This window comes from Senegalia sp. (in: firmicutes) (genome assembly GCF_052088025.1).
Taxonomy (GTDB): Bacteria; Bacillota; Clostridia; order Tissierellales; family SIT17; genus Anaeromonas.
Genome location: NZ_JBQCYD010000006.1, coordinates 2750 through 60420 on the forward strand (window position 1 = coordinate 2750; position 57671 = coordinate 60420).

The 57671-nt window shown below is 27.7% G+C and carries 62 protein-coding genes and 1 other annotated feature (1 of these 63 cut by a window edge); of the genes, 1 reads left to right on the forward strand and 61 read right to left on the reverse strand.

From position 1 onward, the window contains the following. From ACTHUW_RS02550 to ACTHUW_RS02770, 45 genes are all read right to left on the reverse strand, one after another. Positions 1-254, reverse strand: a 254-nt coding sequence (locus ACTHUW_RS02550; RefSeq protein WP_442212441.1) for a CD1247 N-terminal domain-containing protein, incomplete at its 3' end; no start/stop codon positions are given. Positions 255-291: 37 nt separating this feature from the next. Beyond that, entirely contained in the window at positions 292-849 is a 558-nt protein-coding gene (efp, locus tag ACTHUW_RS02555; RefSeq protein WP_442198351.1) for an elongation factor P, read from the reverse strand. Positions 850-875: 26 nt separating this feature from the next. Then, positions 876-1310 carry a type II 3-dehydroquinate dehydratase gene (gene aroQ / locus ACTHUW_RS02560; RefSeq protein ID WP_442198352.1) on the reverse strand — a complete coding sequence of 145 codons (435 nt, stop codon included), beginning with the start codon at positions 1308-1310 and terminating at the stop codon, positions 876-878. A gap of 63 nt (positions 1311-1373) precedes the next feature. Then, positions 1374-1919: a shikimate kinase gene (locus ACTHUW_RS02565; RefSeq protein ID WP_442198353.1), complete on the reverse strand. Its 546-nt coding sequence runs from the start codon at positions 1917-1919 to the stop codon at positions 1374-1376. 23 nt (positions 1920-1942) lie between these two features. After that, positions 1943-2212: a late competence development ComFB family protein gene (locus ACTHUW_RS02570; protein ID WP_442198354.1), complete on the reverse strand. Its 270-nt coding sequence runs from the start codon at positions 2210-2212 to the stop codon at positions 1943-1945. Beyond that, a complete protein-coding gene (locus tag ACTHUW_RS02575; RefSeq protein ID WP_442198355.1) occupies positions 2212-2700 on the reverse strand; it encodes a hypothetical protein in 489 nt (162 codons plus the stop codon). The genes ACTHUW_RS02570 and ACTHUW_RS02575 overlap by 1 nt, the downstream gene beginning before the upstream one ends. A gap of 25 nt (positions 2701-2725) precedes the next feature. Continuing rightward, on the reverse strand, positions 2726-4153 hold the full coding sequence (locus tag ACTHUW_RS02580; RefSeq protein WP_442198356.1) for a hypothetical protein: 1428 nt from the start codon (positions 4151-4153) through the stop codon (positions 2726-2728). Continuing rightward, a complete protein-coding gene (locus ACTHUW_RS02585) occupies positions 4150-4719 on the reverse strand; it encodes a prepilin-type N-terminal cleavage/methylation domain-containing protein (RefSeq protein WP_442198883.1) in 570 nt (189 codons plus the stop codon). Before ACTHUW_RS02585 ends, ACTHUW_RS02580 begins: the two co-directional genes overlap by 4 nt. Next, complete coding sequence (locus tag ACTHUW_RS02590; RefSeq protein ID WP_442198358.1) at positions 4706-6628, reverse strand: hypothetical protein; 1923 nt, start codon at positions 6626-6628, stop codon at positions 4706-4708. Before ACTHUW_RS02590 ends, ACTHUW_RS02585 begins: the two co-directional genes overlap by 14 nt. 8 nt (positions 6629-6636) lie before the next feature. Further along, entirely contained in the window at positions 6637-7476 is an 840-nt protein-coding gene (locus ACTHUW_RS02595) for a prepilin-type N-terminal cleavage/methylation domain-containing protein (protein ID WP_442198359.1), read from the reverse strand. A gap of 15 nt (positions 7477-7491) precedes the next feature. Then, positions 7492-8256, reverse strand: coding sequence for a hypothetical protein (locus tag ACTHUW_RS02600; RefSeq protein ID WP_442198884.1), 765 nt, complete (start codon positions 8254-8256; stop codon positions 7492-7494). Beyond that, a complete protein-coding gene (locus ACTHUW_RS02605; protein ID WP_442198885.1) occupies positions 8243-8809 on the reverse strand; it encodes a PilN domain-containing protein in 567 nt (188 codons plus the stop codon). The genes ACTHUW_RS02600 and ACTHUW_RS02605 overlap by 14 nt, the downstream gene beginning before the upstream one ends. Positions 8810-8820: 11 nt before the next feature. Continuing rightward, positions 8821-9759 carry a type IV pilus biogenesis protein PilM gene (pilM, locus tag ACTHUW_RS02610; RefSeq protein WP_442198886.1) on the reverse strand — a complete coding sequence of 313 codons (939 nt, stop codon included), beginning with the start codon at positions 9757-9759 and terminating at the stop codon, positions 8821-8823. Between the two features lie 48 nt (positions 9760-9807). Then, entirely contained in the window at positions 9808-10551 is a 744-nt protein-coding gene (locus tag ACTHUW_RS02615) for a prepilin peptidase (protein ID WP_442198887.1), read from the reverse strand. A gap of 9 nt (positions 10552-10560) precedes the next feature. Next, positions 10561-10944 (reverse strand): prepilin-type N-terminal cleavage/methylation domain-containing protein, encoded by a 384-nt coding sequence (locus ACTHUW_RS02620; RefSeq protein ID WP_442198888.1) that lies wholly within the window; start codon positions 10942-10944, stop codon positions 10561-10563. A 29-nt stretch (positions 10945-10973) separates the two neighbouring features. Further along, a complete protein-coding gene (locus ACTHUW_RS02625) occupies positions 10974-12182 on the reverse strand; it encodes a type II secretion system F family protein (RefSeq protein ID WP_442197709.1) in 1209 nt (402 codons plus the stop codon). Between the two features lie 10 nt (positions 12183-12192). After that, positions 12193-13248, reverse strand: coding sequence for a type IV pilus twitching motility protein PilT (locus tag ACTHUW_RS02630; RefSeq protein ID WP_442197710.1), 1056 nt, complete (start codon positions 13246-13248; stop codon positions 12193-12195). Between the two features lie 8 nt (positions 13249-13256). Then, positions 13257-14936, reverse strand: coding sequence for a GspE/PulE family protein (locus tag ACTHUW_RS02635; protein WP_442212443.1), 1680 nt, complete (start codon positions 14934-14936; stop codon positions 13257-13259). Between the two features lie 70 nt (positions 14937-15006). Continuing rightward, a complete protein-coding gene (aroE, locus tag ACTHUW_RS02640; protein ID WP_442197712.1) occupies positions 15007-15822 on the reverse strand; it encodes a shikimate dehydrogenase in 816 nt (271 codons plus the stop codon). Further along, entirely contained in the window at positions 15823-16323 is a 501-nt protein-coding gene (locus ACTHUW_RS02645) for a YqeG family HAD IIIA-type phosphatase (protein ID WP_442197713.1), read from the reverse strand. A gap of 52 nt (positions 16324-16375) precedes the next feature. Beyond that, entirely contained in the window at positions 16376-16696 is a 321-nt protein-coding gene (locus tag ACTHUW_RS02650; protein ID WP_442197714.1) for a hypothetical protein, read from the reverse strand. Positions 16697-16751: 55 nt separating this feature from the next. Then, positions 16752-17915, reverse strand: coding sequence for an MFS transporter (locus ACTHUW_RS02655; protein WP_442198890.1), 1164 nt, complete (start codon positions 17913-17915; stop codon positions 16752-16754). A gap of 108 nt (positions 17916-18023) precedes the next feature. Continuing rightward, on the reverse strand, positions 18024-18392 hold the full coding sequence (locus ACTHUW_RS02660; protein ID WP_442212445.1) for a hypothetical protein: 369 nt from the start codon (positions 18390-18392) through the stop codon (positions 18024-18026). Between the two features lie 26 nt (positions 18393-18418). Next, positions 18419-20245: a translational GTPase TypA gene (gene typA / locus ACTHUW_RS02665; protein WP_442198892.1), complete on the reverse strand. Its 1827-nt coding sequence runs from the start codon at positions 20243-20245 to the stop codon at positions 18419-18421. Between the two features lie 167 nt (positions 20246-20412). After that, on the reverse strand, positions 20413-21108 hold the full coding sequence (gene sigK, locus ACTHUW_RS02670; RefSeq protein ID WP_442197718.1) for an RNA polymerase sporulation sigma factor SigK: 696 nt from the start codon (positions 21106-21108) through the stop codon (positions 20413-20415). A gap of 74 nt (positions 21109-21182) precedes the next feature. Next, positions 21183-22805, reverse strand: a complete 1623-nt coding sequence (locus tag ACTHUW_RS02675) for a peptidoglycan D,D-transpeptidase FtsI family protein (RefSeq protein ID WP_442197719.1) — start codon at positions 22803-22805, stop codon at positions 21183-21185. 65 nt (positions 22806-22870) lie between these two features. After that, complete coding sequence (udk, locus tag ACTHUW_RS02680) at positions 22871-23509, reverse strand: uridine kinase (RefSeq protein WP_442197720.1); 639 nt, start codon at positions 23507-23509, stop codon at positions 22871-22873. A 5-nt stretch (positions 23510-23514) separates the two neighbouring features. Then, positions 23515-24744, reverse strand: a complete 1230-nt coding sequence (locus ACTHUW_RS02685; RefSeq protein WP_442197721.1) for a peptidase U32 family protein — start codon at positions 24742-24744, stop codon at positions 23515-23517. Next, entirely contained in the window at positions 24731-25390 is a 660-nt protein-coding gene (locus ACTHUW_RS02690) for an O-methyltransferase (RefSeq protein ID WP_442198893.1), read from the reverse strand. The genes ACTHUW_RS02685 and ACTHUW_RS02690 overlap by 14 nt, the downstream gene beginning before the upstream one ends. Before the next feature lie 73 nt (positions 25391-25463). After that, the gene (mltG, locus tag ACTHUW_RS02695; protein ID WP_442198894.1) at positions 25464-26489 is read right to left on the reverse strand and encodes an endolytic transglycosylase MltG; all 1026 of its coding nucleotides are present in this window, start codon (positions 26487-26489) and stop codon (positions 25464-25466) included. A 125-nt stretch (positions 26490-26614) separates the two neighbouring features. Continuing rightward, positions 26615-27208 carry a lysine exporter LysO family protein gene (locus tag ACTHUW_RS02700; protein ID WP_442198895.1) on the reverse strand — a complete coding sequence of 198 codons (594 nt, stop codon included), beginning with the start codon at positions 27206-27208 and terminating at the stop codon, positions 26615-26617. A gap of 1 nt (position 27209) precedes the next feature. Beyond that, entirely contained in the window at positions 27210-27524 is a 315-nt protein-coding gene (locus tag ACTHUW_RS02705; RefSeq protein WP_442198896.1) for a LysO family transporter, read from the reverse strand. Positions 27525-27617: 93 nt separating this feature from the next. Further along, entirely contained in the window at positions 27618-29285 is a 1668-nt protein-coding gene (locus ACTHUW_RS02710) for a ribonuclease J (RefSeq protein WP_442198897.1), read from the reverse strand. Between the two features lie 38 nt (positions 29286-29323). Next, positions 29324-29776: a Fur family transcriptional regulator gene (locus ACTHUW_RS02715; RefSeq protein ID WP_442198898.1), complete on the reverse strand. Its 453-nt coding sequence runs from the start codon at positions 29774-29776 to the stop codon at positions 29324-29326. A gap of 105 nt (positions 29777-29881) precedes the next feature. After that, complete coding sequence (locus tag ACTHUW_RS02720; protein ID WP_442198921.1) at positions 29882-30127, reverse strand: DUF1292 domain-containing protein; 246 nt, start codon at positions 30125-30127, stop codon at positions 29882-29884. Position 30128: 1 nt separating this feature from the next. Continuing rightward, a complete protein-coding gene (gene ruvX / locus ACTHUW_RS02725; RefSeq protein ID WP_442198899.1) occupies positions 30129-30554 on the reverse strand; it encodes a Holliday junction resolvase RuvX in 426 nt (141 codons plus the stop codon). An 11-nt stretch (positions 30555-30565) separates the two neighbouring features. Beyond that, positions 30566-31516 carry an aldo/keto reductase gene (locus tag ACTHUW_RS02730; RefSeq protein WP_442198900.1) on the reverse strand — a complete coding sequence of 317 codons (951 nt, stop codon included), beginning with the start codon at positions 31514-31516 and terminating at the stop codon, positions 30566-30568. A gap of 103 nt (positions 31517-31619) precedes the next feature. Continuing rightward, positions 31620-31853 (reverse strand): IreB family regulatory phosphoprotein, encoded by a 234-nt coding sequence (locus ACTHUW_RS02735; RefSeq protein WP_442197735.1) that lies wholly within the window; start codon positions 31851-31853, stop codon positions 31620-31622. 96 nt (positions 31854-31949) lie between these two features. After that, complete coding sequence (gene alaS, locus ACTHUW_RS02740; protein WP_442198901.1) at positions 31950-34589, reverse strand: alanine--tRNA ligase; 2640 nt, start codon at positions 34587-34589, stop codon at positions 31950-31952. Between the two features lie 57 nt (positions 34590-34646). Then, positions 34647-34840: a binding site (T-box leader), on the reverse strand. Between the two features lie 52 nt (positions 34841-34892). Then, the gene (locus tag ACTHUW_RS02745) at positions 34893-36065 is read right to left on the reverse strand and encodes an AI-2E family transporter (RefSeq protein WP_442197731.1); all 1173 of its coding nucleotides are present in this window, start codon (positions 36063-36065) and stop codon (positions 34893-34895) included. A gap of 48 nt (positions 36066-36113) precedes the next feature. After that, entirely contained in the window at positions 36114-36254 is a 141-nt protein-coding gene (locus ACTHUW_RS02750; RefSeq protein WP_442197732.1) for a hypothetical protein, read from the reverse strand. A 33-nt stretch (positions 36255-36287) separates the two neighbouring features. Next, complete coding sequence (locus ACTHUW_RS02755; protein WP_442197733.1) at positions 36288-36827, reverse strand: PRC-barrel domain-containing protein; 540 nt, start codon at positions 36825-36827, stop codon at positions 36288-36290. 118 nt (positions 36828-36945) lie between these two features. Next, positions 36946-37362 (reverse strand): Fe-S cluster assembly scaffold protein NifU, encoded by a 417-nt coding sequence (gene nifU, locus ACTHUW_RS02760; protein ID WP_442198675.1) that lies wholly within the window; start codon positions 37360-37362, stop codon positions 36946-36948. After that, positions 37362-38522: a cysteine desulfurase NifS gene (nifS, locus tag ACTHUW_RS02765; RefSeq protein WP_442198922.1), complete on the reverse strand. Its 1161-nt coding sequence runs from the start codon at positions 38520-38522 to the stop codon at positions 37362-37364. The genes nifU and nifS overlap by 1 nt, the downstream gene beginning before the upstream one ends. A gap of 69 nt (positions 38523-38591) precedes the next feature. Further along, positions 38592-39035 (reverse strand): RrF2 family transcriptional regulator, encoded by a 444-nt coding sequence (locus ACTHUW_RS02770; RefSeq protein WP_442198674.1) that lies wholly within the window; start codon positions 39033-39035, stop codon positions 38592-38594. 170 nt (positions 39036-39205) lie between these two features. On the opposite strand from ACTHUW_RS02770, the gene gdhA reads away from it, so the two are divergent. Further along, complete coding sequence (gene gdhA / locus ACTHUW_RS02775) at positions 39206-40543, forward strand: NADP-specific glutamate dehydrogenase (protein WP_442198903.1); 1338 nt, start codon at positions 39206-39208, stop codon at positions 40541-40543. Positions 40544-40573: 30 nt separating this feature from the next. Here the strand turns inward: gdhA and ACTHUW_RS02780 are convergent, their stop codons facing one another. From ACTHUW_RS02780 to pstA, 16 genes are all read right to left on the reverse strand, one after another. Further along, positions 40574-41491 carry a pseudouridine-5'-phosphate glycosidase gene (locus ACTHUW_RS02780; RefSeq protein ID WP_442212447.1) on the reverse strand — a complete coding sequence of 306 codons (918 nt, stop codon included), beginning with the start codon at positions 41489-41491 and terminating at the stop codon, positions 40574-40576. Further along, on the reverse strand, positions 41485-42576 hold the full coding sequence (locus ACTHUW_RS02785; protein ID WP_442212449.1) for a carbohydrate kinase: 1092 nt from the start codon (positions 42574-42576) through the stop codon (positions 41485-41487). Before ACTHUW_RS02785 ends, ACTHUW_RS02780 begins: the two co-directional genes overlap by 7 nt. Positions 42577-42655: 79 nt before the next feature. Continuing rightward, a complete protein-coding gene (locus ACTHUW_RS02790; protein ID WP_442212452.1) occupies positions 42656-43918 on the reverse strand; it encodes a replication-associated recombination protein A in 1263 nt (420 codons plus the stop codon). 115 nt (positions 43919-44033) lie between these two features. Further along, entirely contained in the window at positions 44034-45098 is a 1065-nt protein-coding gene (gene orr, locus ACTHUW_RS02795) for an ornithine racemase Orr (RefSeq protein WP_442212454.1), read from the reverse strand. An 11-nt stretch (positions 45099-45109) separates the two neighbouring features. Beyond that, positions 45110-46480: a GlmL-related ornithine degradation protein gene (locus ACTHUW_RS02800; protein WP_442198327.1), complete on the reverse strand. Its 1371-nt coding sequence runs from the start codon at positions 46478-46480 to the stop codon at positions 45110-45112. Then, on the reverse strand, positions 46480-48693 hold the full coding sequence (gene oraE, locus ACTHUW_RS02805; protein WP_442198328.1) for a D-ornithine 4,5-aminomutase subunit OraE: 2214 nt from the start codon (positions 48691-48693) through the stop codon (positions 46480-46482). Before oraE ends, ACTHUW_RS02800 begins: the two co-directional genes overlap by 1 nt. Then, the gene (locus ACTHUW_RS02810; protein WP_442198908.1) at positions 48683-49057 is read right to left on the reverse strand and encodes an ornithine aminomutase subunit alpha; all 375 of its coding nucleotides are present in this window, start codon (positions 49055-49057) and stop codon (positions 48683-48685) included. The genes oraE and ACTHUW_RS02810 overlap by 11 nt, the downstream gene beginning before the upstream one ends. Before the next feature lie 15 nt (positions 49058-49072). After that, positions 49073-50488, reverse strand: a complete 1416-nt coding sequence (gene ortB / locus ACTHUW_RS02815; protein ID WP_442198909.1) for a 2-amino-4-oxopentanoate thiolase subunit OrtB — start codon at positions 50486-50488, stop codon at positions 49073-49075. Continuing rightward, entirely contained in the window at positions 50481-50789 is a 309-nt protein-coding gene (gene ortA, locus ACTHUW_RS02820) for a 2-amino-4-oxopentanoate thiolase subunit OrtA (RefSeq protein ID WP_442198331.1), read from the reverse strand. Before ortA ends, ortB begins: the two co-directional genes overlap by 8 nt. 11 nt (positions 50790-50800) lie before the next feature. Beyond that, the gene (gene ord, locus ACTHUW_RS02825; protein WP_442198332.1) at positions 50801-51838 is read right to left on the reverse strand and encodes a 2,4-diaminopentanoate dehydrogenase; all 1038 of its coding nucleotides are present in this window, start codon (positions 51836-51838) and stop codon (positions 50801-50803) included. Positions 51839-52022: 184 nt separating this feature from the next. Further along, positions 52023-53429 carry a sigma-54 interaction domain-containing protein gene (locus ACTHUW_RS02830; protein ID WP_442198910.1) on the reverse strand — a complete coding sequence of 469 codons (1407 nt, stop codon included), beginning with the start codon at positions 53427-53429 and terminating at the stop codon, positions 52023-52025. A gap of 12 nt (positions 53430-53441) precedes the next feature. Beyond that, entirely contained in the window at positions 53442-55202 is a 1761-nt protein-coding gene (gene pnpS, locus ACTHUW_RS02835; RefSeq protein ID WP_442198911.1) for a two-component system histidine kinase PnpS, read from the reverse strand. 10 nt (positions 55203-55212) lie between these two features. After that, positions 55213-55896: a response regulator gene (locus tag ACTHUW_RS02840; RefSeq protein WP_442212456.1), complete on the reverse strand. Its 684-nt coding sequence runs from the start codon at positions 55894-55896 to the stop codon at positions 55213-55215. Between the two features lie 75 nt (positions 55897-55971). Next, the gene (gene phoU, locus ACTHUW_RS02845) at positions 55972-56619 is read right to left on the reverse strand and encodes a phosphate signaling complex protein PhoU (protein WP_442212458.1); all 648 of its coding nucleotides are present in this window, start codon (positions 56617-56619) and stop codon (positions 55972-55974) included. An 11-nt stretch (positions 56620-56630) separates the two neighbouring features. Further along, a complete protein-coding gene (gene pstB / locus ACTHUW_RS02850; protein ID WP_442198660.1) occupies positions 56631-57389 on the reverse strand; it encodes a phosphate ABC transporter ATP-binding protein PstB in 759 nt (252 codons plus the stop codon). 14 nt (positions 57390-57403) lie between these two features. After that, positions 57404-57671, reverse strand: partial view of a phosphate ABC transporter permease PstA gene (gene pstA, locus ACTHUW_RS02855; protein WP_442198661.1) — the 3' portion only. It continues 593 nt past the right edge of the window; the window shows 268 of its 861 coding nt (coding positions 594-861); its start codon lies off the right edge, out of view; it ends in the stop codon at positions 57404-57406.

Genomic DNA, 57671 nt, shown 5'->3' on the forward strand with positions numbered 1-57671 from the left:
TCTTCGTATTCTTCATCATATTCATCAAATACGTCATATATATCTTCTTCTACATCAGATAAATCTTCATCAATATAATCAATGTATTCTGCCATTTCATCTTGCTCAAGAGCTATTCCTTCTAAAGCATCAACCATATCATCTAATACATCTACAATATTTAATAATAATTTACCCTCTTTACTCTTTTCACTAATGTCTAACCCATCAGCTAATCCTTTTAAGTATGATACTTTTTCATATAAATATTCCATTTTCAAAAACCTCCTATTATTTTTATTATATTATAACCTAAACTCTAGATAAATACTCACCAGTTCTTGTATCTATTTTAATTTTATCATTGATATTTATAAATAATGGTACAGTAACATTCGCCCCAGTTTCAACTTCTGCAGGTTTAGTAGCGCCTGAAGATGTATCGCCTTTTAGTCCTGGTTCAGTATGAGTTACTATTAATTCCACAAAGTTTGGAGCATCTACTTGGAAAGGCTTACCTTCATAGAATTTCATAGTAGCTACATCATTTTCCTTCAAGAATTTTATAGCATCTTCTACTTGATCATAATTCAAAGCAATTTGCTCGTAAGTTTCATTGTCCATGAAATGATACAATTCCCCATCACTATATAAATATTGCATTTCCTTGGTCTCTATATGTGCCTTTGGAAACTTTTCAGATGGATTATAAGTATTTTCTCTTATTGCACCTGTTTTTAAATTTTTGATTTTAGTTCTAACAAAAGCAGCTCCTTTTCCAGGTTTTACATGTTGAAAATCAATGATTTGATATATACTTCCATCAATTTCAATAGTGATACCTTTTCTAAAATCTCCTGCCATAATCATAATAATTTCCTCCTAAATGTTAATTTCTAAATATCTAACTCATTTATAGCATCAATTGCTATAAGATAAGTTTTATATCCAAAACCACTTATACTTCCGCTTGCAACAGATGATATAACTGATTTATTTCTAAATTTTTCTCTAGCATAAATATTTGAAATATGAACCTCTATAACAGGAATATCAATAGATTCAATAGCATCTCTAATAGCAATACTATAGTGACTATATGCTCCAGCATTTAATATTATAAAATCAAATTGATTATCTGCTAATTGTATCCTGTCTATTATACTACCTTCACTATTTGAGCTAAAAGTTTCTAAGTAATAATTTAGTTTTTCACATCTTTGCTTGCATATCTTTTCAATTTCATCTAAAGTTTTATTCCCATATATATCATTGTCTCTCTTACCCAATAAATTTAAATTAGGTCCATTAATCATAAGTATATTTTTCATTAGTATTCCCCATTTATTACTCTATTATATATTACCACAAAAACTACATGTTTAATAGATGTATTATTTCTTATTTTTATTATTTTTCTTATGCCTATTCCTAAAATACAGTTTAGTTATTTCATTAACAATAGCATAATGATTCTTATTATCGACTCTAATAATAAAGTCAGCATTACCATAGTACAACTTCTTTCTTTTATCTAATAATATAGAAACTTCATTTGTCCAATTTTTCTTTTCTAATAAAGGTCTTTTTTTGTAGGAATTTTTGAGATTATAAATAATATTATCAGTAGAACTTTGAAGTAAAAATATAAATCCATTTTTTTTTAATAATTCAATATTATCAGGATTTAATACAGTTCCTCCGCCAGTAGATATTATCTTGTTTTCTTTTTTACTTATTTCTTTTATAACTTGATTTTCTAGTTTTCTAAAATGATTTTCTCCATATTTTTTGAATATATCCTCTATTTTCATGCCTTCTCTTTTTTCTATTAAAAAATCCGTATCTATGAACTCTTTTTTTAGTTTTCTAGAAAGTCTTCTACCATTAGTAGTTTTACCAGTTCCCATAAAACCTATCAGCACGATATTTGTTTTCATTTTATCACCAACTATTAATTAATTTAATCATGTTTAGGATTTTTAGTAACTATTTCTGCTGCTTTTGTAAGTTCACGAAGAATATCTGCAGTAAATTGTCCTTCTAATTGAGATATTAACTTAGAAGAAACTTCCCCCATTGGTCTTGATATATATTTAGGTGGTAAATTATTAAGTGCTATAGCTAAAATATCATTCATGCACCTTTCACATTTGCAAGAATTTGGATACTTATTTAATACATTCTTTAGATTATATCTTACTTCAACTTCCATAAAATTATATATTGTCATTAATACGTCCCCACTTCATCCCTTATTTTATTGTTATAGCCTTCTTCTATATTTTCATACATATGAATCCTTCCAGTCGCTGGAGTAATAGATATTTTAATATATTTGTTATTATCATTGTTTATGATGAATATGCTGCAAGCTCGTGAAGGTGCACCCATTCTAGTGAATTGTATTGTCTCAGGTATTATATTAGGTTTTAAATTAGTAGTTATTTGAAAATTTTCTTTTAATTTCTTAGTTTTATTAACTTTATTATCTATATATAATTCATAATGCTTAGATTCTAGCCTTATCCTATTTTCACTATTGTTATTGCTTGTTTTACTTTTAGTTTTAATATAATTTAGATCCATAGTAAGTTCTCTACCATATCTTTTCATTTCAGAATCACTAAAATCGAACTTTGGAACAGCTATAACAATTATTATACCCATAATTGCAAGTATTAAAATCAACTCTATTATCGTAATACCTTTATTATCCATAGTATATACCTCTTTTATCTAGATTTTAATCTATATCAGGCCATTGTGTAAAGTTAATTTTTTTTGTTATTTGATTAGTTTTGTTTGTGGATTTGTTGAACGTTACAGTGTTGTTTGTGTTGGGTGCTATTTTATTACTTTGTATATCATATATTAAGAGATATTTAGTTATTTTATTATATTTATCTACTTTTGGAACTATAGTTGTACCTTCTACATCTACTTTTAAAGGATCAAGTCCTTTATAACCATCTTCATCCTTGCCAGTATATGAAAAAATTTTATATTCCCCAGTACTTATATTTCCGGGTAAATCTATAGTGGTATTTCTACTATTAATATTATCAGATTCAAATTCTACTGCGAATTGATATACATTTTCTATAGATAAGTCTATTGAATTTTCTTCATTATCATAGATTTTATTATTGAAAAATAAATTAGGTGTTTTAGCTGCTATATCACTTACTGCATCTTCTACCGTTACTTCTTTTGGTGGAAACTTTAAGTTTATTTTTTCTATAGAACCATCTTTATTTTTTAATCCATCAAATGAAGCATTTATTATATTGCCAATTTCGTATTTCCCACTTTTATTTGCTTTAAATTTCAAGTTAAAATCTATTGGTTCAGCTATATACTTTTGTTTTGTTTCATCTAATTTATAATTTATAAGTGTTTGTAATTTGCCATTTACAATATTATTTTGTTTTTCTAATCCTTCAGGTAAATCTAATATTTCTAATCCATTAGGAATTTGAAAATCTATATTTATTTTACTATTTAATAGTTCCTTTTGAACATTAGGTTCATCAATATCATCACTACCTATTGGATTAATTGATCTAGCAAGTTCTATTATATTGTCGTCTTTATCTAATGCTAAAATATAAGCATAAAAACCTTCATCCCCTGAATATTTCTTGTTTTTATCACGATTTTTGGAGTCCGAAAATAACGGAATTTGGTTAGGTTGAAATCTTGGATTATTAAATTTATAATCTCTAAGAGGAACATCCTTTCCACTAGTATCTATAAATATTTCTTCTTTTTCAGTTTTTATTTTATTATAAACTTTATCAGGAGGATGAGATGAATATAATAAATAAAATTTGTATTCCGATTTATTATTATAATTTAGTTCAAACTCAACTTGAAACTGTTGAATTTTGTTGCTTCCATTACTTTTCTTTATAGTTTTTACATTTGATATTAATCTATTATTTCCAACTAAAGATACATCTATGTTTTGTAGTTTTATACTATACTTAATATTAATTTCATCACCAGTTATATAAAAATCATCTATAGGTTTAGAAGTAATATTGCTTTCTGTTTTTACAGTTATAATTTCCTTACTATCAGTATTAATTATCTCATCTGCTGCTATTGTTATTGGAGATAGTAATAGACATATTATTGTAAAAAGTATTATTGTTTTTTTTGTTTTCATCTCTCAACCCCCATATTTCTAAAGTATACACTTGTAGTAATAGGTTTTATATTGTATTTTTCGTCTGTATGTACCGTAAATGTTATACCTATTACATCTTCTTCTTGGAAAATTAATCTTAAATTAATTTTTTTTATGTAAAAAGCTACTTCCATATTAGCTGATGTTCCTGTTATGTTTTGCATGTTTTTACTAATATGACCATACATTAAAATATTTCTTTTGAATGCAAAAATTTTTCGATTATATTCATACCCATTATTAGTTTCAAGTAAGGTAGAAAGTATAATATTATTCATTTCAATTTCTTTATCTTTATGATTTTTAAAATCATCCTGTTTAATTTTTTTATTTATCACTTCTATACCTTTTGATTCCATTGCTTCTCTTGATATAAATTCTACTGCTGTTCTCATGTTTTGTTGAACTTCTATTCTCTTTTGATTTCTTTCAAAATTGTTTATATTGCTTATAAATATTGAAAAAATCACTGTGGAAACTATTCCAAGTAGACCTAAGGCTAATAATAATTCTATAAGAGTAAAGCCCTTTTTATTTTTCATCATATTTAACTTTCCATTCGTCAAGTTTTATTATGGAATTTATATCATAACTGCTTTCTTTAGAAGGTACTAATTTTTCATAGGCTCTTATTTTCTTTTTTTTCACATCTTTATAATTTGAAAAGAGATTTTTAGTAAGCTTTTCATTTTGTGCAAGAAGTTTAAAAACATAATTTTCATTACTATTTATATTTATATTACTAGCATTTGATAATACTATATTATTAATAGATATTAGAGCACCTTCCATATTTGCATTTCCATTTATTTTTATTCCATTTTGACTGATTATAATACCATTAAAATATAATTCCCCTTTAATTTCAATACTTCCTTTTGTAATATATATGCCCTTTAAAGGACTTTCTTTTGTAGTTTTTAATATATTTTGATTTAATATTATATTTTCTTTCGTAACTTCTATTATTTCATCCTTTTGTTCTATCATTTCATTGCCATTTATATCTGGATATTGAAGTTGCTTTAATACTCCATCTTTTAAATTACCTATTAATTCATTTACTTTTTGTTTAATTTCCTTTTCATTATCATTGTTTGAAATATTAGGTTCAATTATTTCCCCATTATTTAATAATATTCCTTTAGCTGAGCTTGACTTTGGTATATCAATTATATTATCCCCTAAATTTAATTCAGAAGATTTTTGTAAAAATCTTTCTTTTTTTTCAACTAAACCTGTATCTAATAATACTAAAGGACTGTAATATTTTAAATCATCATCGCTATTAGCAAATTCTTGACTATACGCCTTGTAGTTCTTCTTTATAGATATAGATTCCGCTGTTTGATATTTTTCTGGTAATGTATCTATAAAAGCAGTACCAAGTATTGCTAATTCATTTTTTATTTTTAAAAAATTATTATCTTCCTTATTCATAGAATCTATTACTATTGCACTTGATTTATCATGAATATCTCCATCACCATATCCAAAATAATCATTTATAGTAATATTATTATTTCTTTCTTTTATGTTTAAATCATCACTTGTAAAAAGCTTATCTATTTCTATGGTTGAGTTATTTACATTCATGTTTTTTAATATTATATTTCCATTTTCCATAAATAATTTATTAGAATTATTTACATTTATATTGCCAGATTGTTCTTCTGATAAACTTTCACTTTTATATTGGGGATTTACAAAAACATTGCCTTTTATATTTACATTTGAAGATTTTATATTTAAATTTCTATCTGTAGATATTGCATTCTTAAGCATATCTTCATCTGGTACTTCTACTATTTTTGATTCATATGAATATATCCCACTAAATTCTGGATCATCTAATTTGTATGTAGCAGATACTGATTGTGTTATTTCATTTTTTGTATATGTAGATATTAATTTAACCGTATCTATTTTTTTGTTGTTTTTTATGTATTCAGCTTTTATAGCATATTTTTCATCATTATTTTCATCAGATTGGTCCGTACTTATTTCATGTAATTTTGAATTTAATTTTTTTGAAATTCTTATGATATCAGGTTTACCCGTATATTTTTCTTCAGAAAAAAAACTATAACTTTTTTCAAATTCATTTTGTTGCATTTTTTTTATTTGATCATCATTTATATTTCCATCAGATTGTATATAATTAGTATCTTCTTTATCTCTTCTCTCTTCTAAATCTACATTTAAGACCTTATTCGCTTCTTTATTCGCTTGTTTTATTCCTTCATCTATAGTTTCTATAAGTGCACTGTGAGCTAGTTCTAGTCCTGATTCAGCAAAATAAAAATTTTCTTTCATTTTACTAGTCATTATGCCTATTTTTCCATTAGTAACTGCTATTGAATAAAGGGTTGTACCCAGTATAGAAAGTATGGCAAATATTATAATTACCATTACAAGTGTAGATCCTTTTTTATTTTTAGAAATATTTTTCATATTATCACCTATTGTACTATATTTTTGTAACTTTCAATTTTTTCTATAGGGTTATCTTTATCATCTTTGTAAACTTCAATATTTATTTTATACAATTTGGAAGTAGTATTTTGATTACTATAATTTTTATAAACTTTTACTTCACCTAATTTATTTATAATAGATATATTGCTTTCTTTTTCAGTGTATATTTCAAGTGGTTTATGGGATTCATTTGAAACTTCTATTTTGACTTGTTTTTCTTTGTTTATTTCAGTATTACTATCCTTTATGAATACACTAATAGTTTCTTTTTGCTTTTGAGCACTTTCTAAATCAATAGGTTGAGTTATTTCTGAATTTTTAAATTGTGTAGTAAGTATATAATTAGTTGCGATATTATTAACAATTAAAATATAATAGTCATCTTCTTTTAATTTTGATGGATTTATTCCTATTTCTTGAAGTATTTTTTTTTCACTTTCAGCCTGAGTAATATTTTCTTCGGCATTTTCACTTTTTTCTGCAGTTTCTTCAGTAACTTCTTCTATATTTATCTCACATGAAAAATCTTCATAATTATCATCATTTTTTTCTATCTTTATTTCTTTTTTATCTCCATTTGTTATATCTTCGTCTTTTAAATTATATTGTGATTCTATATCTTCTAAATCATCTTGTAATTTGATTCTTTCCATTTCTCCTTGTGCTATGGAGAGAGCTATCATTTTGTCATTTGCTGAGTTTGTTGCTTTTGCTGAGTTTATGAAAAGAGAACTTATAGGTATTATTATTATAGAAAGTATTGCAAGTGCTATTATAAGCTCTAATAGGGAAAATCCATTATTATTTTTTAAGATTTTTTTCATAACATGCTCCTTCTATTACTGAGAGTTAAATGGATTGTCTTTTCCATTGTTATCTGTATCTCTAATATCAGTTTCACTATTTAATTCATCTATTTTTGGTATACCATAAAAATCCAATAAAATATTTCCTGTAACTCCATCTTCATTTTCTACCATAGTGATTCCTCTGATTATAATATCCTTATCATAATTATCTAATAGAGATAAAAAGTTTGTGATTTCATAATAATTTCCTGAATAAACTATTGTAGCTGATATATTTTCAAGCTCTATAGCCTGCTCAGTTTCATCATCTATATTTTTATTTTCTTCTTTAACTTCAATTTCTTCAACTAAGTCTTTATTTGAACTTACTAAATTATTATATTGATTTACTATATTTTTGAACCTGCTATCTTTTGCTTCTTCCACTATGATTTCTTCTAGTTTTATTGGCCTCATGGCTTTTTCAGAAAAGTTTATAGCCTCTAAAGATAAATTTGATCTTTCTATGAATTCATCAAGTAATAGTATTATTTCACTTTGTTCAAGTTCTGGAAATAAGTTTCCTGTTAAAAATGATATATTTTTCTTTTTATCTTCTATAGCCTTTTCTACGGTTTTAACAGTATTTATACTTGTCTTATAATTTGATAATTCATTTAAAAGTTCAAGTTCGTCTTCCTTTAATTTTGATAATTTATTTAATTGAGGATTTAATATAAAATTATATATTAAAAATAAAAATAATAAAGCACCTGCTGATGCAATTAATATCTTTTCTCTTTTATTTAATTGCATTTTCTTCACCCCTAATCACAGAAGTAAGTACAAATATATATTTATCGTTTAATGTATCTCTTGAAATAGATGTAACATATACATTAGAAAACACTTCTTTTCCACTTAATATTTGTTGGAATTTAGCGATTGATTCTCTATTTTCTGTAGTTCCATTTATTTCAACTATATTACTTGCAATACTTAAGGAACTAAAATATATTGAATTTGGAATGCTTTTATTTATATCTTCAATAATATTAGTATGTATTGTATTTACACTCTCAAACTCAATACTTATCTCACTAGCTGAAGCTATATATTCATCTAGTATTTTAACTTCTTGCTTTTGAGTTTCTAGTTGATTTAAAGCAGTCTGTACTCTTTCAGATTTAAGGGAAGTATTCATTTTTATTATGTTGTTTTCTAATTTTTGTGACGTATAAAAATACCATCCTGTATATGTTATCGTTAGAGCTAAAAGTATAGCAATAGGTGCTATTATAAACTTAGGATTTATAGTATATTTTTTTTCTTCATTTATATATGGTGAGAATAAATTTATATCTGTCATTTCATCACTTCCTATAATCTTATTATAGAACCAATGTTGTTTAGATAATTTACTTCATTGGTATCTTTCATCATTTTTGAGGTTTTTAGTGGGGAAATATCTTTTAATATTTCAACAGATATATTGAAATAAGATTCAATTAATCTATCAATTTCTTTGAATTTAGCTCCTCCACCATACAAATAAATCTTTTCTATTTTTTCATCCCTATTTAAATTGTTATAATATGTAAATATCTTTTCAATACTTCTTAAATATTGATCTGTAATATCTTCAGATAAATCAGAAGTACCTGTATTTATTACTCTATTAAACATATTTATTCCATCTGATATAAAACTTATATTTGTGTTTTTATGTCCTATATCTAAAAAAGTTACAGTATTTTTCTTTTCTATAGTTTTTCCATTTAATTTTATACCTTTTGAAACTAATTTTGATATAGCATTGGAATTTAAATCAAGTGCTAAAGGTTCAAGCTCTAATGTATTTAAAAGTTCCATATATCCTTTGACAATTTTTTTAGGAATTGCTACAACTAAAAGCCTTAATTTTTTTGAATTATCTTTATCTATAAATTCCTCTCTTTTTCTATAATCTAGTACATAGTCACTCATAGTTATAGGTAGAAATTCTTCTATTTCATATTTAACCATTTCTTCTATTTCATCTTTCTTTGCTGATGGTAATATGATTTCCCTTGATATTATATTTGAATAATCAAGTGTTATAATTCCATATTTTGCTTTAATTCCTTCTTTATCTAAGTTTTCTTTTATATAGGAGGATAGGTATTCACTATTCATTATATTTCCATCATCTATAGAGTTTTTTGGAGTTTCTATTGTAATTGCTTTTTCTAAAGTAAATATTTTATTTGTAATATTTGATTGTAATATTTTTATATTCTTATTTCCAATATCTAATGATAATACTTTTTTGCCAAACATTTTTTCCTCCTAATTTTTATTTAAGGGTTTATAAATATTTATAAACCCTTAAAATATAATTTTAAAATAAACATTTAATATTTCATCAAAAAACAAGATTACTATAATACCAGCAATGGATATAAATGGACCAAATGCAATAACATCCTTTCTACTTTTCACTTTAGTAGATAATAAAATTATAGATATTAAAGCTCCCAATATAAATGATATAAGTATTACCATAAATATTTTAAGTCCAAATAAATATCCAAGGAGTGAAATGAGTTTTATATCTCCACCACCCATTCCACCTTTAGATATAAATGCTATGCTTAAAAACAATCCTCCACTTATAAATAGTCCTAAAATACCATGTACAAATGAAGTTGGAAAATTATATAGTATATGTATAGGAGTTACTATTATAAATCCCAATACTACTAATCTATCTGGTATTATCTTGTAATTATAATCTATAAAGCTTATAACAATAAGTATAGATGATAAAAGCATATATATGGCAGAAATAATGCTAAGACCAAATACCTTGTAAATCGCCAAATAGATTAAACCATTTAATAATTCAACTATTGGGTAGATTATAGATATTTTTGTTTTGCAATATCTACATCTGCCCTTTAAAAATATAAAACTAATTATAGGAATCAAATCCCATGGTTTTAATCTTTCCTCGCAATTTGTGCAAGATGATGGAGGAAAACTAATGGATTCATTTCTAGGTATGCGGTATATGCATACATTTAGAAATGAGCCTATTATTATACCTGTGATTAATATGAGTATTTGCATTTTAGGTTATTATTCAGTATACTTTACTGATATTTTACCATTCGTTCCAATAGTTACTACAAAATCATCTCCATTTGAATTTTGTTCATCTTTCACTTGGGCTACTGGATTTTCGTCAAGATAACCTTCATCAACTAAAGTTTGTAATATTGTGGTACCTGTTGTATTATCTTCAGGTAAAGTAACTTCTTCAGCTAAAGCTAATTCTGTTGCCTTTGCTATATTTTTCATTGTTGCATCATCTGCAGTTTGTCTTGCTCCATCTTGAGCATTCATAAGTCTCGGCACTGCTATTGCTGCTATTATACCTAATATTGCTATTACCACTATAAGTTCTACTAATGTAAATCCTTTATTATCTCTTTTAATTTTCTTTGTAATCCATTTTAACATTTTACATTCCTCCTTAAATTTCATCCTATTTAATAGGATATGGTATTTATCATATCAAACATAGGAAGTACCATTGCTATTACTATAGCACCTATTACTACTGCCATTATTACTATCATAATAGGTTCAAGTAATGATGTAAACTTTTCTATGCTTGTATTGACCTCTTCATCATAAAAATCTGCGGTATTTTCCAATATAGAATCAAGTGAACCCGATTCTTCACCTACATTTATCATTGCAGATAACATTGGTGGAAATATCTTGGTATTCTTTAAAGATTCACCCAGTGTTTTACCACTTTTTATTTCTTCTTTTGCAGTTTTTATACATTCACTTCCTACTTTGTTTCCTAATACATTTGATACTAAGTCTAGCGAATCAAGTATTGATATTCCACTTGCTTGAAGTAGTGAAAAAGTTCTAGTAAATCTAGCTGTCATTATCATTTTTAAAGTATTGTTAAGTACTGGTATTTTAAGTTTGAATTTATCAATATTATATTTGCCCTTTTCTGTATCATTATATTTTTTAAGTGATACTATGAGCACTAATAAAAGTCCTAATAATATATACCATTGTGCCTTTATCACATCACTTATAGACAGCAATACTAGTGTAGGCCCAGGTAATGGTGCTCCACTTGATTCAAACATTGATATAAATGTAGGCATTACTCCTGTAAGTAAAAATATCACTACAGATATAGCTACTACTGATAATACGATAGGATAAATCATTGCAGATTTTACTTTGTTGTTTATCTTATTTTCCTTTTCATAGTGATCAGCCATTTTCTCCATCATTATGTCAAGGTTACCTGTGTTTTCACCTGCTATTACCATATTTATAAATAAATCTGGAAATATCTTTTTTTGTTTTAATAAGCTCTCTGAAAATGTGAGACCTTTTTGTAAATCTTCAAAAACCTCTTCTGTAGCTACTCTTAATTTTTTATTTTGAATTTGTGTCTTTAATATATCTAATATAGTTAGTATTGTTATCCCTGCATGTAACATTGAATGAAATTGTCTTGCAAATATTGATATATCTTTTGATTTAACCTTGCTAAAAGGAGAAACTTTTATTTCTTTACTTCCTTTAGCTCTTTCTACCCTTGCAGGAAAATAGCCATTTGCCCTAATCATTGATATAACTTCTGCTTCTGTATCTACTATGTAGGAGCCACTTATTCTAGTACCATCTTCCTTTATAGCACTATATTCAAATTCAGCCATATTACACCTCCTAATATCCTATAAATCTTTTTATATTTTCTTTATCTATAGCATGTATCTCCAGTTTTTGACGTGATATTTTACCCTTGTTATATAAATCTAATAGACTGTTATCCATGCTTTCCATACCATACTTTTTGCCTGTGACTATAGCTGTTTGTATCTGATGAGCTTTTCCTTCTCTTATTAAGTTTTTCACAGCAGGAGTTGCTATCATGGTTTCAAGTGCTAATTCTCTTTTTGTATTATCTATATTTGGAAGTAATTGTTGTGATACTATTCCTTCAAGTACATTTGCAAGTTGTATCTTGATTTGCTGCTGTTGGTCAGATGGAAATACATCAATTATTCTATCAACAGTTTTTGCAGCCCCTATAGTATGCAAGGTAGATAGTACTAAATGTCCTGTTTCTGCTGCAATTAATGCAGTTTTTATAGTATCTAAGTCCCTCATTTCACCTATCAATATGACATCTGGATCTTGTCTTAGGGCAGACCTTAGTGCAATTGAAAAAGATTTAGAATCGGTTCCTATTTCTCTTTGATTTACCATTGATTTATCATGTTTATGTAAATATTCTATAGGATCTTCTAAGGTAAGAATATGTTCTTTTCTTGTTTTGTTTATATTATCTATCATTGATGCAAGTGTTGTAGATTTACCACTACCTGTAGGACCTGTAACCAAAACTAATCCTCTCTTTTTTTCAGTAAGTTCTTTTATGATAGGAGGTAGGTTTAAACTTTCCATAGTTGGAACGCTTAATGTTACAGTTCTTATTGCTATACCATATGTACCTCTTTGCTTGTATATATTTACTCTAAATCTTCCAATTCCATTTTGAGAATATGACTTATCTAATTGGCCCTTATCATTTAATATATTAATTTCATCTTCATTTAATAATTGTTTTACTAAATCTTTATTGTCATCTGGAGTTAAATTTTGTTCTCCCATTTTTTCTAAATGACCATTTATCCTAATTACTGGTGGATAACCTACAGTTATATGTAAATCTGAAGCATTGATTTCCATTGCATTGGTTAAAAGTTCTTTTATATTCAATTTATCACCTACTCTTTTATATATGATACTTTTAGTAATTCATTTATTGATGTAATACCCTTTACTACTAAATCCTTATTATTTTCATATAAGGAAGTCATGCCATTTGCTTTGGCTAATTCTTTTAAATCATCTATTGAATTATTATTGTTTATATTTTGTCTCATATTCTTATCTACTTCTAATACTTCATGAATACTAGTTCTTCCTTTATATCCCGTATTATAACATTTACTACAACCCTTGCCTTTATAAAGTTTTATAGGTTCATATATATTTAAGATATCTTCTTCTTTTTTTTCAGATATATATTCAGTTTTACAGCTATCACATATTTTTCTAACAAGTCTTTGGGCTACTACTCCCATAACTGAGGAAGCTACAAGATAAGGTTCAATTCCCATATCTACAAGTCTTGATACAGTAGATGCTGCATCATTTGTATGCATTGTGCTTATTACAAGATGTCCTGTGATAGCAGCTCTTATTGCAAGCCTTGCTGTTTCTTCATCTCTTATTTCTCCTACCATTATTATATCAGGGTCTTGTCTTAATATAGACCTAAGTCCTGATGAAAAGGTAAGACCAGATTTAGGATTGATTTGAACTTGATTTATACCATCTAATCTATACTCTACTGGATCTTCAAGCGTTATTATGTTTTTACCTATAGAATTGAGTTCTTGTAAGGCTGCATAAAGAGTGGTTGTCTTTCCACTTCCTGTAGGCCCTGTTACAAGTAATATTCCATTAGGATATGACAACAGATTATTAAATCTATTTAAATTGTTTTCAGTAAATCCTAGACTCTTTTTGGTCATTATTGTGCTTGTCCTATCTAATATCCTTATAACTATTTTTTCTCCATACACAGTGGGTAGACTTGATACACGTAAGTCTATACTTCTTCCATCTATGTTCATTTCTACTCTACCATCTTGGGGTAATCTTCTTTCAGCTATATCCATTTTTGATATTATCTTTATTCTTGTGGTTATTGCTGAATGAGTATTTTTAGATGGGGACATAATTTCTTGTAATGTTGCATCTATTCTAAATCTAATTCTAATTCTGTCTTCATAGGGTTCAATATGTATATCACTAGCTTTTGCTGATATAGCTTGTTTGATAAATGAATTTACAAGTCTAACTACTGGTGCATTATTAATTTCATTTAACAATTCATCATCTAAATTACTATCTAATTCTATATTATATTGATCTTTTAAATCTTCTATAGCTTTTTCAGCACTCTTTTTACCAAAATACTGTTCTATGGAATCTAAAATATCTTTTCTAATAGATATTACAGGAGTTACATCTAGCCCTGTAGCAATTTTTACATCATCTATAGCAAATAAGTTTAAAGGATCTGCCATAGCTACAGTTAAACTTCCTCTGTTTTTTTTGATAGGAATTAATATGTATTTGCGCGCAAGAGTTTCAGAGACCAAATTAACTACATCAGGATCTATAAAGTATTTTTCTAAATCTGCATGAGGTATACCCATTTGAAATTCAAGTACTTCGATTATATCTTCTTCAGTTAGATACCCTTTATCTACTAATTCTTCACCTAGTTTATTACCTGTAGCCCTTTGCGTTTTTAAGGCTTCTTCTAATTGTTTTTGTGAAATTTTATTTCCAGAAATTAAAAGATTACCTAATTTTTTTGGAGTTTTACTCATATACTCACCCACATTCAAATTTTACTTTGTTATTCTATCTTATTCTACATTTATTCCTAAAATCCTTCTTTTATTTAAAAATAAAGGGATAAATTTTTAAATTTTCTGACATCCATATCTTTTCACTTAAAATAGCTTGATTTAAAAGCATATCTAAACCATTTATAGTTAATTTGCCCTCTTCTTTAGCTTGTCTTAAAAACAAGGTTTCTTTGGGTTTATATATTATATCGTATATTATTGTCTTTTTACTGAAAATAGAAGTACTTATAGGTTTGTCATATGTATTTGGAAACATTCCTATAGGAGTAGTATTTATCACTATATCATATCTGTCTTTTATATTTTCTTTTTTAATGAAATATAAATTTGTATGATTATAATTTTTCTTTATATCTTCTATTAAATTTAATGCCTTATCCTTATTTCTATTAGTAATAGTAATAGATTTGACATCAATACCTGCAAGTGCAAAAGAAATAGCACGACTAGCCCCACCTGAACCTATGATAAGAATATTTTTATCTTTTAATTCTATGCCTTTATCTTTAAAAGATTCCAAAAATCCAAGTCCATCAGTATTAAAACCAATAAGTTTTCCACCCACATTTTTCACAGTATTAATAGCCCCAATCTTTTTTGCCAGAGGGTCTATTTCATCTAGATATTTTAATATATCTTCTTTATATGGAATTGTAATGTTAAATCCCTTTATGCCCAATTCCTTTATACCAATTACTGCACTTTTTAAACATTTTACATCAAACGATAGGTAGACTGCATTTATATCATTATATTTAAAGTTAGTATTATGTATATGAGGAGATAAACTTTTTGATATAGGACTTCCAAGAAGACAATATGTTGATGTCTTAGAATCAATCAATTAATTCTCTCCCTTTTTAATATTTCTAAGCACAAACCTCTCAAATTTTCTCACTATTGTAGTCCACCAAAATTCCTTAGATCTAATTGGCACAACAAGAATAGTATATATACCAACTCTATTTCCACCTAAAACATCAGTAAATATTTGGTCACCTATGATTGCAGTATTAGTTTTATCAGTTTCTAAATAACTCATAGCCTTTTTAAAAGGAGTTTTAGCAGGTTTTTTTGCTGAATGAACAGTATATATCTTTAATTTTTCAGTAAATTTAACTACCCTATCTTCGTTATTATTTGATACTAAACAGATTTCAAGTCCATGACTTCTTATTTCATCAAACCATTTAATAACACTAGCAGGGGCTGTTTTTTTATCCCAAGCAACTAGTGTATTATCTATATCTATAATCAAGCCTTTTATCCCTTTATCTGCTAATTCTTTTAAATTTATTTCAAATATAGAATCCACATATAGATTTGGCACAAGTAAATTTTTCATATCATTACCACCCTTATTTCATTCTTAAAAATACAACAGGCATAAATGCCTGTTATATTATATCACATTCTCTTATTTTGGCTACTTTTTTAAGTAGTTCTATTTTTTCATCATTAGAAAGTTTAGTAACATCTTTTTCTTCAAATTTCTCACTTTTATTTTCATGATTTATATAAACCGTACTTTCTAATTCTGATTTTAAATGATTATTTAATTCTGTTTCTGATAATTCTTCTGCATTTTCATATTTATTAAATAATTCTTTTGTCATATCTTCATCTGGGTTTAATCTAAAAGCAATAGAGTTATTTTTATCTGTAATCAAATTATATAAATTTAAATATTCTCTTTTTTTAGTTCCTTTTCTACTCATAAAATCATCTCCTCTTATAAGATATTTTTACCCAAAAACTGTATTAATATTTATTTTAATCTAATCTTATACTTTTTGTGTTTAAAAATATAACAATGCTAAATACCGTACTTATTAATAAAGAAATTGGGATTATATAAAAGGAATTTTGAGTCCCTATTAAATCATTGAAATATCCTATTAAAAAATTAACTATCATACTTATTCCTGATGCAAAAGAAACCACTATACCAGTTACAAAAGAACTGTTTCTTGGGAAAACCTTTGATATAGTTACTACAATAGTTGGAAATATTATAGAAAAGAATATTCCTGATATTGAAACCATTAAAAGTCCTTTTGAACCTAATATTAGACCTGTAGTATAAATGAAAGTTGCAAGGGATAAAGAAATTACAACAGATTTAAAATGTCCTACTTTTTCTACCACAAATCCTCCAAAAAATCTTCCTATAGTAAATATACCTAAAAATACAGATGAATAAAGTGCGGATTTATTTGCATCAAAATTATATGTAGTTTGCATGAAATTTATAAACCAATTTGCAGTACTCATTTCTGCTGATATATATAATCCTAGTGCTAGTATGTAGAAGTATGTTAGTTTATTTTTTAATATATAGTTCCACTGAATAGTCTTTTCGATTTCATCTTTGTTTTTTTCTGGTATCTTTATTCCAAAGGAAATAATAAAGGCTAATAAAAATAAACTTATAAGTATTAAATATATGCTTCTAAAACTAAAACCATTATAAAGCATAAGTCCTGCACCTCTTTGAGTAATGGTTGCACCTACTCCATAAAAAGAATGTATCATATTCATAAGTATTGCTTGAAAGGATATGGCAAGTAATGGTATTAATGTATTAACACTTATTACAATAAGTGAAACACCCATATTTATGATAAACATACCAATTAAAAGAACTGTAAAATTAGGTGAATAAAATAATAATAATAAAGAAATAATGCAAGAAGCCATACCTAATCTCAATACTTTTCTTTGTCCTATTTTATCACATAATACACCACCTATAAAAGTAAATATCATATATCCAAGAGATGATATTATTAGCATAAGTCCCATTCCAGTATCATCTACATTAAATTCACCTTTAAAAACTGGTATGAAAACCCCCCTTAAATTATCACCCATTGAAACTAATATCATAAGTGAAAAAAGGAATACTATTGTTGTTTTATTTTTGATTTTTCTCAAACAAATCTCTCCAATCATTATATTTATCTTTATATATTATATCATATCTCTTGTCTTTAAATAAGATTGTATATATTAAAATAAAGCTTTGCAAGGTTTAGCAAAGCTTTATTTTAATAATTTTTCTATTTTTTTATCAATTAATATAGAATAGATCACTACCGGAATTAATATGCTAAATATTAGAGTTAGAGATTCCCGAATTCCATATGTTTTAATAGATACTACTGAAAGTATTACTATAAATATTATAGCTATTATATCAGAGATAATAGCTATCTTCCTACTCCAAGCTTTAAGTATCATAAGTCCTATTCCACTTATAAAAAGTAATATAGAATATGCTAGCAAAATCCAAGATAAAAAATCATTTAGATTTGGAGTAAGCAAGTAAAAAAATAAAAATATACTTGCTAAAATCATAAAAGCACCAATTATTTTAATTTGTAATTTATCTGTAAGTCCAAAACTATTCAAGATATCCCCTCTTTAAAATAGATTAATTAATTATTTCTTCCTGCTCTTTTTCTCTTTAATTGATCTAATATTTTCTTTCTAAGTCTAATAGTTTCTGGCGTTATTTCAACTAATTCATCATCTTCTATAAACTCTAATGCTTCTTCTAGACTAAATATAATTGGAGGAACAAGTCTTAATGCTTCTTCAGAACCTGATGCTCTCATACTAGTAAGATGTTTTTTCTTGTTTACATTTATATCTATATCTTGAGTTTTAGAGTTCATTCCAACTATCATACCTTCATAAACTTCCGTGCCTGCATGAATAAATAAATTCCCTCTATCTTGAACATGATACATTCCATAAGTCACCGATGTTCCTGTTTCAGATGCTACTAGGGAACCTCTGCTTCTTGTAGGAATATCACCTTTAAATCTTTCATAGCCATCAAAAATTGAGTTCATTATACCATTACCCTTTGTATCAGTCATAAATTCAGATCTATATCCAATAAGCCCACGTGCTGGTATAGAGAATATAAGTCTTGTATATCCACCTTCAGATGGAACCATATTAACCATTTCACCTTTTCTCTTACCTAGTTTCTCAATTACATTACCCATAAATTCTTCAGGGACATCGATAGTAACAAGCTCCATAGGTTCAAATTTCTTTCCATCTATTGTTTTATATAGAACCTTAGGTTTAGATACCATAAATTCATAGCCTTGTCTTCTCATAGTTTCTATAAGTATAGATAGATGGAGTTCTCCTCTACCAGATACTGTAAAAGAATCGGCAGAACCTGTTTCTTCAACTTTTAAACTTACATCAGTATGAAGTTCCCTAAAAAGTCTTTCTCTGATTTGTCTAGAAGTTACATATTTTCCTTCTCTTCCAGCAAAAGGACCATTATTTACAGAGAAAACCATAGATATAGTTGGCTCAGATATTTCTACAAATGGTAATGCTACAGGATTTTGAACATCACATATAGTATCACCTATGCTTATTCCTTCAACCCCTGCAATAGCTATTATACTTCCTGCTCTTGCTTGTTCAACTACCTTTCTATTTAAACCTTCAAATTCAAATAACTTTGTTATTTTTATTTTTTGTTTTTTATCTTCATTTAATAAATTAACCATAACAGCTTCTTGATTTGTTTTTATACTACCTCTTTCTACCTTACCAATCCCTATACGTCCAACATATTCATTATAATCAATAGTTGATATAAGAACCTGTAAATCTCCTTCTTCATCCACTTCTGGTGCAGGTATATGCTCTATAACCGATTTAAATAAAGCTTCCATATCATCTTCTTGTTTGTCCATATCTACTGAAGAAGTACCCTCTTTTGCAGAAGTAAATACAACAGGAAATTCAATTTGCATCTCATTTGCATCTAATTCTATAAATAAGTCTAACACCTCATCTATTACTTTTTCAGGTCTAGCTTCTGGTCTGTCTATCTTATTTATAGCTACAATAACTGGTAAGTCTAAATCTAGCGCCTTTTTAAGTACAAATTTTGTCTGTGGCATAGGTCCTTCAAATGCATCCACTACCAATACTACTCCACTTACCATCTTTAGAACTCGTTCAACTTCACCACCAAAGTCAGCATGTCCTGGTGTATCTATTATATTTATCTTTGTACCCTTGTATTCAACGGCAGTATTTTTTGAAAGTATTGTTATACCTCTTTCTCTTTCTAAATCATTTGAGTCCATAACCCTTTCATTTACCTTCTCATTTTTTCTAAAGATTCCACTTTGTTTTAAAAGCTCATCCACAAGTGTAGTTTTACCATGGTCAACATGAGCTATTATTGCTATATTTCTAATATCATCTCTTTTGTTATTCAATATATTTCCTTCTCTCTATAAAAGTTTATTTATCCGACAATCTTCGATATCTTCAACTGTAATACTATATCATATATTCCTATATACTACAATATTTTATTTTTATTATCAATTATGATAAGATTACTTATGATTAAGAGAAGATATAATTTAAATTATATCTTCTCTTAATCCATAGCCTTATTTAATTTAGTAACAGCTTTTTTTTCTATTCTGGATACGTATGATCTAGAGATTCCAAGCATATTTGCTATTTCTCTTTGTGTTTTACTTCCACAGTCTAATAAACCATATCTTAATTCTATTATGCTCTTTTCTCTTCCTTTTAACACGTCATTTATCTTATTATATAATTTTTTCACTTGTAATTTTAAATGCACTTGATCAATTATCTCATCTGGATCTGTTCCTAAAATATCTAAGAGAGAAATTTCATTACCTTCCTTATCCACACCTATTGGATCTTGTAAGTATACTTCAGATTTAATTTTTTTATCTGATCTTAAACACATTAATATTTCATTATCTATGCACCTTGCAGCATAAGTTGCAAGCCTTACTCCTTTATTTCTGTTAAATGTAGTTATACCTTTAATAAGGCCAATAGTTCCTATAGATATTAAATCATCTATCTCTTTTCCTGAGTTATGGTACTTTTTCACAATATGTGCTACTAAACGCAAATTATGTTCGATTAAAATATTTTTTGCATCATCATCTCCCTCTTCATAAAGTATTAAGTATTTTGTTTCATCCTCCTTGCTAAGAGGTTGAGGGAATGAATTGTTATTAGAAATATAGCCTAAAAATATTGCTGCTGGTTTAATTAAATTTAATAATGTAAAGAAAAACGAAGCCCACATTAATTCGCACACCTCCAAAATATTATTCCACATTATAAGGTATGCTTTTAATTATGTCTTTGTGCAAGTCTACTTTATTTTTCTAAATTTATTTTTCTTATTATTTCATTAAAAACTTCTACAGCAGTAGAAGATGAGTATTTTTCTCCTATATCTTCTACTATCACAGTTACTACATATTTTGGATTGTCTATGGGAGAAAACCCTGTAAATAATCCATTAATCTTATCATTAATAGCCTGTGCAGTGCCTGTTTTACCTGCTGCACCATGAAACTCTTCTAAATCTATATATGATTTAGCAGTTCCTTCTTTTACTACTGATTCCATATAATTTTTAACTATATCTGTGTACTCACTTTCAATAATCCATTCATCATTTTTTCTTTCAAAAGTTTTAGAAATATCTCCTTTATTTGTAGCATATCCTTTTATAATAGACATATCTTTTTTTATTCCATTATTAGCTATAATCATAGTCACATTATTGATTTGAAGAGGAGTTAACCTTATATGCTCTTGACCTAGTGCTAGATTTCCTATTGTTGGTCCTAATACATCCTTTTCATCTGAAATATATCCCTTTTTTTCTCTATCTAAACCTATATCCACTTTTTCTGTTAAGTCTAATTTTTTAACCATATCTATAATCTTATCTCCACCTAGTTTATTTGCTAAATCTATAAATGTGGTATTACAAGATACTGCATAAGCCTCTTTTAATGTTAATTCTCCATGGGCTACTTTATCATGACAAGGATATAATCGGTTTTTAATAGTAATACTACCAGTACAATTATACTTTTCATTTAAATCAATATGTTCATTTAAAGCTGCAAGTAACACTACAGTTTTAAATATAGATGCAGGATAATATTCAATTTGTATAGCTCTGTTCATTTGTGCATTATCTTTTAAATTATTACTTTTACTAATATCATTTAAATCAAAATCTGGTTGGCTAGTAAGAGCTAATATATCACCTGTTTCTCTTTCAGTAACTATAACAGAACCTTTATAGTTTCTTTCCTCCATTGCATCTTCAACAATCTTTTGTATATTATAATCAATAGTTAATTGAATAGAATTTCTTATAACATCGTCATTTTTACTGACAATTAAAGAATTTTTATTATTACTTAAAAGCCTACTTTTCCCATCTAAGGTTAAAGATATTTTATCATTATTAACTTTAGATAAGGTAGAATTAAATTGTTTTTTTATACCTAATCCATCTCCATTTTCATTTATATATCCAATTACATGTGAAAGCAATTTATCGTCACTATATTCTTTTTTTTCTTCAATAATTATTCCATTTTCTATAGATTTAATATTTTTTTTAGCTGGTAATTTTGTTATAGAACCTTCATTATTTTTAATAGTTTTATCTAATTGATCTTTAGTGAGTTTTGTTTTTTCAAGTATATATTTTTTATAGTCCATATTTTCTTTTAAGTTATTTATTGATATATACATATAATTTTCTTTTTCTCTATTAGTAATTAACTTCATATTTCTATCATATATGTTTCCACTATTTGAATTTACAATTTCATAATTTCTTTGATTTTCTGCTTTTTCCTTAAATTTGTCTCCTGAAATTATTTGAACTGAAAAAATTCTAATTATTAGTAGTATAAAAACAAATACAAAAAATTTATATGAAGTTAATAATCTATTATTCTTTTTAAGCATAAAAAATACCTCCAAGATGTTTTATTATAGTATTTCCAAAACATCTTAAAGGTATGATAATATTTTTACTTTTTATTTGTTTGTTTTTCTGAAATTATTGATTTAACTTTTGTAACCATTAGATCAATAGCTACTTTATTGTAGCCACCTTCTGGTATTATAATATCAGCATATCTTTTACTTGGTTCAATAAATTGTAAGTGAGCTGGTCTTACTGTAGTTAGATACTGATCTATTACTGATTCGAGTGTTCTTCCTCTATCAGTAATGTCTCTTAATATCCTTCTTATAATCCTTACATCAGAATCAGTATCTACAAATATTTTTATATCTAATAAATCACGAAGTCTTTCATCTTCTAAAATCATGATGCCTTCTACAATTATTATGTCTCTACTTTCTACTTTTATGGTATCTTCTTTTCTATTGTGTTTTTCAAAATCATAAATAGGTTTTTCTATTGTTTCTTTATTCATTAAACCCTTTAAATTTTCTATAAATAAGTCATTATCAAAAGCTAATGGATGGTCATAATTTGTTTTAGTTCGCTCTTTAAAACTTAAATGACTTTGATCTTTATAATATGAATCTTGTTCTATAATTAGTATATTTTCTTTAGGAAGGGAATTAAAAATTGCTTGAGCTACTGTGCTCTTTCCTGAACCTGTACCACCTGTAATACCTATTAATATTGGTCTATTCAACTAGATCATTCCTCTCTTGCTTTTCTTATCATATCCATCTTTTGAACTGCTTTATCTACTTTTATCTTGATTATTTGTTTTGCATGTGGTGCTACATCTATCATCTCATCTTTTTCATTTTTCATTATATCAATTTTTTGAGTAAAGTAATCTTTGTTTGGACCAAATATTTCAATCTCATCACCCTTAAATATCCTATTTCTTTGTTCCACTGTAGCCATTTTTTCTTCATCATCATAATCCAATACAAGCCCTACAAAATCATAATTTCTTATATAAGAACTAGAGCCATATAATTGATCTTCTTCAGTAGGCTTATTAAAATAAAAACCACTAGTGAAGTCTCTATAACTTGCCTTTTTAATCTCTTCTAACCATTTCTTATCATATTCATAATTTTCTTTATCCTTTAAATATGCATCAATTGCCATTCTATATGATCTTATAATTGTTGCAACATAATAGGCACTCTTCATACGTCCCTCTATTTTAAGACTCTTTACACCTGATTCTATTATCTCAGGAATGTGTTCTATCATACATAAATCCTTAGAATTATATATATAAGTGCCTTTTTCATCTTCATAGACAGGATAGTATTCCCCTGGTCTTTTTTCTTCAACTAAATTATATTTCCAACGACATGCTTGAGCACATTCTCCTCTATTTGCATCTCTTCCTACCATGTAATTACTAAGCAAACATCTACCAGAATATGAAATGCACATAGCTCCATGAACAAAGGCTTCTATTTCAAGCGTATCTGGTGAATTATCACTTATTTCTTTTATTTCTTCAAGAGATAGCTCACGTGCAACCACTATTCTCTTTATACCTTGTTTGTGCCAAAAATTAGCTGTTCCAAAATTAGTTGTATTTGCTTGAGTACTAAGATGAATTTCCATATTGGGAACTATTTCAGAAACAATTGAAAACACACCCGCATCTGCTACTATAAATGCGTCTACATTAATTTTTTCTAAATTAAGTATATATTCTTCTAATCCTTTTAAATCTTCATTATGTGGAATTATATTAAGAGTTATATATATTTTTTTATTATGTTTATGGGCAAATTCTACCCCTTCTTTTATTTCATCTAAGGAAAAGTTTTTTGCCTTAGCACGAAGTCCAAATTCTTCTCCTCCTAAATACACTGCATCTGCACCGTAATTTATAGCCATCTTTAATTTTTCTAAATCACCAGCTGGTGCTAATAGTTCAATATCTTTCATTAATTTCACACTCCTTATAAGAGATAGCCATTCCATCTCCAATTGGTATAATACTAGTAGTTAAACTTTCATGATTAGATATATAATCTAAATATTTTCTCATTCTTCTTACTATAGTCTTCTTCCTTCTTTCAACTAAATCATCATTTGCAACCATACCTTTAAAAAGTACATTATCAGATAGAATTATTCCATTTTCCTCTAACATATCTATGCAATATGGAAGAAATTCCATATATTTTCCTTTTGCAGCATCTATAAAGATAAAATCAAATTTTTGATTTAATTTAGGAAGTATTTCTTTTGCTTCTCCATTAATTATATCAATATTTTTTAAAGACAATTTTTCTATATTTTTTTTTGCAATATCTATCATATCTTGACGTCTTTCTATAGTTGTAATCCTACCTTCATCCATACTATTAGCCATTATTATAGCGGAATATCCTATAGCTGTTCCAATTTCTAGTATATTTTTTGCTCCCTTTATTTTTATAAGTACCTTCATAAATTCAGCAACTTCTGGGTGGATAATTGGTATATGATTTTCATATGCAAACTTTTCTAAACCTATTAAAAAATCATCTTTTTTTGGGATGATTTTCCTTATATATTCTTCTATATAATCTTTATTTATATTGCCCAAGCCATTCTCTCCTCAATTCACAATAATAATACGTGGTCTATTATACCACGTATTATTTGCAAATAAAATTAAATTATTTTCCATTTTTAACTTTTAAAAATTCATTATAATTATCTGTAAAGAAATGTTCCCCACTTCCATCTTTTTTTAATACATAAAAGATATAATTAGTTTCTTCAGGCTTTAAACTTGCCTTTATAGATTTTATACCTGGTGAACAAATAGCACCTATTGGAAGTCCCTTATTTTTATAAGTATTATAAATAGAATCTATTTCTAAATCATCATATAAGAGTCTTTCTTTTCTTTCATCCATCGCATATTGTATAGTTGCATCAATTTGAAGTGGCATGTCTATTTTGAGTCTATTATAAATTACTGATGAAATTAAGTTCCTATCCTTATCAACTTTTGCCTCTCTTTCTACTAAAGATGCAAGAGTAATCAATTCATGTATATTTAAATCTTGTGGAATTACACTTTCTTTTATAACCTTGTTATATTGTTTACTAAATTCATATAACATTTTATCAATTATATCTTCTTCTGTAGAATCTTTATATATTTCATATGTCTCAGGATATAGGTAGCCTTCCAAATTCATATTTTTTGGTATAGTTTTTAAAAAATCATACTTTGTAGAAAACTTGCTAATATCATAAGTTAAATCTATGAATTTTTCTTTATTAGCCATATGGTTCTTTTCAAGTTTTTCAGCTATTTTTTCAACTGTAAATCCTTCTGGAATAGTGATTTTAACTATATTTTTACTATTTCCTCCTTCAACTAATTTATCTAATATTTCATGCGGAGTCATAGATGTATCAAAGGTATAAAAACCTGCTTTTAATTTTCCCTCAGTCCCTTTTAACTTAGACACCATCCTAAATATATTTTTATCTCTAATCAAATTATTTTCCTTTAATATTTGTGATATATTAGTAGTAGTACTACCTTTAGGGATTTCTATTTGCTTTTCTTTTGTATTTTCATTTGTAGATATAGCTTTAGTATTGATTTCATAATAATATTTACCTACACCTAAAATTATTAATATTATTATTAAAATAACTATAAAAACCTTCAATATTTTATTCATTATCCTACCCCTCGACAAATTATATTATATTAATTATATAATTTAAACTTGTTTTTTACAAGTTAATAAAATCAAATAAAAAAATACAAAAAATCATTGATGATTTTTTGTATTTTTTTATTATCTTATAAACTTATTAAAAATGGTACCAATATAGGTACTGAAGTAGAAAGTATAACTCCTGTAACAAAAGATATTATAGCAGTTTCAGGATTAGTAGATCTTGCAATTATTGGTAATGTAGTATCCATAGCTGTGGCTCCAGATGGTGCTATTGTTTCTAAGTCACCTATATATTTAGCCACAAGAGGTATCAACATAATAGCTAATATTTCCCTTACCACATTTGATAAAAAAGCTAGGGTGCTAAGTTCAGATGAATAAGTTGCAAGCATCATAGAAGATAAGGTATACCAGCCGAGTCCTGCTCCTACTGCACCTGCTTCGTTAAATGGAAATCCTAATATAAATCCAGCTAAAATAGATCCAAATATACTTCCTAAAATAATCATAAATGGAACTAGTAAAATTTTAAATCCTATTTTTTTAATCTTTGTAAGTACATCAATATTTACACCTATATCTATTCCAACAAAAAATAAAAGAGCACACAATCCTATATCTATAATTAAATCAGAATAATTTAATATAAAACTAGGTTCAAAAAAATAGCCCGTTAATATCCCTGCCATTACAGCTAAAATTACTTTTATACTCATATTAAGCTTCCTCCTTTATTTCAATCTCTTCATCTTCTTTATAGATAATAAAACGTTTTATCATCATTACAAAAAAGATACTAAAAGCAATTGAAAAAAGAGAAAAGATTAAAGCTTGATATCCTAAGGTTAAAAATGAAGATATAACTTCCTTATCCCCACCAATTTTTATGCCCATTACAAATAATAATATTATAATAGATATGGATTGAATAGTAGTTAGTTTTTTTAAAACATTTTTATGTACAAATTTTTTATAACTTATAAATGCCCCCAATATAATTATAGATAAATAAATAATTAATCTTGTTGTCATATTTTTTCCCCCAATATATTTATATCTTCCCCATTTTTTATAAAAATTTAGCAGTCACAGCAGAGCCGTGACTACAAATTATATTTTTAAAATCTATATTTCCATTATTATTGGCAATACCATTGGATTTCTTTTTATCTTTTGATATAAATAGTTCCTTAAAGAATCTCTTACTCTTGATTTTAATGTAGACCAATCTGTTATTTGATTTTTTTCACAATCTTTTAATACATTTTTAACAACATTTCTTGCCTCTACCATTAAATCTTCAGATTCTCTCACATATACAAAGCCTCGTGATACTAAATCAGGACCTGAAACTACTTTGCCATCTTCTTTTCTAATAGTCACAACTACTACAATCAAACCATCTTCAGAAAGATGCTTTCTATCTCTTAATACAATGTTTCCTACATCCCCAATACCTAGTCCATCAACCATGATATGTCCTGAAGGTACAGAGCCATTAATATTAGCTTCTGATCTGCTAAGTTCTAAAACTGAGCCATTTTCTAATATAAAAATATTGTCCCTATCTAAGCCTAAGTCTTCAGCTAGTTGAGCATGTTGTTTTAGGTGTCTATACTCACCATGAACTGGTATAAAGTATTTAGGTTTAACTAAAGAATGAATTAATTTTAATTCTTCTTTACAAGCATGACCAGATACATGAACATCTGATAAAGCTTCATATATTACATTTGCACCTTTTCTAAATAATTGATTTATAAGTCTTGATACAGTTTTTTCATTACCAGGAATTGCAGTAGCAGAAATTATAACTAAATCTCCAGGTATAAGTTCCATTTTTCTATGATCAGAATTAGCAAGTCTTGATAAAGCTGCCATAGGTTCACCTTGACTTCCTGTTGTAACAATAGTTAACTTGTTATCAGGATATTTATTCATATCATTGATATCAATAATAGTTCCTTCAGGAATATCTAAATATCCAAGTTCAGTAGAAACTTTTACTACATTAATCATAGATCTACCTGATACTACAATTTTTCTATTAAACATTACAGCTGCATTAACTATTTGCTGAATTCTATGAACATTTGATGCAAATGAAGCTACAATTACTCTACCTTCAGCTTCCATGAATATATCATTAAAAGCAGTTCCCACAGTTTTTTCACTCATAGTAGAACCAGGTCTTTCTACATTAGTACTATCAGCAAGTAAAGCAAGTACTCCTCTACTACCTAAGTCTGCAAATCTATTTAAATCCATCATTTTGCCATTTATAGGTGTATAATCAATTTTAAAGTCACCTGTATGAACTATAGCACCTTCAGGTGTGTGAATTGCAAGTGCTACTGCATCAGGTATACTATGATTTACTCTAATATATTCTACAACCATAGATCCTAACTTAGTTTTTTGTCCTGCTTTTACAACATTTAAGTTGGATTTTTTAATACCCTTATCTATAAGTTTATTTTCCACTAAACCAAGTGTCAATTTTGTTCCATATACAGGTGCATCAATTTTTTGTAATACATAAGGTAATGCTCCAATATGGTCTTCATGTCCATGAGTCAATACAATAGCTCTAATTTTATCTTTGTTTTTTTCTAAATATGTTACATCTGGTATAACTACATCTATACCTAACATTTCATCTTCTGGAAATATTATTCCACAATCTACAACTATTATATCATTTTTATATTCAATAACAGTAATATTTTTTCCAATTTCATTTAATCCTCCTAATGGGATTATTTTAACTTTAGGTGTTTGTTGTTTTCCCACCTTATCACTCTCCTTTAGTAAATCTACTTTCTTATTTTTTATTGTATTGATTTTTTCTCATCGCAGGACTTGCAATATCCAAAAAATTTGACATTATGATCTATTATCCTAAAATTACTTTCCATTTCAATCTTCTCTTCTAAATTATCTAATAAATCAATTTCAACCTCTGAAACATTTCCACATTCTAAGCATATTAAATGATGATGTTGATGATCATCTGTATTGGTATTAAGTTCATACCTATTACATCCATCATTAAAATTTATTTTACTAACAACCTCTAATTCATCTAATAACTGTAAAGTTCTATATACAGTAGCTAAACCTATTTCAGGATATTTATCTTTAACCATCTCATAAACCTCTTCAGGACTAAGATGACTATCAGTGTTTTCTATAAATACATCATATATAACTCTTCTTTGAGTTGTAAGTTTATAACCTTTTTCTTTAAGTTTTGTTCTTAGAACTTCAAATAATGATCCCATATAAATCACCCATTTCTACTAATATACTATTATAATATATCTTTATCAATTGAATGTCAATATCAAATGCTATTAATAATCAATTGATAATAGAATGACTTTTGTTTAATTTTCTTTTTCATCTAATAGTTCCATATAGAATTTACTTACTTCATCGAATTCTTCTTGGCTTTCAATTTCAGAGAAATATGATTCTCCATCTTCACTGTTTTCCACCCTTAGTACAAGAGCTTCTTTCATATCATCTGGCTGAATTACAGCATATTCGTCTTCATCCACCTCAAAAAAATCTATTATTTCAAAATTATGTTCCTTACCTTCTTCATCTAAAAATTTGAATTTTTCACTCATTTTATTCACCCTTTCCTCTAATAGTATCTAAATAAGTTTGTAATATATATATTGCTGCTAATTTATCTACAACATCTTTTCTTTTCTTTCTGGATACATCAGCTTCTATAAGTGTTCTTGTTGCAGAAACTGTTGATAATCTCTCATCTTGATATACTATTTCAATATCTATTTTTGATTTTAATTTTTCTGCAAATTTTTTTACTTTTTCTCCTTGGGGGCCCAATGTATTGTTCATATTTTTAGGCAATCCTATTACAACTTTACTTACATTTTTTTCTTCTATTATATTTAGCATTTCTTTTAAATCATTTTTTATACCTGTTCTTCTAATCGTTTTTATACCTTGGGCAGTTAAGCCTAAAGGATCACTTACAGCTACTCCAATAGTCCTATCTCCTACATCCAGTCCTAATAATCTTTTCACCTTATCATTCCTTAAATTATTTTTATACAAAATTCAGGGCAGTATTTACCACAGTATCCACATAGTACACATTTATCTGAATCAACACTAGATTTGTTGTTTATTAAAGTAAGCGCATCATGTTTACAAGCTTTTACGCATTCATTACAGCCAATACACCACTCAGCTATATGAAGCTTTCTATTAGTTTGTCTAAGTTTATCTTTTAAATTCTCATCTATAGTTCTATTTTTTAGCAAGGATATATTTGCATCTATCTCAGCTTTAGATTGGAGTCCTATTGCTATAGAATCTAATTCTTTTATATCCTGAACAAAATTAAAAGCTTCTTCTACATTGTTTAATAGATGTCCTCCACCTAGTGGTTTCATTCCATATATTCCTTTTCCTAAATCACTACATTTTTTTATAGCATTTATCATATCGCTAGGAGAACCATCTTGTATACCAACTCCTAATTTATTTATTATAGGATGAACCACTTCTATTTCCTTATATTTTGAAGCAGCTAAAACACCTTCAACCCTATGAGTAGATATACCAATAGCCCTTATTAGTCCTTTTTCCTTAGCTTTTATAAAATATTCTATAGCTTCAAAATGTCCTCTAATAGTATGTTCACTTTCTTGTTCATGTAATAAAAACAAATCTATGTAATCAGTATCTAATTCCCTTAATGCCTTTTCTAAACTTTCCTTTGCCGTTTCATTAGAATAAGAGTAGGATTTTGTTGCTATTACAAATTTTTCTCTATCTATTTTCTTTAAAAATTTATTTATATGTGTATAATTATTATATAATTCAGCTGTATCTAAAAAATTTATACCTCTATCAAATCCATATTTGATAAGTTCCGCACCTTTATCAAAAGAAAAATTCCTTTGAAGTGGACTGATAGTAAGAGAACCAAAACATAATCTAGATACTTCAATATTTGTATTTCCTAGTTTAACCATTTCCATATATTCATCTATCCTTTATTATATCATATATTATAAAATTTACTACTATAGAATAAATAGCAGTGTTTGATTAATCAAACACTGCTATTTATTCTTTTTATATTTATTTGTTTTTTAAATAACTTCTTAAAAGTTCTTCTAATAAATCGTCTCTTTCCATTTTTCTGATTTTACTTCTAGCATTGTTATGGCTTGTTATATAAGTAGGATCCCCAGATAAAATATAGCCTATCATTTGATTTATAGGATTATATCCTTTTTCTTCTAATGCATGATATACATATTCAAGAATATCCTTTGCTTTGTTTTCATCATCTTTTGGCACATTAAATTTCATAGTTTCATTTCCTTCGCTCACAAAAACACCCCTCTTTTTATAACAATATTATATATTTATTATATAACACAAACATACTTACTTCAATTACATTTACTATTTATTTAATTGTTCTTTAACCAAAGTTTCAACTAAATTAAGTGCTTCATCTATTTTTGAAGCATATTTACCACCAGCTTGAGCCATATTAGGTCTTCCACCTCCGCCTCCACCAGTAGCTTTTGCAACTTCTCTGATTATATTACCGCAATGTATACCCCTTTTAACTGCATCAGAAGTAGCAGTAGCTATAAAGTTCACTTTATCATCCTTGTCTGTAGCAAGTACTATTATAGATTTATCTAATCTTTCTTTTATCTTATCACCTAATTGTCTTAATCCCTCTACATCTATTTCATCAACTTTCTTAGTTACAATATTTATACCATCAATATTGAATACTCCATCTAATATATTATCTAGTTTAGAATTAGCTATCTTTGAATTCAAACTATCTATTTGCTTTTGTAAGGATTTAACTTCTTCTACGTAAGATTTAGCTTTTTCTAAGACATTATCTTTATTAGATTTTAGTGTTTCTGATAAGGCTTCTAAAGTATTATCCATATCAATAATATTTTCATATACTTTTCTTGCAGTTATTGCTTCAATTCTTCTAACTCCAGATGCTATACCTGATTCAGATATTATTTTGAAAATTCCTATTTGACTTATATTATTAACGTGAGTACCACCGCAAAGCTCAATAGTATATTCACCCATTTTAACCATTCTTACATTTTCACCATATTTTGAATCAAATAATGCACTAGCTCCTAATTCTTTTGCCTTATCTATAGAAGTTTCCACAACACTTACCTCTAAAGACTCCCAGATTTTATCATTTACTTTCTTTTCTATATACATTAATTCTTCCTTTGTCAAAGCTTCAAAATGAGTAAAATCAAATCTTAATCTTTCATCTGTAACTAAAGAACCTGCTTGGTTTACATGTTCACCTACAACTTCCTTTAATGCCTTATGAAGAAGATGAGTTGCAGAGTGATTTCTTGCAATATCAATCCTTCTATCCTTATCTACTTTTGTATATATTGTATCGTTAAGACTAATATTTCCATGTTCTACTTTAACCAAATGAAGTAATTTTTCTTCATTTTTTTGAGTATCAATTACATTTCCTTTAAAATTATCATTCTCAAATATCCCCTTGTCGCCTACCTGTCCACCACTTTCCCCATAAAAAGGAGAATTTTCAAGTATTATATATCCTCTTTCATTTTCTTTTAAGCTTTCTATTGATTGATTTTCTTTTATAATTGCAATAACCTTAGATTTAGAAGAAAGATTTTCATAACCTTCAAATTTTGTTTTTATGCTTTTATCTAAACTTAAATTATTTTGATTGTCCCAATCGCTTTTACTTCCTTTTTCCCTTGCATTTCTTGCTCTATTTTTTTGATTTTCCATCTCTTTATTAAAGTCTTCTTCATTTACATCTAAACCTTCATCTTCTAATATCTCTTTTGTCAAATCGAGTGGAAAACCATAGGTATCATAAAGTTTAAATGCCTTATATCCATTTAATGTTTTTTGATTTTTATTTTGCATCTCTAGTATATAATCTTTTAAAATTTCAATTCCTTGATCTATAGTTTCCTGAAATTTTTGTTCTTCTATTTGTATGATTTTTTTTATTTGAACTTTCTTAACTTCTAAATTATCATAAAACTCCTTAAAATTATCTATTACAATATCTGCTAAATTATATAGAAAGCTATCTTTAAGCCCTAATAATTTTCCATGTCTAGATGCACGTCTAATAAGACGTCTAAGCACATAACCTCTACCTTCATTACTTGGTATTACTCCATCAGATGCTAAAAACACCATAGCCCTTATATGATCTGTAATAACTCTAATCGAAACATCAGATTTATCTTTTTCTTTATATTTTACATTTGTAATCTCTTCTATTTTATTTATTATTGATTTTATAGGTTCTATTTCAAATATATTATCTGCATCATTTAATACTGCTGTAATCCTTTCAAGACCCATTCCAGTATCTATATTTGGACTTGGTAGAGTTTTATAATTACCCATTTCATCTTTATCAAATTGAGAAAATACTAAATTCCAAACTTCTACATATCTATCACATTCACAACCTGCCTTGCAATTTTCATCTCCACATCCATATTTTTCTCCTCTATCTATATAAATTTCAGATGAAGGACCACATGGACCTACTTCTAGTTCCCAAAAGTTATCTTCTTTTCCCATCCTTACTAATTTTTTTTCTGAAACGCCTATTTCATCTTTCCAAATATTATAGGCTTCATCATCATCTAAATATACTGAAATCCATAATAATTCTTTAGATATATTTAATTCTTCTGTCATAAACTCCCAAGCCCAATTTATTGCTTCCCTTTTAAAGTAATCACCAAATGAAAAGTTTCCTAACATTTCAAAAAATGTACCATGTCTATCTGTTTTACCTACATTTTCTATGTCTCCTGTACGTACACACTTTTGACATGTTGCCATTCTTTTTCTTGGAGGTTCTTTTGTTCCTAAAAAATATGGTTTAAGTGGTGCCATTCCCGCATTTACTAAAAGTAAACTTTTATCATCCTTTGGAACAAGCGGAAAGCTTCTTACTATTAAATGATCTTTTTTTTCAAAAAAATCAAGATATTTTTTTCTTATTTCATGTAAATTATATTCAGTCATAAAACACTCTCCTTTTTTATTAAATTTAGGTACAAAAATAGACAAAGACTCTGTCCTATTAGGGACGAGCTTTGCCGTGGTACCACCCTATTTAAAATGGTTAACTCTTACATTTTTAACGGATTTATCCGAATTCTTTTTAAAGAATTAAGTTTAAGAGTAGCTTCTATATATAACTAACAAGTATTTTCACCAACCATACTCTCTCTAAAGATAATAATATATATACTATTCTCTATCATAACTATAAATATTTAATTTTCTTTATATTAATTATAAGAATTATAGGCACATTTGTCAATACTACATACTACTTATCTTTCTAATTATATGAGAAAACACTATTTTAACTGTAGTTGCTATAGGAACAGCTATAAGCATTCCAATTATTCCAAATAAATTACCAGCTACTAATAATGCAATTATTATAATTATTGGATGAAGTCCTACTTTATCACCCATTATCTTAGGCTGCAGGAAATTACCTTCAATTTGATTTACTACTATAAATAATATCAAAACCCAAAGAGCTTTTATAGGAGTATCTAAAAATGCAAAAAACATCCCAATTCCTCCACCTATTACTGCTCCAAAGTATGGAATTACATTTGTTACTCCAGCAATAAGTCCTATGGTAAAAGCATAATTTACATCTAATATCAATAATCCTATGGCTGTTAAAGTACCAACAAAAGCTGCTATTGTTAACTGTCCCCTAATAAAATTTCCTAAAGAGTAATCTATTTCACGAGATAAACTTATTAAAGAAGTTCTATGCTTATTTGGTATTGTAAGTATAACATTTTTCTTAAAATAATCTTTATCTTTAACTAAATAAAATACTATTATTGGTATTAATACAACATTTAAAGCTTTAGAGAAAAAGTTCATTATAAAATTCATAGTTCCACTTGCTGCATCTAATAATATTTCTTGTACATTTGATATATTATTTTCTATAGTATCTTTAATTTGATTTAATCCAAAAGGTAAATTATCTAAATTTTTATAGTAGTTATTATAAAAATCATTGCTAAAATTACTTATTTCATCAGTATATTTAGGTAATAATTCAACTAAATCCTTTACTTCTTTAAATATTGCTGGAATAATTAATACAGAAATAAGATATATAATACCTAAAATACCTATATATATGAGTAATATTCCAAAGACTCTTTTAACCTTCTTTTTTTCCAAAAAATTAACTAAAGGATTGATTATATAAGCTAAAGATATTGATATAATTAATGTAAATAATATACTTCTTAATCCATTAATCATAAATATAAAATATAAGATTACTATAAAAAATATTAGCAATAAAATTCCTGCGAGTCTTTTTTTACTTATATGTAATTCTTTATTCTTATCTATATATTTATTGCCAAATTGAACTAAAAAATAAGCTAAAATAGCCAAAATAAATATTATAGATACTTCTTTTAAAATATCTAATACAAAACTAAAATTCATATTCTTTCCCCCTATAATTATTAAGGCAGCTTAAGCTGCCTTAATACACTAGATCATATTTGTAAACATATTTCTAGTATTTTTCATCATTTTTCTTCTTTGTTTAGGACTCATTTTAGCTGATGCATACATTCCTACAGCAGATAAAACAGTTCCAGCAATTATACTATTCATAATTTTTTTAGTCATATTATCAGCTCCTCTATTGTAGTTTGTGCAAATTTATAAATCTAAATCAGGTAGTTTTTTGTAATTTTCTTTATTTTTTTCATATTCATCCTTAAATTTCTTATTTATTATTACAGCTTCTTCGGTTATAATCATATCTTCCATATAAGGGATAGTGTTTCTACCTTCTAATATATCTTGTATGATGCCATCAGTTAAATAAAAACCAGCTATATTTCCATTTTTTTCATCAAATATTATATCATTTATATAGCCTAAGACTTCTTTATCTTCTATTATAACTTTTAAACCCAATAATTTATTCTGCTTTTCATTTATATCTTCTAAACTTGGGAAATCCTTTAATTTTTCAATTATATTATCTTTGTCAATTGAAAAAAAATCCTTGCCTATATTGGAAATGTTTTCATATCTTATTATTTTTTCATCTTTAAAAATACCACCTTCTGAAATTACAAATGCTAATACTCGCAGTTTTTTTTCAGAAAAAATTATATCCTTTATGCTTGCTATTTGTTCTCCAGTATTATTGTTTATTATGCTATATCTCATTATTTTATTAATACTTTTCAAAAAAATCACACCTCACTTTCCTATCTGTTTTATATATTATATATATACTTATTATTAACACTCAAACTTTTTTTATTATTTTTTTTAAAAATAAAAAAAGCTACTGAAATTCAGTAGCTTAATGATGATCTTCTTTTGGCACAAAATCTTTTAGTGCTTCTATTTCTACACCACTTTTTTCAGAATAATCTTTTAGTGCAGCTTTAATAGCTTCTTCAGCAAGTACTGAACAATGCATTTTAATAGGTGGAAGTCCATCTAAAGCTTCAGCAACTGCTTTATTTGTTATCTTCAAGGCATCTTCTATAGTTTTTCCTTTTATAAGTTCAGTTGCCATACTAGATGATGCTATAGCAGAACCACAACCAAATGTCTTGAATTTTATATCAACTATTCTATCTTCCTCTATTTTAAGGTACATCCTCATAATATCTCCACATTTAGCATTACCTACTTCACCTATACCATCTGCATCTTTAATTTCTCCTACGTTTCTTGGATTAGTAAAATGCTCCATAACTTTTTCAGAATACATTAATTCTCCTCCTTTAATTCATCATATAATGGTGACATAGCTCTTAACCTGTCTACTATTACCTTTAGATTTTCTACTACATAATCTATTTCATCTTCTTTATTAAAATCTCCAAGTGATAATCTTAATGACCCATGAGCTATTTCATGTGGTAATCCCATAGCAAGTAATACATGGGATGGATCAAGAGAACCTGAAGTGCATGCTGATCCACTAGATGCTGCAATCCCTACCATATCTAAACTTAAAAGCAATGCTTCACCTTCTATGAATTTAAGTGATACATTTATATTCCCAGGTAATCTTTTTTCTGGGTGACCATTTAATTTCACATGACTGATATTATCCATTATTTTCTTTATTAATTCATCTCTTAAAGATATCATCTTTTCATTATGAGACTCTAAATTCTCATATGCAATTTCTAAAGCTTTTGTAAGTCCTACAATATTTGCTATACTTTCAGTTCCTGCTCTTCTATTTCTCTCTTGAGCTCCTCCATGTATATATGGATGTAATTTTACATTTTTTCTTATATATAGTGCGCCAACGCCCTTTGGACCATAAAACTTATGTGCAGATAATGATAATAAATCAATACCTAATTCATCTACATCAATTTCTATGTTTCCTATCGCTTGAACTGCATCTGTGTGAAAAAATATATTATTTTCTTTAGCAATTTTTCCAATTTCAGCTATAGGTTGTATAGTTCCAACTTCATTGTTAGCATAAATTATACTTATTAATATAGTATTATCTCTTATTGTATTTTTTAAATCATCTAAATCAATCATTCCATATTCATCTACATCTAAATAGGTAACTTCAAAACCATTTCTCTCTAAATATTCACAAGTATGAAGTACAGCATGATGCTCCACTTTTGTAGTGATAATATGGTTTCCTTTGTTTTTATTAGCAAGTGCAACTCCTTTTATCGCCCAATTATCAGATTCAGAGCCCCCACTAGTAAAATATATTTCTTTAGAATTTGCTCCTAATATTTTTGCTACCTGTTCTCTTGATTCATCCAATGCTTTTTTTGCTTGTCTTCCTTCTTTATATATACTTGAAGGATTTCCATAAACTTCAGTAAAATATGGAATCATACTATCTAGAACTTCTTTTTTTACTGGTGTAGTTGCAGAATTATCCATATAAATATTTCTCTTCAATTTCTCATCTCCTATTAATCATATTCTACTTTTAAAAATCAAATTTCACAATTATATATAATACATATAATTTCCATTTATGTCCTTTTGTTCATCTACCATGTTTTGTAGCGTCAAAGTATCAATTACATCATTTATACTATCTCTAATTTTAATCCAAACACCTCTTGTAACGCAGTATTCTCCTTTTGGACATTCAACCGGTTCGCCTTCTATTACACAATCAGCTGGAGCAACACTTCCTTCTAATGAACGTATTATATCTCCTACAGAAATGTCTTTTGGATCTTTTGATAAAAGGTATCCACCTTGAGCACCACGCACACTATTTACCAATCCATCTTTTTTAAGTATTGCTATTAATTGTTCTAAATAATGTTCAGATATGCTTTGCTTCTCTGCAATATATTTAAGCGCAAGAGGTCCTTTTCCAAAATGTAGAGCTAATTCAAACATAGCCTTGAGACCATATCTACCTTTTGTGGATAGTTTCATATTCTCACCCTTTCAATCCCTACTATATGGGTTGGTATTATAATTTCAGTATAATATATCCGAGTATTTTTGTCAAGATTTTATCTATATTATTTAAATTCTAAAAATTTTATACACTTACTTATATTTTATTAAGTATTAGGGTATAAGATATAAAAGGAGTTGGTAATATGGATGTAATTGAAAAGGTATTAAGGGATGTTAAAAAGAGAAACCCTCATGAGCCTGAGTTTTATCAAGCTGTAGAAGAAGTATTAACTACACTTAAACCTGTGATTGAAAAAAACGCACGATATAGAAATATAGGTATTTTAGAAAGATTGGTAGAACCAGAAAGACAAATAATTTTCAGGGTTCCTTGGGTAGATGATAAGGGAAATGTAAATGTTAATAGAGGTTTTAGAGTGCAGTTTAATAGTGCAATAGGTCCATATAAAGGCGGTATACGCTTTCATCCATCCGTATATTCAGGTATAATCAAATTCTTAGGTTTTGAACAAATATTTAAAAATTCTCTTTCCGGACTTCCAATAGGTGGAGGTAAGGGTGGATCTGATTTTGATCCTAAAAATAAATCAGATGGAGAAATAATGAGATTTTGTCAATCTTTTATGAATGAATTATACAGGCATATTGGTGCAGATGTAGATATTCCAGCGGGTGATATAGGTGTAGGAAAAAGAGAAATAGGATATTTATTTGGACAATACAAGAAATTAAAAAATGGTTATGAAGCTGGCGTTTTTACTGGTAAAGGCCTTACATATGGAGGATCACTTGTAAGAAATGAAGCTACTGGATATGGTCTTATCTATTTTGTAAAAAGAATGTTAGAAGAAAATAATCACTCTTTAAAAAACCAAAAAATCATTATATCTGGAGCTGGTAATGTAGCAATTCATGCTTGTGAAAAGTCAATTCAAATGGGTGCACATGTCATAGCTATGTGTGATTCTAAGGGATATATTTATGATGAAGATGGAATAAATATAGAAACAATCAAAAGAATAAAAGAAGTTGAAAGAAAAAGAATAAGTGAGTATGTCAAATATCATGAAAATGCAAAATATTATGAAGGTCAAAAAAATATATGGAATGTAAAATGTGATCTAGCACTTCCTTGTGCCACACAAAACGATATAACTTTAGATGAGGCAAAAAAATTAGTTGAAAATGGAGTCAAATTTATTGGTGAAGGTGCAAACATGCCTTGTACAAATGATGCACTCAAACTATTTCTTGAAAATGATATTTTAGTTGCTCCAGCTAAGGCTGCAAATGCAGGTGGGGTTTCAACTTCAGCTCTTGAAATGAGTCAAAATAGCATTCGTCTATCATGGACATTTGAAGAAGTAGATACAAAATTGAAAGAAATAATGGAGAATATTTTTGAAACAACAAGTAATTCTGCCAAGATGTATAGTGATAAAAACAACTATATTGCTGGTGCTAATATAGCTGGATTTATCAAAGTAGCAGAAGCTATGCTTTCTCAGGGCATAATATAAGCTTCCCATATGGGAAGCTTTTTTAATTATTTATTTTTCATTTGATAAATCATATGCAAGCTTTGAAGCTACAAGTGCATTATTATATACTAATTCTATATTTGATTCTAAACTTTTTCCTTGTGTTATATCTTTAATCTTAGATAATAAGAAAGGTGTAGTTTCTTTTCCTTTTATTCCTTTTTCTTCTGCTTCTTTTACAGCATTTTCTATAGCAGTATTTATCTTTTCACTATCCATCTCATATTCTTCTGGTATTGGATTACTTATTACAAGTCCACCATCTAGATTTAAATCCCATTTTGTTTTTATAGCCTTAGCAAGTTCTTTTGTATCATCAACCCTATAATCTACATTAAATCCACTTTTTCTGGTATAAAAAGCAGGGAATTCATCTGTAGCAAATCCTATTACCGGTACTCCTTGAGTTTCAAGATATTCTAATGTTAAGCCTATATCTAAAATAGATTTTACTCCTGCGCATACTACAGCAACATTAGTATGTGCTAGTTCCATTAAATCTGCAGATATATCAAAAGTTTGCTGAGCCCCTCTATGAACTCCACCTACTCCTCCAGTTGCAAAAACTCTGATTCCTACAAGATCACTTATAATCATAGTTGAAGCTACTGTTGTTGCTCCATTTAACTTTTTAGCTAATATAAATGGTAAATCACGTCTACTTGCTTTTACTACATTTTTTGCTTTCCCTAAATATTCTAGCTCTTCATCAGTTAAACCAACCTTTATTTTTCCATCTAAAATAGCAATTGTAGCTGGAATAGAACCATTTTCTCTTACTATTTCCTCTACCTTTCTTGCTGTTTCTACATTTTGAGGATAAGGCATTCCATGACTAATTATAGTTGATTCTAGAGAAACAACTGCTTTATTTTCTTCTAGTGCTTTTTTTACCTCTTCTTTTATTTCAATATATTTATTTAACATATATTCATCTCCTTTATTATTTTATTAATATTATCTTTAGATATATTTTTACTTACTGTATCATGACTTCTCATTGTAATTATAGAAGTAGCTATTGAAAATACTACACTTTTTTCAATAGGAAAATCATTTAAATGCCCATGTATTAAAGCTGCAATAAAGGAATCACCTGCTCCTGTAGCATTTATGATGTTTATCTTGGGACTTTTTATATGACCTGATACATTTTCATTCTTATAAAATACTCCATCTTTTCCAAGAGTAATAACTATATTTTTAACACCTTGATCCAGAAAAAAATCTGCTGCTTTTTCTAAATCAACTTTTGTATCTATACTAATTCCACTAAGTATTTCTGCTTCATATTTATTGGGTTTTATAGTATGAAATTTCCCTATAATATCTTTTATTTTTAAAGCCTTGGTAGTGGATACTGTATCTATAAATATATCTTTATCACTAAAATTATTAACAATATAATCTATAGTATCTTTAGATAAATTAGTGTCAATAACAATACATTTAGCCATATTTATAATTCCTGATTTTTCTCTTATATAATCACTTGTAATTTCATCAAAAATATCCATAGCAGAAATAGCAATATCCATATCACCATCACTATCTAATATAGATAAGTAGGTAGATGTAGGATGTTTTTTTGAAATTAAAATATTATCTGTAACTATATTAGAGTTTCTAAGTTCATTTAATATCTTCTTACCATATATATCATCACCTAGAGCAGAAATTAAATTGATTTTTTCCCCTAATAAAGATAGGTTTTCAGCAATGTTTCTTGCAACTCCACCTACAGAAAGTTCAACATCACCTGGATTTGAATCGTTTCTTATAAGTTTGTCTTTACTAAAACCTTGAATATCTATATTACTTCCACCTATAATTATTATTTCTTCATTGTTAAGAATATATCCTTTTCCCTTTATAATTCCCTTTTTTATTAAATTGCCAATATGAACTGCAACAGAAGATCTTTTTATATCCAATATTTCAGCAAGTTGTTTTTGGCTTATAAGGGGATTTTCACTTATTATCTTTAAAATTTCACGTTCTCTATCAGTCATCTTTTCACCAACTTAAGTTTATATTATAAGCTTATGCTTATATAATACTATATTTATTATTTTTTTTCAAGTATAATTATTATTTTTCTCTTAATTTTTTTTGATATTCATCATATTTCTTTTCAAGTTTATTATTAGCTGGTTCATAATATTTTTTGTTCTTTAAATTTCCCGGTAAATAATTTTGTTCTACATAGTGATTTTTAAAATTATGAGGATAAATATATTCTATTCCTCTTCCCATATCTTTTGAGCCTTTATAATGGCTATCCTTTAGATGATCTGGAATATCACCAATATTTCCTTTATCTAAATCATCTAGAGCTTTATTTATAGCTATATATGAAGAGTTAGATTTGGGAGAACTAGCAAGTAATACAACAGCTTCTGCTAAAGGGATTCTAGCTTCAGGTAATCCTAGTTTATAGGCTGCTTCTACAGCGCTATTTGTTATAGTTAATGCATTTGGATAAGCAAGGCCTATATCTTCAGCTGCTATTACTAAAAGACGTCTACAAATAGATATAAGGTCTCCTGCTTTTATAAGCCTTGCTAAATAATGAATAGAAGCTTGTATGTCACTTCCCCTTATAGATTTTTGAAAAGCACTTAAAGTATCATAATGATTATCTCCAAATTTATCATAATTAAAACCAGAAGTTTGAGTACACTCTTTTGCTACATCTATATCAATTGAAATAATTTCTTTATTGAAACTATAATATATTGCAGATTCTAAATCATTTAAAGATCGTCTTACATCTCCATTTGACATATTTGCTATATATTCTAGAGCTTTATCACTATATTTAATTTCTCTATCAGCTATATCTGTTTCTGCTATCTTTATAGCTCTTTTAAGTCCTTTTACTATTTCACTATTACTTATTTTTTTAAATTCAAATATAGTAGATCTACTTATTATTGCATTAAATATTGTAAAGTATGGATTTTCTGTAGTACTTGATATAAGTGTTATTTGTCCATTTTCTATGAATTTAAGTAATGATTGTTGTTGTTTTTTATTGAAATTTTGTATTTCATCTAAATACAAAAGTATTCCGTCTTTAGCTAAAAAAGTATCTAATTCATCAATAATTAATTTTATATCTTTTATTGAAGCATTAGTAGCATTTAATTTATACAATTTTTTATTTGTAGAATCTGCTATTATATTTGCCACTGTAGTTTTTCCAGTTCCTGGTGGACCATAAAAAATCATATTTGGTATATGTTTTGATTCTATTATGTTTTTAAGTAATTTATTATCACCTAATATATGAGATTGTCCTAAAACTTCATCTAATCTTTTTGGTCTTATAAGATCTGCAAGAGGTTTCATATTATCACCTTTTCTAAAAAATTAAGGATATAAGAAAATTCTTATATCCTTACATACAATAATATATCATCACCTATAACATATCAATTATTATCATTATCATTTTATTTTTATTTTACTCTATCTCTTTACATACATATTTAGAAGTCATAAGTTTTAATATGCCTCCATAATTAAGATCAAACTTTACTTTATCTCCTAGTTTATATTCATCCTTACTATCAGTTAAATCTACAATTAAATGATCACTACTTTGACCTATTATATTTATATTTTCATCAACAGTTATTAAATCTTCTATATCTATATCTTGTTTTCCTATAGCACATATCCCTCTTTTTCTTTTTCCTTTATCAATAAAAGTAGGTTTTCTACCAAAAGCATCCAAACCTATTTCCCCTATAGGTATCGAAGGTTTTTCTCTTATCTCTATTAATTCAGTAATTAATTGAAATACATCACTATGGGTTCCTTTGATTAGATTGCCATATGCTGTTTCTCTACCTAATATTAATGATTCACCAAGTCGCAATTGATTTATTTGAGCAGGCATATCATTTTTTTCTAATAAATGTAGTGAAGAAGAATTCCCTCCAGATAATATTTCTATATTTAGTTTAAATTTTTCCTCTATGTTTTCTTTTATTTCTGATAATCTCTTAAGATTATCATTGGTAGGTATGACGCCACCATGGCAAGTTAGATTAGTACCAAGTCCCACTAACTTTATACCTTTTAGTTCTATTATATCCTTAATTAGTTCATAAACTTCTGATTCCTCAAATATACCTTCCCTTAAATCTCCCAGATCTATCATAAGTATAATCTTGTGAACCTTTTCTTTTTCTAATGCAACTTCTGATAACTTTTTTATAGTTAGAAGCTCTGAGTTTAAAGACATATCAGCATAATCCACTATCTTTTCAACTTCTGAAAGCATAGGTAACCTGAGCATTAGTTTAGGTAAGGGAATATCTTTAAATAACTCTAGATTTTCTATTCTAGAATCAGCTAAAAATTCTATCCCTCCTTCAATCAATATATTAACTAGTTCAGAATTACCTGAAAAAACTTTTGTAACTCCTCCTGGAATAATTCCTTGTCTCTTACATATATCTACTAATATCTCAACATTTTCTTTTAATTTATTCTTATTAATTGTGATTTTTGGATAAGTCATATCTTACTCCTTTATATATTCATATTTAGACTTTTCTTAAGTAATTTAATGGCAGCCAAAGGATATTCTATAGATAAAACACCTAATGATGCCATAATATAATCATTATCAATTAAAATCAAAGCCTCTTGATTTGGAAATAAATCATTACCTTTATTGCTTTTTGCAATTGATTCCATTATTTCCATACTTTTTGGAAGTCTGCTTAGGGCTCCACCAGTACCAATAATATATTTTATATTTGTTAAATCCTTGCCTTCTGCTACAGTTTTCTTGCCTGAATCTCCATATAAGGATCTAAATTTCCCAGCATGTCTTTTTACAGAAGTAATTACAGCTTCTTTTGTAAGTTCCCCTACAAATCTTTTTTCTATATCAGATTCTGGTATAGGTTTATGATTTTTAATTAATTCTTCCAATTGTTCTTTTGTAATAGCTAGTTGTTTAGTTAAATTATCCTTACCTATTCTTTCCACTATATTTTTCATGTTTATATAAACCCCTAAATCACCTTCTACTGTTCTTTTAGCTATTGGTTCAGGGCTTATCAGAATTCTATTTACTTCTTCACTTCCTTCTGTAACAGAATGAAGGTCTGTTGTAGCTCCTCCTACATCAATAGTTATAATGTCACCTACATGTTCTTTTAAGAGCTTAGATGCTTCCATAACTGCTCCTGGTGTAGGCATAATATGACCATTTACCATATCCTTAACTTTTTCCATTCCTGGAGCATGGATTATATGTTCTTCAAATACATCTTGAATAACTTTTCTTGTAGGTTCTATATTTAAAGTATCTATCTTAGGATATACATTTTCTATAATATATAACTTACCTGGATAATCTTCAAATATTAATTTTATTTCCTCATCATTTTCAATATTCCCAGCATATATTACAGGTACATCTAAATTTAATTCTGAAATTTTTTCTGCATTGAAAATCGCAGTATCACGTTCACCATAATCCACTCCACCTGCAATAAGTATAATATTAGGATTTATTTCTTTTAACTTTTTAATATCAGTCCTTCTAAGTTTTCCTGCAGTTATTTGATGTATATTTGCTCCAGCCCCAAGAGCTGCTTCTTTTGCAGCTCTTACTGTCATGTCATATACCAAGCCATGAACAGTCATCCTAAGGCCCCCAGCTGCTGAGCTGGTTGCAATTAATTTGTCATATTTTAATTCTTTTATATTCAAATTTTTCTTTAAATCAATTATTGCATTATTTACTCCAATATTCACATCATTTTCTGCAACCGTTGTAGCAGATTGACCCTGACCAATAAACTCAGGATTTTCACTGAAAATATTATTAAATGCATTTATTACTGTGGTAGTAGAACCTATCTCAGCAACTAAAACATTAATTTTCATTACTTTTCATTCCTTTGTCTTCTTTTCTTTACTAGAGCTGTAGCAACATTTATTCCTTTGGTGCCCCTTCCAAAACCTGCATCCATACCATTTTTCTCTGCAATTTCTGGTGTTACTTGAGTTCCACCTGCTACTATAACAATATTTTCCCTTATACCTTTTTCTATTGCTAAGTCATTTATAATTTTCATATTTTTATAATGTACATTATCATGACTTATTATTGTTGAAACAAGTATTGCATCAGCATTTAATTCTATAGCGGCATCTACAAGCTTTTCTACGGGAACTGAAGTTCCAAGATAATTAACATTTATACCATATTTTTCTATGCCACCATGTTTTATATCTATTATCTCTCTTAAACCAACTGAATGCTCATCTTCTCCAACTGTTCCTGCTACAATAGTCATAGGATTATTTTCTATATCTTCTCTAATTTCTTCATCAGTCATTACTTTAGGTTTTGGAGGTATTACTAATTTATCTAAATCAATAGAAAAATCTACCTTTCCTTTTATCTCTACTCTCGTACCTTCAGCTTCTTGCATAATTTCTTTGTGAATTACTTCAACATCAAGTAAACCCATCTTTTTACCAATTTCTATTGCTGCAAATTCTGCTGTTCTTTCATCTATTGGTAAGAATAGTGTGGTTTGTACTATTCCATCACCCTTCCATTCCATTTCAGGTTTTATCTTACTTGATTCCCTTAGCTCTTCAGTTTCAGCAAGTCTTAAGTTAACATTGTCATTTTCATCTAATTCATCGATATAAACAATTTTATCCGAATCCTTTAATGTATCTCCACCTATTAATTTTGATGGATCTTCAATTGCACTTTCATCATATTGCTTAATATTATTATAACCAAAGAATGCAGTAACTGGTGCCATATAATCTTTATCTCTTTCAAATATAGCTCCTTCACCAATTCCACCATCTATTTTTCTTGCTATTCCATCACCATTTCTTTCAGGATACTCTCCAGAATCTACAAAAAATCCTTGCTCTACTGCATTGAAATATCCTCCTACTTCTAGTATTTCTTCCATAAACAATATTGCTCTTTCTTTTAATTCACGTACCTTATCAGCAAGTTCACCTTTATCTCTTTTAAGCTCAATCATTTCCATTAATCCATCCATACCTACAAGAGCTTGTTTGGCAGTATCAGTACCTTCAATGTTGTATATATGCCAAGGTACATTTCTACCTTCATCAGGTGTTATAGTAGATTGTATTTCTGCTCTAGTTAATTTTGATATTAGTAGGTTTAATGTATGAGTAACTGTTGCTTCTCTTGTTGAAGATCCCATATATTTTGTATTTTGTTGTGCTCTCATTTTATATTCACTAAATAACTCTCTAAGTGCTACTGCATAAGGTAAATCTAATCTCATACTAGGAGCAGGTGGAGCTGTTGGTGGTACTGTAGATAAGGCAATATCTTCTTTTTTCATTCCAGATTTTACAGAAAATATAGAATTAATTGCATGCTGAACCATGAGTTCTGGCATTACCTTCCAAGCTTCTCTTGCTGTTGCATTAGCATTATGTGCACCATCTATCTGCACAATACCTGAATGTGCCATTACACATTTAGCATTTGCTGCATCTACAAAAGACCTAACCATATTTATATTTCTATATAATACATTATATTGCGGATCTTGATGCGCTCCATTTACTCCTTCTTCTGCAAACATAACTGCTATTTCAGGTCCCGAAACACCACTTACATATGAATGATAATTTATAGGTCTACCCACTTCATCTTCTATTATATCTAGTGCTTTTCTTTGAGCTCTAACTTGTTTTCTTGTTATAGGTATTCCACCAATACCTTGTGGTGTACCTTCAATCAAACCATCAAAATGACTTTGTCCTGCAGTTCTAATAACCATAAGATGATCAGCTCCATGCCATGCTGCCATTCTCATTCTTCTAATATCATCTTCAAATCTTCCAGAGGCTATTTCTGTAGTTATTATATTGGTAGGTTGAGGGTCAATATCATTAAAATAATGGGCTGATGGTAAGGGTTGACTTTTATCAAGGCTTTCTGAGCTATCATAATATTCAAATTGACCTATTTTTCTTTTTTCACCTGTGCCTTTTCTCCAAGTCCAACCTCTTCTTCTTGGTCTATATTTATCCAAGTCTTTTAATATCTCTTCTATGTTTAATCTTTCATTAGTTTTAATGTTCACTTCTTCCACCTCCATTAAATAATTCTATGGCCCTATCCCAAAGTTCTCCATCTAATAGTTTAAGTCCTGTTTCTCTTATTTCTAAATTTTTATCTTTTGATAGTTTGTATAATACATTTCCTGCGCCTTTTCCCATAAGACCTCTATCTATAACTCCTTCAACTATTGCCTTTGATTCTATACTAGAAAATCCCATTCTCATAATTACAGATCTTTCTATAGAAGGAGTTGTATTCTTTTTAGCTAAATCAACTACTGGATCCATTATTTTTTCAGCTAATTCCCAAAATTTACTTTCAAGTTCTGATTCAGATAAATCAGCTAAATGCTTTCTTCTTTCTTTAAAATCATCGTTTCTTTTCATATAATATACCTCCAATTAATTATTCTTTAAATCATCTATTGTCTTTTCTACAAATTCTTTACTTGCCTTTGTATCTTTAGCTAAAAACTCTATATCTTCTTGTGTAATTTTAATGTTTTCATTGTTTTTTATACAGTTTTTGATATATGATTTCTTTATTTTTTCTAAATCTAAATCACGTGCTTTTATAAGCGATGGATCTTTAGGTAAAATTATATTTTCTCCTGGTATTTCATCTTCTGGATTTCCAACCTTTATATCCACACCATTATCTTTAGCAAATGATAATTGAGGATTTATATGTTTTCCAGCTCCAGTATATTCTGTCTCTTGAACTACAATTATCTTATCTTCATCTAATTCCTGTGCTAATGAAAATGCAGCTGCTAAGGATGTGTTTCCAGCAGGTCCTCTTTCAAGTCCTTCAATTTGTGCTAAGGCTTCAGTTATATAAAATACTTCACCTTGATTTACAGTTACATATCTATCCATATACCTAAGAGGTCTAGCTGCAGAACGTGGTACATCTGATCTATCAGGCCAAGTTGCAAAAGGTATTCCAAATCCAGTATGGCCTGTAGTAAATGATTTCTTATTAAACTCTGTGTCACTTGCCATATGAAGCCCTTTTAAGTTTACACTTGCTCCTATTACTTCTACATCATCTGCACCTGCTTTTATAAGGCCTCTTGCCGTTCCTGTAAGGTTTCCACCTCCAGCATTGGTTGCAACCACCACATCTGGATCGCGTCCTTCTAGTTCTCTAAATTGCATTGCAATTTCATATCCTAGTGTTTCAACTCCAGCTATACCAAATGGAGTATAAAGTGAAGCATTAAAATATCCAGTTTCTTCTAATAGTTTTAGAAATATATAAAAGAGTTCAGGCCCTACAGTTAGTTGTAATACTTCTGCACCATATGCTTCACACTTTCTAGCCTTTTCTACTATTTCTGGTTGTCCCTTACCACGAGAATCATAACATTCTTGTACTATTATACATTTAAGTCCAAGCATAGCAGCTTGACTTGCTACTGCTGCTCCATAATTTCCACTTGTAGCTGCTATAACGCCTTTATATCCATTTTTCTTTGCATGATAAACACTAGTTGCAGCACGTCTTGCTTTGTAGCTTCCAGAAGGATTTGAGGCTTCATCTTTTATAAATATTCTAGCACCCTTTCCACTAGGTGCAAATTTTCTTGCAAGCTTAGTAATATTTTTAAGTTCCAAAAGAGGAGTATTGCCAACACCTGTTTCTTTTTGCGCTTTTTGAATTTCAGATAAATCATAACCTGTTTTATGCATCATATCTTCATAATCAAAACGTATTCCTTCAGTTTCAAAAACTTCATAATCTATACCTACAGCCTTTTTCATTATTTCATTTTTTCGGCTCATAACGCCTTCATAACTCATATCTTTATTCATTATCTTCACCTTCTTCTAAAATACTTCTTAATTGTCTACCTATATATAATAGTTCAGGAACAGATTTCCCATAACTATGACTATAATATGGATCAACTTCTAATAATTCTCCTTTTATTTTTCTACCTATATAAGTTTCAACCTCTACATCATCACCTATTTCAGCTTCTTTCTCTAATAGAAATCCTTTATCCCACATTTCAAGAGGTACTTTTTTCGTATCATCTGGTACTTGTTGTGCTCTTTCATTAGCTTCTAGCACTACATTATATATTCTTACCCATTCACCTTTTTTTGCCATCTCTCATATCCCTACTTTCTTATTAATTTTCTCATATCACCCATAATTGCTCTTGGAACAGGTAAATCAAGCATAGTTTTAAGTCCACTATGAGCATTTATAACATGTGGAATCATATTTACACACATTGCAATTGTTCCAAGTCCGCCTTCAACTTCTGGATTTATTGCCATATTAATTTCTGGTGTACCTTTTATTCTTATATAATCTCCAGTATTAGTTCCTTCCATTTCAGGTTCTATTTGTTGAGGATGCTTCATATCAATTTTCACTTCTCCATCTACATATCCTTGTCCTGTCATATTAACACCAGCCACATCTCCTGCTTTTGCAAAACCATGAGGAGCTTTTCTATCTACACTTGTTACTATTGGTTTCATTTGTTGTTCAAATTTTTCTACAGGCCAACCTATAGCATCACCAATCATATGGATGGATTCTTTAAAACCAACATGACCTGCAAGTGTTCCTTCTTTTACTCCCTTTTCAAATTCATCTACCTTTATTCCAACGCCTTGCTCTTCCATAACAACTGCTCCAAATGGTGAAAGACTGTTAACTCTCTCTGCTTCAATATGCTCTACATCAGTCATAGCACCAGTAAGACAAACCACTAATAAATCCATAATCAAACCAGGATTGATACCAGTACCTAAGACGGATACATTGTTTTCTTTTGCAATAGCATCTAATTTTTCAGCTAATTCTGGATTCTGAGCGCTAGGATAAGCCATTTCTTCAGCAGTAGAAATAACATTTATTTTATTTTCCATTAATAATTTTAATTTTGAAAACGTTTTTTCAGTGTATGAATCAGTTGCAACCAAAGCAATATCTGGATTTGTGTTCATTACTTCTTCAATATCTGAATTTATTAATACATCTGGATGATCTCCTCTTTCAATATTCATTATCTCAAATATACTTTTTCCATTCTTACTTCTATTGCATACTCCTACAATTTCTACTCCTTTTTTATTTAATAACATTTTTGCCATTCCACTACCCATAGCACCAAAACCCCATAACATTACTTTTACTTTTTCCATTGAATGCACCTCCATAATTTTTACTATTATTATATACTTGCAATATCCTTGCCAACTATATTTAAAAAATATAAGCTATTAATTTGAGTAAATTCAATAGGCAGGCAATTTTTAATATTATAAATATTTATACATCAACATAAACGCCCATATATTTGCATGATGCATGCAAATATATGGGCTTTTACTTTTCTATTTTATATTTTTTAATCTTATGTTGAAGTGTTTGTCTTTTTATATTTAATATTCTTGCCGTTTTAGAAATATTATAATCATGTTCCCATAATTTATTCTTTATTATTTTCTTTTCAATGTTATTAATAGTATCAGTTAATGAATCTTTTATTTCAATATTGATATTCTTATCTTCTCTTTTTCTGATATTTTTAAAATTAACTATATAGTCAGGAAAATGATCAATTGTAAGTACATGTTCATCCGTCTCTACAAAATTCATTGCACCTTCTATCATGTTTTCAAGCTCTCGTACATTGCCTGGCCAACTATAATTATCAAATAATTTCATAACATCCCTAGATATCATCCATATATCTTTGTCTAATTTCTTGTTAAACTTTCTTAAAAATTCATCTATTAACAAGTTTAAATCTTCTATCCTTTTACTTAAAGAAGGAATATCAATATATATTACATTTAACCTAAAATATAAATCTTTTCTTAAATTTCCTTCTTCTATTGATATCATAGGAGGTCTATTTATTGTAGCAATTATTTTTACATCAATAGGGATATCTTTTATGCCTCCAACTCTTCTAACATATCCTTCTTGAAGAACTCTTAATAATTTTGATTGTAATAAAATACCCATAGAATCAATTTCATCAAGCAAGAGTGTTCCTCCATCTGCCTGTTCAAATAATCCTGGTCTATCAATCGCCCCTGTAAATCCTCCCTTTGAAGTTCCAAATAATAGTCCTTCTAAAAGTTGTTCAGGCAGTGCCGCGCAGTTTTGAGCAATAAATGGTTTATTTTTTCTTTTTCCAGAATAATGAATACTCTGAGAAAACAATTCCTTTCCTGTACCCGTTTCACCATATATAAGTACTGAAGATGAAGAATTTGAAGCTTTTTTTGCTATTCTTATAGCTTTTTTAATAGGCTCAGATTTTCCTATTATTTGATCGAAAGTGTAATTTTTTGTTTTATATTTAGTATTGCTTTTAGAATTATCATTTAATTCATTTCTTAATTCTATTAATTCTTCAGATAGCTTTTTTATTTTAGTTACATCTTTGCCAATTTCTAATGCTCCTATTAAATCATCATCATTAAATAGAGGAATAGTTGTATTCACTGAAGTTATCTTTTTGCCTTTATAATTTAAATATGTCTGACTTCGATTTACAATTGGTCTTCCATTTTTCATAACCGTTAACAAAGTACTTGATCTTTCATCTAAAGAAGGAAATATATCTAATATTTGCTTTCCTAAAACATTTTGAGGTTCTATACCTTCAATTTTTTCCATAGATTCATTATATAAAATAGTTCTTCCATCTTTATCTATCACATGTATTCCTTCATCTAAGTATTCTAAAATATTTTTTAAAATTATATCATTTATTTTCATACTATCATCCCTTTATTTCTTTTGAAGTGGAAGTGTTATTTTAAATTCCGTACCCTCATTTTTCTTGCTATTAATTTTTATTTTACCATTAAATTGGATTACAATATGCTTTACTATAGCAAGTCCAAGTCCAGTTCCTACTATTTTTTTTGTTCTTGATTTATCAACCCTAAAAAATCTTTCAAACACCCTATCAATATATTCTTTTTCAATACCTATGCCATTATCTTTTATTTTAAAAATTAATTCACTTTTATTAGAATATGCAGTTACTATTATCTTTCCATTATTCTTTGTATATTTAATTGAGTTTTCTATTAAATTTATCAACATTTGTTTTAACCAACCATTATTTCCATAAATATATGGTAGGTTTTCATTCGATTTATTTATTATACTAATATTTTTATTATCTGCTAGTTCATATAAAAATTCTATTACTTCTTCTATAGTTTCATTAGGATTAATTTTTTCTTTTTTAATTTTATTTTGTCTATTTTCTATATCTGTTAGAATACTTAAATCTTCAATCAAAGTATTGAGTCTTGAAGTTTCTTCATCTATAATATTTAAAAATTTATCCCTTGTATTTTCATCATTTACAGCACCTGATTTTAAGGTTTCAACAAATCCTTTTATTGATGTAAGAGGAGTTCTAAGTTCATGACTTACATTTGCTACAAAGTCTTTTCTCATAGTTTCAAGCTTTCTCATTTCCGTTATATCTTCTAATATTATTAGAGTTCCCATTTTCCTACTTGGATTATCTTTATATATTATTGGATTAGTATATACTTTTAAAATATTAGTAAGAGGATGATTTATTTCAATTTCTATAATTTTTTCACTATTTTCTTCAAATAAATTTTCTATATATTTATTTAATTTAGCATTTTCTATAATTACAAATAAACTTTTACCTTTAATCTTATCATTTTTTATAGAAAACATTTTTTCTGCAGAAGGATTAGTATACATAATATTATTATTGTTATCTAATGCAATAATACCATTTGACATACTTTTAAGTATTGCTCTTAAATTTGTATTACTATTTTTTAATTCTTCTATTTTTTGACTTAATTCAATACTCATGATATTGAAACTTTCAGCAAGTATGCCTAATTCATCATCACTTTTAAATCTAATTTTTTCACCGTAATTACCTTTGCTAATATTCTTTGTTGCTTTAGTGAATTCTTCTATTGGATAAGTTATTCTATTTATATATCTGATTGCAAGTATCATTGCTATAAAAAGACCTGTTAAAGCAGAAATTATAATATTTATATATATTTTTTTAGTGTATTCATTGATATATTCTAATGGAAGAGATAGTCGTATAACAGCTACATCTAAATTTTCTTTATAAAAAGGTATAGCTACATAATACATTTTTGCTCCAATGGAGTTACTATATCTTTCACTTATTCCTATTTGATCATCTATAGCTTTTTTGATTTCTGGTCTATTTAGATGATTTGTGAGTTCTTCTAAATCAGCATGAGAATCACCTATAACATCACCATTATTATTTATTATTGTTATTCTACTATCTATTTCTTTACTATACGTTTTAGCTATTTTATCTAAATATATATTCTCATTAGGTGTATTTTGCAGAAAAGTACTAATTAATTTAGAATTTGAAATCATTCTTTCTTCTATATTATTGATATAATTGTTTTTAATTAAACTTAAAGATAAAGTACCGGTTGTTATTACACCAATTAAAATTAAAATGGAAAATATTATAAAGACTCTTTTTTTCATATATATCTCCTTATTTTATCTTATATCCTACACCTCTAATAGTTTCTATAGTATCATTTGATAGATTCATTTTTTTTCGTAAATGTCTTATATGAACATCTACAGTTCTAGTTTCTCCATAAAAATCATAGCCCCAGATTTTATCTAATAAATAATTTCTAGATAAAACCTTTCCTTTATTTTGAGATAATAATTTTAAAAGTTCAAATTCTTTTAGTGTTAAATCTATAATTTTTTCATCTACTTCTACTTGGTAACTTTCAGTGTCAATTGTAATGTTTCCTACCTTTATTATAGACTTTTCAGTATTATCTTTACTATTAACTCTTCTTAATACCGCTTTAACTCTAGCTATTAATTCTCTAATATTAAATGGTTTTGTTATATAATCATCTGCACCTATTTCTAACCCTAATACTTTATCAGTTTCTTCTCTTTTTGCTGTTAACATTATTATAGGAATATTTTCTGATTGCTTGTTTCTTTTTAATTTTTTGCATACTTCTATACCATCTAGTATAGGAAGCATGATATCTAAAAGAATTAAATCTGGATTCTCTTCTATTGCTTTAGTATAAGCTTCATTGCCATCGAAAGCAGTTATAATATCGTAACCATTATTTTTCAGATTATATTTTATTAGCTCCACAATATTTTCTTCATCATCTACTACTAATATTTTTTTATAAATCATATAAACTCACCTACCTTTTAATGTTTAAATACATTATAATTTATATAGTTAACTTTGTCGAATGAGTAGTATAATTTAATAATTTATTCTTTTTCCATCAACCATATATATTATTCTCTCACATATATTAGTAGTGTGATCTGCAATACGTTCAATATGTCTTCCCACAAATAATAAATCTATTACTTGATACATTATTTGTTTTTTTTGTGTTAATATTTCTAATAACTCTCTATATATATATCCATAAATATCATCTACAATATCATCCATTCTTGCAGTTTCTTTTGCTAATTCTACATCTTTTTTAATAAAACTCTCTAAACTTTTTTTAATCATTTCTTTAGATATATTAGCCATTTTAGGTATATCAACTAAAGGTTTTATATATTTTTCTTTGCTTAATTTCTTGCTTATTTTAGCAATATTAACTCCATTATCTCCTATTCTCTCAATATCAGTAATTATTTTAAGAATAGCACTAATTTCTCTTAAATCTTTTGCCATAGGTTGCTGCAATACTATAAGTTCTAAACATTTCTTTTCAATAATGATTTCCATGTTATCTATGTCTTTATCTAATTCAATTGCTTTATCTGCTAATTCTATATCCTGATTTAATAAGGATTCAATTGACATCTCAATTAATTGTTCTGATTTTTCTCCCATTTCAAGTAATAAATTATTTAAATGCTTAATCTCTTTATCAAAATATTCTCTCATATATATCCTCCCTATCCAAATCTACCTGTAATATAATCTTCAGTTCTTTTATCTTGTGGGTCAGAAAAAATTCTAGATGTTTCTTTATATTCTATTAATCTTCCCATTAAAAAAAATGCAGTATTGTCAGAAATTCTAGCAGCTTGTTGCATAGAATGAGTTACTATTATTATAGTATATTTATTTTTAAGTTCTTCTATTAAGTCCTCTATCTTTGCAGTAGCAATTGGGTCTAATGCAGAAGTTGGCTCATCCATTAATAATACATCTGGTTTCATTGCAAGAGCTCTAGCTATACATAGCCTTTGCTGTTGGCCTCCAGATAATGACAATGCTGAAGAATTCAATCTGTCTTTTACTTCTTCCCAAAGTGCTGCATCCTTTAAGCTGTCTTCTACTATTTTATCTAATTCCTTTTTATTTTTAATACCATGTCTTTTAGGTCCAAATATGATATTTTCATATATAGATTTGGGGAATGGATTAGGTTTTTGGAAAACCATTCCTATCTTTTTTCTAAGTTCTACTACATCTACCTGTGAATTGTATATATCTTTATCTTCATATATTATTTCTCCTGTATGTCTTGTTTCATCAATTAAATCATTCATACGATTTAAGACCCTAATAAATGTAGATTTCCCACAACCAGATGGCCCAATAAGAGATGTTACTTTTTTTTCTTCTATTTTTATATTTATATCCATTAAAGCTTTAAACTCACCATAATAAAAATCTAAATCTTTAACTTCAATTTTTTCAACACTCATTATATTCCTCCATTCTATCCTTTAATTCTATCTTGATATTTATTTCTAAGAATTATAGCAATTGAATTTGCTCCTAATAATAATACTAATAAAATAATTATTGCCCCTGCTGCTAAATCATGAAATTCTGATTGAGGCATCGTAGACCAATTATAAATTTGAATAGGCAATGTAGAAAATTGATCTAATATACTTTCTGGAGTAAACGCAATAAAAGTAACAGCGCCAACCATTATCAAAGGTGCTGTTTCACCAAGTGCTCTAGCAATTGCTAAAATAGCT

Bases quoted from the DNA above. Each gene is read 5' to 3' on its own strand.
- efp (WP_442198351.1), bottom strand. From the start codon at position 849: ATGATTATGGCAGGAGATTTTAGAAAAGGTATCACTATTGAAATTGAT.
- aroQ (WP_442198352.1), bottom strand. From the start codon at position 1,310: ATGAAAAATATACTTATGATTAATGGACCTAATTTAAATTTATTGGGT.
- ACTHUW_RS02565 (WP_442198353.1), bottom strand. From the start codon at position 1,919: ATGAAAACAAATATCGTGCTGATAGGTTTTATGGGAACTGGTAAAACT.
- ACTHUW_RS02570 (WP_442198354.1), bottom strand. From the start codon at position 2,212: ATGACAATATATAATTTTATGGAAGTTGAAGTAAGATATAATCTAAAG.
- ACTHUW_RS02575 (WP_442198355.1), bottom strand. From the start codon at position 2,700: ATGGATAATAAAGGTATTACGATAATAGAGTTGATTTTAATACTTGCA.
- ACTHUW_RS02580 (WP_442198356.1), bottom strand. From the start codon at position 4,153: ATGAAAACAAAAAAAACAATAATACTTTTTACAATAATATGTCTATTA.
- ACTHUW_RS02585 (WP_442198883.1), bottom strand. From the start codon at position 4,719: ATGATGAAAAATAAAAAGGGCTTTACTCTTATAGAATTATTATTAGCC.
- ACTHUW_RS02590 (WP_442198358.1), bottom strand. From the start codon at position 6,628: ATGAAAAATATTTCTAAAAATAAAAAAGGATCTACACTTGTAATGGTA.
- ACTHUW_RS02595 (WP_442198359.1), bottom strand. From the start codon at position 7,476: ATGAAAAAAATCTTAAAAAATAATAATGGATTTTCCCTATTAGAGCTT.
- ACTHUW_RS02600 (WP_442198884.1), bottom strand. From the start codon at position 8,256: ATGCAATTAAATAAAAGAGAAAAGATATTAATTGCATCAGCAGGTGCT.
- ACTHUW_RS02605 (WP_442198885.1), bottom strand. From the start codon at position 8,809: ATGACAGATATAAATTTATTCTCACCATATATAAATGAAGAAAAAAAA.
- pilM (WP_442198886.1), bottom strand. From the start codon at position 9,759: ATGTTTGGCAAAAAAGTATTATCATTAGATATTGGAAATAAGAATATA.
- ACTHUW_RS02615 (WP_442198887.1), bottom strand. From the start codon at position 10,551: ATGCAAATACTCATATTAATCACAGGTATAATAATAGGCTCATTTCTA.
- ACTHUW_RS02620 (WP_442198888.1), bottom strand. From the start codon at position 10,944: ATGTTAAAATGGATTACAAAGAAAATTAAAAGAGATAATAAAGGATTT.
- ACTHUW_RS02625 (WP_442197709.1), bottom strand. From the start codon at position 12,182: ATGGCTGAATTTGAATATAGTGCTATAAAGGAAGATGGTACTAGAATA.
- ACTHUW_RS02635 (WP_442212443.1), bottom strand. From the start codon at position 14,936: ATGAGTAAAACTCCAAAAAAATTAGGTAATCTTTTAATTTCTGGAAAT.
- ACTHUW_RS02645 (WP_442197713.1), bottom strand. From the start codon at position 16,323: ATGAAAAATTTACTTGTGCCAAATCTATATGTGGATTCTATATTTGAA.
- ACTHUW_RS02650 (WP_442197714.1), bottom strand. From the start codon at position 16,696: ATGAGTAGAAAAGGAACTAAAAAAAGAGAATATTTAAATTTATATAAT.
- sigK (WP_442197718.1), bottom strand. From the start codon at position 21,108: ATGTGGGCTTCGTTTTTCTTTACATTATTAAATTTAATTAAACCAGCA.
- ACTHUW_RS02675 (WP_442197719.1), bottom strand. From the start codon at position 22,805: ATGCTTAAAAAGAATAATAGATTATTAACTTCATATAAATTTTTTGTA.
- ACTHUW_RS02685 (WP_442197721.1), bottom strand. From the start codon at position 24,744: ATGAAAGATATTGAACTATTAGCACCAGCTGGTGATTTAGAAAAATTA.
- mltG (WP_442198894.1), bottom strand. From the start codon at position 26,489: ATGAATAAAATATTGAAGGTTTTTATAGTTATTTTAATAATAATATTA.
- ACTHUW_RS02700 (WP_442198895.1), bottom strand. From the start codon at position 27,208: ATGAGTATAAAAGTAATTTTAGCTGTAATGGCAGGGATATTAACGGGC.
- ACTHUW_RS02705 (WP_442198896.1), bottom strand. From the start codon at position 27,524: ATGACAACAAGATTAATTATTTATTTATCTATAATTATATTGGGGGCA.
- ACTHUW_RS02715 (WP_442198898.1), bottom strand. From the start codon at position 29,776: ATGGGATCATTATTTGAAGTTCTAAGAACAAAACTTAAAGAAAAAGGT.
- ACTHUW_RS02720 (WP_442198921.1), bottom strand. From the start codon at position 30,127: ATGAGTGAAAAATTCAAATTTTTAGATGAAGAAGGTAAGGAACATAAT.
- ACTHUW_RS02730 (WP_442198900.1), bottom strand. From the start codon at position 31,516: ATGGAAATGGTTAAACTAGGAAATACAAATATTGAAGTATCTAGATTA.
- ACTHUW_RS02735 (WP_442197735.1), bottom strand. From the start codon at position 31,853: ATGAAATTTAATGTGCCAAAAGATGATGAAAACAAAGCAAAGGATATT.
- alaS (WP_442198901.1), bottom strand. From the start codon at position 34,589: ATGACTGAATATAATTTACATGAAATAAGAAAAAAATATCTTGATTTT.
- ACTHUW_RS02745 (WP_442197731.1), bottom strand. From the start codon at position 36,065: ATGAATTTTAGTTTTGTATTAGATATTTTAAAAGAAGTATCTATAATA.
- ACTHUW_RS02750 (WP_442197732.1), bottom strand. From the start codon at position 36,254: ATGACTAAAAAAATTATGAATAGTATAATTGCTGGAACTGTTTTATCT.
- nifU (WP_442198675.1), bottom strand. From the start codon at position 37,362: ATGTATTCTGAAAAAGTTATGGAGCATTTTACTAATCCAAGAAACGTA.
- nifS (WP_442198922.1), bottom strand. From the start codon at position 38,522: ATGGATAATTCTGCAACTACACCAGTAAAAAAAGAAGTTCTAGATAGT.
- ACTHUW_RS02770 (WP_442198674.1), bottom strand. From the start codon at position 39,035: ATGAAACTATCCACAAAAGGTAGATATGGTCTCAAGGCTATGTTTGAA.
- gdhA (WP_442198903.1), top strand. From the start codon at position 39,206: ATGGATGTAATTGAAAAGGTATTAAGGGATGTTAAAAAGAGAAACCCT.
- ACTHUW_RS02780 (WP_442212447.1), bottom strand. From the start codon at position 41,491: ATGTTAAATAAATATATTGAAATAAAAGAAGAGGTAAAAAAAGCACTA.
- ACTHUW_RS02785 (WP_442212449.1), bottom strand. From the start codon at position 42,576: ATGACTGATAGAGAACGTGAAATTTTAAAGATAATAAGTGAAAATCCC.
- ACTHUW_RS02790 (WP_442212452.1), bottom strand. From the start codon at position 43,918: ATGAAACCTCTTGCAGATCTTATAAGACCAAAAAGATTAGATGAAGTT.
- orr (WP_442212454.1), bottom strand. From the start codon at position 45,098: ATGACTTATCCAAAAATCACAATTAATAAGAATAAATTAAAAGAAAAT.
- ACTHUW_RS02800 (WP_442198327.1), bottom strand. From the start codon at position 46,480: ATGAAAATTAATGTTTTAGTTGCTGAGATAGGTTCTACTACCACAGTA.
- ACTHUW_RS02810 (WP_442198908.1), bottom strand. From the start codon at position 49,057: ATGAAAAGAAACGATGATTTTAAAGAAAGAAGAAAGCATTTAGCTGAT.
- ortB (WP_442198909.1), bottom strand. From the start codon at position 50,488: ATGAATAAAGATATGAGTTATGAAGGCGTTATGAGCCGAAAAAATGAA.
- ortA (WP_442198331.1), bottom strand. From the start codon at position 50,789: ATGGCAAAAAAAGGTGAATGGGTAAGAATATATAATGTAGTGCTAGAA.
- ord (WP_442198332.1), bottom strand. From the start codon at position 51,838: ATGGAAAAAGTAAAAGTAATGTTATGGGGTTTTGGTGCTATGGGTAGT.
- ACTHUW_RS02830 (WP_442198910.1), bottom strand. From the start codon at position 53,429: ATGAAAATAAATGATATAATTTTAAAAAATATTTTAGAATACTTAGAT.
- pnpS (WP_442198911.1), bottom strand. From the start codon at position 55,202: ATGAAAAAAAGAGTCTTTATAATATTTTCCATTTTAATTTTAATTGGT.
- ACTHUW_RS02840 (WP_442212456.1), bottom strand. From the start codon at position 55,896: ATGATTTATAAAAAAATATTAGTAGTAGATGATGAAGAAAATATTGTG.
- phoU (WP_442212458.1), bottom strand. From the start codon at position 56,619: ATGAGAGAATATTTTGATAAAGAGATTAAGCATTTAAATAATTTATTA.
- pstB (WP_442198660.1), bottom strand. From the start codon at position 57,389: ATGAGTGTTGAAAAAATTGAAGTTAAAGATTTAGATTTTTATTATGGT.